This window comes from Streptomyces sp. NPDC050147, from assembly GCF_040660195.1.
Taxonomy (GTDB): domain Bacteria; phylum Actinomycetota; class Actinomycetes; order Streptomycetales; family Streptomycetaceae; genus Streptomyces.
Genome location: NZ_JBFALJ010000015.1, coordinates 56852 through 114522, shown reverse-complemented (window position 1 = coordinate 114522; position 57671 = coordinate 56852). Strand labels below are relative to the sequence as shown.

46 protein-coding genes, 1 tRNA gene and 5 pseudogenes (1 of these 52 cut by a window edge) are annotated in these 57671 nt (G+C 71.0%); 17 read left to right on the top strand and 35 right to left on the bottom strand.

Going from position 1 to position 57671, the window contains the following annotated elements; translation table 11 throughout:
• Positions 1 to 1473: 1473 nt before the first annotated feature.
• A complete protein-coding gene (locus AB0I94_RS23335; protein ID WP_363311537.1) occupies positions 1474 to 1812 on the top strand; it encodes a MerR family transcriptional regulator in 339 nt (112 codons plus the stop codon).
• Positions 1813 to 2911: 1099 nt separating this feature from the next.
• On the opposite strand, the gene AB0I94_RS23330 is transcribed toward AB0I94_RS23335, so the two are convergent.
• Both AB0I94_RS23330 and AB0I94_RS23325 read right to left on the bottom strand, forming a co-directional pair.
• On the bottom strand, positions 2912 to 3361 hold the full coding sequence (locus AB0I94_RS23330; RefSeq protein WP_363311536.1) for an MmcQ/YjbR family DNA-binding protein: 450 nt from the start codon (positions 3359 to 3361) through the stop codon (positions 2912 to 2914).
• A 747-nt stretch (positions 3362 to 4108) separates the two neighbouring features.
• Positions 4109 to 4182, bottom strand: a tRNA-Pro gene (locus AB0I94_RS23325).
• Positions 4183 to 4291: 109 nt separating this feature from the next.
• Here AB0I94_RS23325 and AB0I94_RS23320 point away from each other — a divergent pair.
• From AB0I94_RS23320 to AB0I94_RS23310, 3 genes are all read left to right on the top strand, one after another.
• A complete protein-coding gene (locus tag AB0I94_RS23320) occupies positions 4292 to 4807 on the top strand; it encodes a DUF309 domain-containing protein (RefSeq protein WP_363311535.1) in 516 nt (171 codons plus the stop codon).
• A gap of 573 nt (positions 4808 to 5380) precedes the next feature.
• Positions 5381 to 6160: a precorrin-6A synthase (deacetylating) gene (cobF, locus tag AB0I94_RS23315; RefSeq protein WP_363311534.1), complete on the top strand. Its 780-nt coding sequence runs from the start codon at positions 5381 to 5383 to the stop codon at positions 6158 to 6160.
• Between the two features lie 96 nt (positions 6161 to 6256).
• Entirely contained in the window at positions 6257 to 8347 is a 2091-nt protein-coding gene (locus AB0I94_RS23310; protein WP_363311533.1) for an MDR family MFS transporter, read from the top strand.
• On the opposite strand, the gene AB0I94_RS23305 is transcribed toward AB0I94_RS23310, so the two are convergent.
• The 7 genes from AB0I94_RS23305 to AB0I94_RS23275 all read right to left on the bottom strand — a co-directional run bounded on the left by AB0I94_RS23305 (position 8333) and on the right by AB0I94_RS23275 (position 17229).
• Positions 8333 to 9103, bottom strand: a complete 771-nt coding sequence (locus tag AB0I94_RS23305; protein ID WP_363311532.1) for a cobalt-precorrin-6A reductase — start codon at positions 9101 to 9103, stop codon at positions 8333 to 8335. The genes AB0I94_RS23310 and AB0I94_RS23305 overlap by 15 nt on opposite strands.
• Before the next feature lie 43 nt (positions 9104 to 9146).
• Positions 9147 to 9899 (bottom strand): sulfite exporter TauE/SafE family protein, encoded by a 753-nt coding sequence (locus AB0I94_RS23300; RefSeq protein ID WP_363311531.1) that lies wholly within the window; start codon positions 9897 to 9899, stop codon positions 9147 to 9149.
• A 74-nt stretch (positions 9900 to 9973) separates the two neighbouring features.
• Positions 9974 to 11491 carry a long-chain fatty acid--CoA ligase gene (locus AB0I94_RS23295; RefSeq protein ID WP_363311530.1) on the bottom strand — a complete coding sequence of 506 codons (1518 nt, stop codon included), beginning with the start codon at positions 11489 to 11491 and terminating at the stop codon, positions 9974 to 9976.
• 59 nt (positions 11492 to 11550) lie between these two features.
• Complete coding sequence (locus AB0I94_RS23290; protein ID WP_363311529.1) at positions 11551 to 12738, bottom strand: thiolase family protein; 1188 nt, start codon at positions 12736 to 12738, stop codon at positions 11551 to 11553.
• 350 nt (positions 12739 to 13088) lie between these two features.
• Positions 13089 to 14312 (bottom strand): FAD-dependent oxidoreductase, encoded by a 1224-nt coding sequence (locus AB0I94_RS23285; RefSeq protein ID WP_363311528.1) that lies wholly within the window; start codon positions 14310 to 14312, stop codon positions 13089 to 13091.
• A complete protein-coding gene (locus AB0I94_RS23280) occupies positions 14309 to 15760 on the bottom strand; it encodes an FAD-dependent oxidoreductase (protein WP_363311527.1) in 1452 nt (483 codons plus the stop codon). Before AB0I94_RS23280 ends, AB0I94_RS23285 begins: the two co-directional genes overlap by 4 nt.
• Positions 15757 to 17229, bottom strand: a complete 1473-nt coding sequence (locus AB0I94_RS23275) for an FGGY family carbohydrate kinase (RefSeq protein ID WP_363311526.1) — start codon at positions 17227 to 17229, stop codon at positions 15757 to 15759. The genes AB0I94_RS23280 and AB0I94_RS23275 overlap by 4 nt, the downstream gene beginning before the upstream one ends.
• 239 nt (positions 17230 to 17468) lie before the next feature.
• On the opposite strand from AB0I94_RS23275, the gene AB0I94_RS23270 reads away from it, so the two are divergent.
• Positions 17469 to 18461 carry a hypothetical protein gene (locus AB0I94_RS23270; RefSeq protein WP_363311525.1) on the top strand — a complete coding sequence of 331 codons (993 nt, stop codon included), beginning with the start codon at positions 17469 to 17471 and terminating at the stop codon, positions 18459 to 18461.
• Positions 18462 to 18542: 81 nt separating this feature from the next.
• Positions 18543 to 20072 carry an amino acid permease gene (locus AB0I94_RS23265; protein ID WP_363311524.1) on the top strand — a complete coding sequence of 510 codons (1530 nt, stop codon included), beginning with the start codon at positions 18543 to 18545 and terminating at the stop codon, positions 20070 to 20072.
• 34 nt (positions 20073 to 20106) lie between these two features.
• On the opposite strand, the gene AB0I94_RS23260 is transcribed toward AB0I94_RS23265, so the two are convergent.
• From AB0I94_RS23260 to AB0I94_RS23245, 4 genes are all read right to left on the bottom strand, one after another.
• Positions 20107 to 20661, bottom strand: coding sequence for a GNAT family protein (locus tag AB0I94_RS23260; protein ID WP_363311523.1), 555 nt, complete (start codon positions 20659 to 20661; stop codon positions 20107 to 20109).
• An 83-nt stretch (positions 20662 to 20744) separates the two neighbouring features.
• Complete coding sequence (locus tag AB0I94_RS23255) at positions 20745 to 21485, bottom strand: SDR family oxidoreductase (RefSeq protein WP_363311522.1); 741 nt, start codon at positions 21483 to 21485, stop codon at positions 20745 to 20747.
• 166 nt (positions 21486 to 21651) lie between these two features.
• On the bottom strand, positions 21652 to 22539 hold the full coding sequence (locus AB0I94_RS23250; protein ID WP_363311521.1) for an NAD(P)H-binding protein: 888 nt from the start codon (positions 22537 to 22539) through the stop codon (positions 21652 to 21654).
• Positions 22540 to 22580: 41 nt separating this feature from the next.
• Entirely contained in the window at positions 22581 to 23621 is a 1041-nt protein-coding gene (locus tag AB0I94_RS23245) for a saccharopine dehydrogenase NADP-binding domain-containing protein (protein WP_363311520.1), read from the bottom strand.
• 82 nt (positions 23622 to 23703) lie between these two features.
• Between AB0I94_RS23245 and AB0I94_RS23240 the strand changes: the two genes are divergently transcribed.
• On the top strand, positions 23704 to 24327 hold the full coding sequence (locus tag AB0I94_RS23240; protein WP_363311519.1) for a TetR/AcrR family transcriptional regulator: 624 nt from the start codon (positions 23704 to 23706) through the stop codon (positions 24325 to 24327).
• On the opposite strand, the gene AB0I94_RS23235 is transcribed toward AB0I94_RS23240, so the two are convergent.
• Positions 24324 to 25685, bottom strand: a complete 1362-nt coding sequence (locus AB0I94_RS23235) for a radical SAM protein (protein WP_363311518.1) — start codon at positions 25683 to 25685, stop codon at positions 24324 to 24326. The genes AB0I94_RS23240 and AB0I94_RS23235 overlap by 4 nt on opposite strands.
• A 231-nt stretch (positions 25686 to 25916) precedes the next feature.
• On the opposite strand from AB0I94_RS23235, the gene AB0I94_RS23230 reads away from it, so the two are divergent.
• A complete protein-coding gene (locus AB0I94_RS23230; protein WP_363311517.1) occupies positions 25917 to 27329 on the top strand; it encodes a CAP domain-containing protein in 1413 nt (470 codons plus the stop codon).
• Between the two features lie 239 nt (positions 27330 to 27568).
• Here AB0I94_RS23230 and AB0I94_RS23225 read toward each other — a convergent pair whose 3' ends face one another.
• From AB0I94_RS23225 to AB0I94_RS23200, 6 genes are all read right to left on the bottom strand, one after another.
• A complete protein-coding gene (locus AB0I94_RS23225; RefSeq protein WP_363311516.1) occupies positions 27569 to 28579 on the bottom strand; it encodes a Gfo/Idh/MocA family oxidoreductase in 1011 nt (336 codons plus the stop codon).
• Positions 28576 to 29625 carry a Gfo/Idh/MocA family oxidoreductase gene (locus AB0I94_RS23220; protein ID WP_363311515.1) on the bottom strand — a complete coding sequence of 350 codons (1050 nt, stop codon included), beginning with the start codon at positions 29623 to 29625 and terminating at the stop codon, positions 28576 to 28578. Before AB0I94_RS23220 ends, AB0I94_RS23225 begins: the two co-directional genes overlap by 4 nt.
• Before the next feature lie 49 nt (positions 29626 to 29674).
• Positions 29675 to 30517, bottom strand: coding sequence for a carbohydrate ABC transporter permease (locus AB0I94_RS23215; protein ID WP_363311513.1), 843 nt, complete (start codon positions 30515 to 30517; stop codon positions 29675 to 29677).
• The gene (locus AB0I94_RS23210) at positions 30510 to 31454 is read right to left on the bottom strand and encodes a sugar ABC transporter permease (RefSeq protein ID WP_363311512.1); all 945 of its coding nucleotides are present in this window, start codon (positions 31452 to 31454) and stop codon (positions 30510 to 30512) included. The genes AB0I94_RS23215 and AB0I94_RS23210 overlap by 8 nt, the downstream gene beginning before the upstream one ends.
• On the bottom strand, positions 31454 to 32710 hold the full coding sequence (locus AB0I94_RS23205; RefSeq protein ID WP_363311511.1) for a sugar ABC transporter substrate-binding protein: 1257 nt from the start codon (positions 32708 to 32710) through the stop codon (positions 31454 to 31456). The genes AB0I94_RS23210 and AB0I94_RS23205 overlap by 1 nt, the downstream gene beginning before the upstream one ends.
• A gap of 74 nt (positions 32711 to 32784) precedes the next feature.
• Positions 32785 to 33921 carry an ROK family transcriptional regulator gene (locus AB0I94_RS23200; protein WP_363311510.1) on the bottom strand — a complete coding sequence of 379 codons (1137 nt, stop codon included), beginning with the start codon at positions 33919 to 33921 and terminating at the stop codon, positions 32785 to 32787.
• Between the two features lie 349 nt (positions 33922 to 34270).
• Between AB0I94_RS23200 and AB0I94_RS23195 the strand changes: the two genes are divergently transcribed.
• From AB0I94_RS23195 to AB0I94_RS23175, 5 genes are all read left to right on the top strand, one after another.
• Entirely contained in the window at positions 34271 to 35365 is a 1095-nt protein-coding gene (locus AB0I94_RS23195) for a mechanosensitive ion channel family protein (protein WP_363311509.1), read from the top strand.
• Positions 35366 to 35445: 80 nt separating this feature from the next.
• Complete coding sequence (locus AB0I94_RS23190) at positions 35446 to 36396, top strand: ABC transporter ATP-binding protein (RefSeq protein ID WP_363311616.1); 951 nt, start codon at positions 35446 to 35448, stop codon at positions 36394 to 36396.
• Complete coding sequence (locus tag AB0I94_RS23185) at positions 36393 to 37373, top strand: ABC transporter permease (RefSeq protein ID WP_363311508.1); 981 nt, start codon at positions 36393 to 36395, stop codon at positions 37371 to 37373. Before AB0I94_RS23190 ends, AB0I94_RS23185 begins: the two co-directional genes overlap by 4 nt.
• Before the next feature lie 47 nt (positions 37374 to 37420).
• The gene (locus AB0I94_RS23180; protein WP_363311615.1) at positions 37421 to 37825 is read left to right on the top strand and encodes a GntR family transcriptional regulator; all 405 of its coding nucleotides are present in this window, start codon (positions 37421 to 37423) and stop codon (positions 37823 to 37825) included.
• 114 nt (positions 37826 to 37939) lie between these two features.
• On the top strand, positions 37940 to 39736 hold the full coding sequence (locus AB0I94_RS23175; RefSeq protein WP_363311507.1) for an acyl-CoA dehydrogenase: 1797 nt from the start codon (positions 37940 to 37942) through the stop codon (positions 39734 to 39736).
• Here the strand turns inward: AB0I94_RS23175 and AB0I94_RS23170 are convergent.
• From AB0I94_RS23170 to AB0I94_RS23160, 3 genes and pseudogenes are all read right to left on the bottom strand, one after another.
• A complete protein-coding gene (locus AB0I94_RS23170; protein WP_363311506.1) occupies positions 39678 to 40337 on the bottom strand; it encodes a DUF6629 family protein in 660 nt (219 codons plus the stop codon). The genes AB0I94_RS23175 and AB0I94_RS23170 overlap by 59 nt on opposite strands.
• Before the next feature lie 55 nt (positions 40338 to 40392).
• Positions 40393 to 40617: pseudogene (locus AB0I94_RS23165) on the bottom strand (BBE domain-containing protein); the annotation flags it as partial.
• A gap of 263 nt (positions 40618 to 40880) precedes the next feature.
• On the bottom strand, positions 40881 to 41474 hold the full coding sequence (locus AB0I94_RS23160) for a hypothetical protein (RefSeq protein WP_363311505.1): 594 nt from the start codon (positions 41472 to 41474) through the stop codon (positions 40881 to 40883).
• A 199-nt stretch (positions 41475 to 41673) separates the two neighbouring features.
• Between AB0I94_RS23160 and AB0I94_RS23155 the strand changes: the two genes are divergently transcribed.
• On the top strand, positions 41674 to 42798 hold the full coding sequence (locus AB0I94_RS23155; RefSeq protein WP_363311504.1) for an NADH:flavin oxidoreductase: 1125 nt from the start codon (positions 41674 to 41676) through the stop codon (positions 42796 to 42798).
• A gap of 84 nt (positions 42799 to 42882) precedes the next feature.
• Positions 42883 to 43500 carry a CGNR zinc finger domain-containing protein gene (locus tag AB0I94_RS23150; RefSeq protein WP_363311503.1) on the top strand — a complete coding sequence of 206 codons (618 nt, stop codon included), beginning with the start codon at positions 42883 to 42885 and terminating at the stop codon, positions 43498 to 43500.
• Between the two features lie 6 nt (positions 43501 to 43506).
• Here the strand turns inward: AB0I94_RS23150 and AB0I94_RS23145 are convergent, their stop codons facing one another.
• The 12 genes and pseudogenes from AB0I94_RS23145 to AB0I94_RS23090 form a co-directional block, all read right to left on the bottom strand.
• Positions 43507 to 44541 carry a LacI family DNA-binding transcriptional regulator gene (locus AB0I94_RS23145; RefSeq protein ID WP_363311502.1) on the bottom strand — a complete coding sequence of 345 codons (1035 nt, stop codon included), beginning with the start codon at positions 44539 to 44541 and terminating at the stop codon, positions 43507 to 43509.
• A 38-nt stretch (positions 44542 to 44579) separates the two neighbouring features.
• A complete protein-coding gene (locus AB0I94_RS23140) occupies positions 44580 to 45440 on the bottom strand; it encodes an ROK family protein (RefSeq protein ID WP_363311501.1) in 861 nt (286 codons plus the stop codon).
• A complete protein-coding gene (locus AB0I94_RS23135; RefSeq protein ID WP_363311500.1) occupies positions 45437 to 47143 on the bottom strand; it encodes a hypothetical protein in 1707 nt (568 codons plus the stop codon). Before AB0I94_RS23135 ends, AB0I94_RS23140 begins: the two co-directional genes overlap by 4 nt.
• A 36-nt stretch (positions 47144 to 47179) precedes the next feature.
• Positions 47180 to 50359 (bottom strand): alpha-mannosidase, encoded by a 3180-nt coding sequence (locus AB0I94_RS23130; RefSeq protein WP_363311499.1) that lies wholly within the window; start codon positions 50357 to 50359, stop codon positions 47180 to 47182.
• Positions 50360 to 50383: 24 nt separating this feature from the next.
• Positions 50384 to 51196 (bottom strand): carbohydrate ABC transporter permease, encoded by an 813-nt coding sequence (locus tag AB0I94_RS23125; RefSeq protein WP_363311498.1) that lies wholly within the window; start codon positions 51194 to 51196, stop codon positions 50384 to 50386.
• Between the two features lie 11 nt (positions 51197 to 51207).
• On the bottom strand, positions 51208 to 52191 hold the full coding sequence (locus AB0I94_RS23120) for a sugar ABC transporter permease (protein WP_363311497.1): 984 nt from the start codon (positions 52189 to 52191) through the stop codon (positions 51208 to 51210).
• A complete protein-coding gene (locus AB0I94_RS23115) occupies positions 52188 to 53495 on the bottom strand; it encodes an extracellular solute-binding protein (protein ID WP_363311496.1) in 1308 nt (435 codons plus the stop codon). The genes AB0I94_RS23120 and AB0I94_RS23115 overlap by 4 nt, the downstream gene beginning before the upstream one ends.
• A 118-nt stretch (positions 53496 to 53613) precedes the next feature.
• A pseudogene (locus AB0I94_RS23110) lies at positions 53614 to 53814 on the bottom strand (hypothetical protein); the annotation flags it as partial.
• 42 nt (positions 53815 to 53856) lie between these two features.
• A pseudogene (locus tag AB0I94_RS23105) lies at positions 53857 to 54051 on the bottom strand (hypothetical protein); the annotation flags it as partial.
• Between the two features lie 132 nt (positions 54052 to 54183).
• A pseudogene (locus tag AB0I94_RS23100) lies at positions 54184 to 54375 on the bottom strand (hypothetical protein); the annotation flags it as partial.
• A 276-nt stretch (positions 54376 to 54651) separates the two neighbouring features.
• Positions 54652 to 55323, bottom strand: a pseudogene (locus tag AB0I94_RS23095) (caspase family protein); the annotation flags it as partial.
• A gap of 2 nt (positions 55324 to 55325) precedes the next feature.
• Positions 55326 to 55742 (bottom strand): hypothetical protein, encoded by a 417-nt coding sequence (locus AB0I94_RS23090; protein WP_363311495.1) that lies wholly within the window; start codon positions 55740 to 55742, stop codon positions 55326 to 55328.
• A 312-nt stretch (positions 55743 to 56054) separates the two neighbouring features.
• Between AB0I94_RS23090 and AB0I94_RS23085 the strand changes: the two genes are divergently transcribed.
• Positions 56055 to 56894, top strand: a complete 840-nt coding sequence (locus AB0I94_RS23085; protein WP_363311614.1) for a PPK2 family polyphosphate kinase — start codon at positions 56055 to 56057, stop codon at positions 56892 to 56894.
• Positions 56895 to 57012: 118 nt separating this feature from the next.
• Positions 57013 to 57671 carry the beginning of a GMC oxidoreductase gene (locus AB0I94_RS23080; RefSeq protein ID WP_363311494.1) on the top strand. Its footprint extends 985 nt past the window's final position, so 659 of the gene's 1644 nt are visible here — the first part of the coding sequence; the start codon lies at positions 57013 to 57015; its stop codon lies off the right edge, out of view.

Here is a 57671-nt window from a genome sequence, read left to right as displayed (position 1 = left end):
ATCAAGACAGGAAGGTGTCGACGCCTGTCCTGGCATATGCCGGAGGCGGTGGGGAGAGAGGGCTGGACGCTGGTGACGCCGGTGTCGGAGCCGCTGTCCGGGCTACAGCCGGAGCCTGTGCAGCGCGACCGGTACAGCTTGGGGTTCCCGGTATGCGCCCCAAGGTCCACACCGTGGAGGAGTTCGGCATGGGACGCGTCCCCCCGCCCCGATTCCCAACTCGCCGACGTCCTGTAGATACTCAAGAAGCCCCGGCTGGACGGGGGAGACCAGCCGGGGCCGTAGAGCGTGACTCGCGGAGGGCGGTCGCCTCTCGGCGAAAGGCTCCATGGGGCTTCAGCCGAACGATCTTCCCCATGGGCTATAGGTGAGGCCCGGGGACACTGTCCCCTCCGCAGCCACACTCAGATGAACGCTGGTCCCTGCACGGATGTTCCGGACCGGCGCGGCGTCGGTGGGTGAGCTGAGGCACACCGGAGAGGTCCGCGCGAGCGGCGGGAGCGCGGCCGACGAAGCCGAGCGGCCCGCGCTGCCGCCGGGGGCATGAGCCACGCACTCGCCTCGGGGCGCCGACGCATGTGCGCAGAGCCGACGCCCACGCTCGGTACTGCACCGGCCGTGGAGGGCTCGTTGCGGGCGGCATGACCTGTCCCCGCCCTCGCAGCCCTGTCTTCCCTCCCACCTTTCCCTCTTCGTTCGAGGCCAACTACCTCACTGTCGAGCCTCCAGAAATCTGTGCTGACGGGAGTAGACATTGCCTAGCGGTGTGGTTATGGTTTCTCTCGTAGCCGAGATCGAGCAAGGCCCGGCAGAGACGAACTGCCGGGCAGCAGTACCCGCAAGTGGCAGTACCCGCATGTGCAGTACGCAGGACGGTGCGGTGGTGGAGTTTCGAAGCCAGAGCGGTTGCAGGACGGCGACGGGACTGACGACCGGACCGGGCGGCCCGCAGTGATCAGGGGCCGCCACAAGCAGGACCGCAGTACACGTAAGTGCAGTTCGCAATACCCAGCAGCGAAGTTACTGAGCAGCACCTCGGTGAAGGCGTCGGCTGCGGACGCGCGCACCGGGAAGTTCGGCAGTGGGGTTCTAAGCCAGAGCAGATGCAGGAGAGGCGACGGGGCTGGCTGCCGAAGCGTGACGCTCCATCAGGTCACCAGCAGTTCGTATCACCAGCAGTACGCAGTTCCCGTAGGTAAGCAAGTGATCCAAGAGGGAAGAACGGAGGAGCCAGGCGCCATCAGGATCGCCCGGGCCGAGTCACGGAGCCCGGGTACCGCAGGACATCGATAGTGAGGTGGTCTCCGGTCAAGCAACCGCGATCCCCGCAATCCCGACGGCTTCCAGGTCGGGTCAGCGGAAACAGAAGGCCGGCGCAGGACCAGGGCCGGCAGATGGTGTAGCAGTTCCTTCGGGGCCCGGGTGCCAGGTACGGCACCCGGGCCCCTCCACGCGTTCCATGGAGAGGTGCAGATGACAGCAGACGATTCGTTCGGCCGTCTCGATGACGACGACTACCCCGCCTACACCATGGGCCGGGCCGCCGAGATGCTCGGCACCACCCAGGGCTTCCTGCGCGCCGTCGGCGAAGCCCGCCTCATCACCCCCCTGCGCTCCGCGGGCGGCCACCGCCGCTACTCCCGCTACCAGCTGCGCATCGCCGCCCGCGCCCGCGAACTCGTAGACCAGGGCACACCCATCGAGGCCGCCTGCCGCATCGTCATCCTCGAAGACCAGCTCGAGGAAGCCCAGCGGATCAACGCCGAATACCGCCGCACTACCGGAACGGCACACCCCACCACCACGGTCTGAGAATCTGCCGCGAAAGCGGCATGCCAAGCCTCGCTGACACAGGCTGACCGCACGCTGAGTGGTCGAGCTCCTGGCCGGACGGGGCGGTCAGCCACCGGGGCCAAGCCGCGGCGCCACCCCGTACATGGCGGTGTGCGCGGGGTAGGCCGGTGCCCGGAAGCGCCGGCACCCGACCGGTCGCGGGGAGGTCCCGGCATAGGCCGACAGGAGGTCGCACCCTGGGTCGCGTCCTAGGTCCCGCCCTAGGTCACGCTCCGGGTCGCATCCTCAGGCGCGCTCGGATCGGTCCTGTTCCAGGTCCAGATCGCCGTCCGCGGGGTCGTAGGTGCACGGTGGTCGGTGTGGGCGTACGCCATGTCAGCGCTCCCGTCACCGTGCGTGGATCTCCGGTAGAGATCCGCTGAGAACCGCTGTCACCTAGTACAGGTCTGGATGTTCATGCTCGTGTGACGTCTCGCGCCATACTTTTTCGCCCGGCCCCGTTGAGCCGGGCATGGAACTCCCCGACCGGGCCGCGCCGGGCTCGCCGCGGCTCCCGAAGCCGCGCCGTCGTGACTGAGTGCTCCGTCTGGCACGTCTCGTCGTCCCAGCACGCTTAACCGTGAGAGGCCCGAATGACGGAGCCCGGATCGGATTCGGCCCGCACGTGGAGCGCCTGAGGGTTGCTCGCCCTCGTCCGTGTGGTCCGGGCTGTTCTGGCGGTGTCGCAGACCTCCGCCGCAAGGCCCGTAGTTACGTTGCGAGTGGCAGAGCGCGACGATCCGGGCAGAGGTGAGTTCTGGGAAGTTGGTGAATGAGGCGGCACGGATTGGCACGCCCGAGCCCCGCCGCCGTACACGCTCTCGCGACAGGCCTGGCCGACCGAGGGCGCTCTCCGTTGGTCGCAAGCGCGCATCCGCGCGAAGTGTTCGCGGGCGCTCAGTTCGCCGGTGTCCAGGGCCCGTACGGCGTGGCGCTCATCCCGCTACACGCGTTCCCCTAGACGCCCAGCAGTCGAACTGGCCCGGGTCCTCGAACCTGCCCCCGGCCTCCCTCCCATCGGCGCGCCTACCGTGCCGGCCTGGAGGCCCCATGCTCACACCACCCCAGGAAGAGACCCTCAGCCGGACGGTTCGGACGGACCCGCCGGGCCGCCTTCCCCATTCAAGCGCGCCAATCGCCGGACGCCGGCGACCTGGCGGTAGGACGTGTCGAGGAGTTCAGCCACCTCCTGCCAGTCCACGTCCTGGGGGTCCGTGGTGCCGCCGGCGGCGAGGTCGATGCCGATCCAGCCGGACGGAGCGAGATAGGCGGGTTCGAAGAAGCGCTCGTCCTCGGCGAGGGCCGCACGGTCGGCGTCGTCCGGCAGGACGATCAGCGCCCGGTCGTAGCGGATGCGGTCATCAGCAGAGCCCTTGGTCGTACCGCCGTACCAGGCAAAGTATTTGCCGGCCCGGAAGCCCGGTCGGCCATGTGCGATCTGCTCCTCCGCGTCCGGGAAAGCCAGTGCCACCTGGCGCAGCCGCACCAGGTACGGGTCGTCGTCCTCGAACATCACGGGATGTGCCATAGCACCAGAGCCAATCTGGACGCTTTCACGACATTCTCCAAAGTAGACCACGCCACCGCTCACGAGTTCGGCATCGGAAAGAGGTCAAGTCCCGCCTCCGTCAACTCCCGCTCCCGTCACCCCCGTCGTACGCCGACCGCTGGGATCCGGCCGCGGCCAGGACATCGATGGCGCGCCGCGAGAGAGGGGGAACATCTGTCCAGCTGCCAACCGGAAGGCCCCAGGCCCGTTCGACGCCGACGTCGTACGCCTCTACAACCAGGCCGTGAACGACTACACACCGGACAAGCCCTCCCAGAACCAGGGCATGGGCAACGCGGGGCTCTGGCGCCACGCCACGGCCACCGGCCAGTTCCGCACCTCCCTCGCAGAAGACGCTGGACGGCGACCTGGTCGTGAAATGGTCCGACGGGCCCACCTTCTGGGCCCCTGACCAGCACACCACTTCCACAGCGTCAGGGGCCACAGCGCAACGAAGGCTGAAGGCCCCTTTGTCGCACCGGGATCCGCTCCAGCCTGGCACCAGAGTCAACACGAACGGGCAGCAGAAGCAGAGCCAACTCAGCCCGCGCGGTGGAAGTCGACGAGTCAGAGATCGAGCAAGCCCACGCGGGCACCTCGCGCCGATCCCACGATCACGTCGGTCATCATCCTCATCCTCGCCCTCGGAATCCATGGCGAGCCGAGGTCGATCACAAACACGAAGTAGGGGCCATCCGAAGATGGCCCCTACCTGCGACGTTTCCGTCGGGACGACAGGATTTGAACCTGCGACCCCTTGACCCCCAGTCAAGTGCGCTACCAAGCTGCGCCACGTCCCGGTGCGCGTGTCCCGCGGTGTTCTGCGGTGATCGCGCAAACAGAACTTTACCTCACGTTCGGGGGTGGTCCGCGCCCCCCGCCGACCGGCCGACGAGGGACAATCTCCGTATGAGCACCGCACCCCGACCCGATGACCGTAACCGTGACCGTGACCCCGAAGGGCGGGCCCGCAACGCTCGGCCTCGTGATGGTCTCGGGCGGCCGTTGCCGTACGGCACGGAAGGCGTGGAGCGGCAGCCCGAAGGTATTACGCGCACACCCGAGGAGACGGTCACCCAGGCGCAGGCGCTGCTCGACGCGGGGCGGCCCTTTCACGCGCACGAGGTCTTCGAGGACGCCTGGAAGTCGGGGCCCGATGACGAGCGCGACCTGTGGAAAGGGCTCGCACAACTGGCCGTTGGGCTGACCCACTCGGCCCGCGGCAACCTCACGGGCGGGGCGCGGCTGCTGCTCAGGGGAGCGGGCGCGATCGACGCGGGGAGGAGGGGAGAGCGGCCGTACGGGATCGACGTGGAGGGACTCGTGCTGTGGGCACGGCAGTTGGCGGAGTACCTGGAGGCGGACGGACCGACGGTGGACGCGGCCGAGCACGCGCCACGGCTGCGCGGGGCAGACGGCGAATGACACGGCTGGGCCGACGGCACGCGACACCGCCGGGCCGCCGCGCCGACGGGCCGACAGGCCGCCGCGCCGACAGACCGCCGCGCCGCCGCGCCGACAGACCGCCGCGCCGCCGCGCCGCCGCGCCGCCGGCACCTGACCCCGCCGGGCCAGCGGCGACGACACCACGGGGCCCAGGGCAGGCGACATCCCGGGACCGACGGCCAGCGACACCACCGGGCGGACGGCGAATGACCCCGCCGGGCCCACGGCAAGCAACACCCCGGAGCCCACACCAAGCGACACCACCGGACCCCGCCAAGCAACACCACCGGGCCAGCGGCGAATGACACGACCGGGCCGGGTCCGTCACCCCCGCGTCCGCGAAGCTATCCGCGAGGCCGGATCCGCCGTGCGGGCCCCCGGGACCAGGCAGGCCTGACCCACCCCGCCCACCCCCGGAACCAGCCGAGCCTGACATGACCCGCCAGCCCCCGCGATCAGCCGAGCCTGACACGCCCCGCCCACCCCCGCGACCAGCCACACCTGACATGACCCGCCCACCCCCGCCCCACCCCCGTACGGCAGACTCTCGGCGTGCGAAAGATTCATGTCATCGGTATTGGCGCGGGCGACCCCGACCAGTTGACCCTGCAAGCCGTCAAGGCCCTGAAGAGCACCGACGTGTTCTTCATCCTCGACAAGGGCGGGGAGAAGGACGACCTCGTCCAGCTGCGGCGTGATCTCCTCGGCGCGCATCGCCCCGACGGTGCCTACCGCGTGGTCGAGGCGCGCGACCCCGCGCGCGACCGGAAGGCGGGGGGCGCGGACTACTCCCCCGCCGTCGGGGACTGGCGCAGTCGCCGTGCGGACATCTACGAGCGGCTCGTCGCCGATGAGCTGGGTGAGGAAGAGAGCGGTGCCTTCCTGGTGTGGGGCGACCCCGCGCTGTACGACAGCACCCTCGGGATTCTGGAGGAGGTCCTCGACCGGGGGAAGGTGACCTTCTCGTACGACGTCGTGCCCGGTGTCAGCAGCGTCTCCTCGCTCGCCGCCAAGCACCGCACCGGCCTGAACCGCGTCGCGCGCCCCGTGCAGATCACCACCGGGCGCCGGCTTGCGGACCACGGCTTTCCCGACGGTGTCGATGATGTCGTGGTCATGCTCGATGCCCAGCAGGCGTTCCGGCAGTACCAAGGCGGGGAGGGCGGCGACATGTACATCTACTGGGGTGCTTACATCGGGACCGCCGACGAGATCCTCGTCTCCGGTCCGCTCGACGAGGCCGCGCCCCGCATCGAGGCCCTGCGCGCCGAGGCGCGCGAGCGCAAGGGCTGGATCATGGACACCTATCTGCTGCGGCGCAACCTGGACTGAGCGAGTGGGCGAGCGGGCGCAGTCGCCGCACTCGCCCGTCACCGGACCGGACCGGCCCCGCATGCACGGGCCCAGGGGCGGTGTGAGGGTGTCGGTGTGACCACGACCGCCGAGCCCGCCGCCGAGGCCCCCGCTCAAGGGCCGCCCGTCCTGGACAAGCGCCGCCGCAACATCGTCTTCGTGACGATCATGCTGGGGATGCTGCTCGCGGCCCTCGACCAGACCATCGTGGGCACCGCCCTGCCCACGATCGTGTCGGACCTGGGCGGCGCCGAGCACATGTCGTGGGTCGTGACGTCGTATCTGCTCGCGGAGACCGTCGCCACGGTGCTCGTGGGCAAGTTCGGCGATCTCTTCGGCCGGAAGATCGTCTTTCAGATCTCGGCGATCGTCTTCATCACCGGCTCGTTCCTGTGCGGTCTTTCGACCAACATGACGCTGCTCATCGCCTGGCGTGCTCTGCAGGGCATCGGCGCGGGCGGGCTCATGGTGACGTCGATGGCGTTGATCGCCGATGTCATCCCGCTGCGCGAGCGGGGCAAGTACCAGGGTGCGATCGGTGCCGTCTTCGGGGTCTCCACCGTCATCGGGCCGTTGCTCGGCGGGCTCTTCACCGACCATCTGACCTGGCGCTGGGCCTTCTACGTCAACGTGCCCATCGCGATCGTCGTGGTGATCGCCGCGGCCCGCACGATCCCCGTCGTGAAGTCGGCGGTGCGGCCCGTCATCGACTATCTGGGCATCGCGTTCGTCGCGATCGGCGCCAGCGCGCTGATTCTGGCGACCAGTTGGGGCGGCAACCAGTACGCATGGGGCTCGGGCACCATCATCGCCCTGTTCGTGGGCGGTGCGATCGCGCTCGCGCTGTTCTGTGTCGTCGAGACACGCGCGGCCCAACCGATGCTGCCGATGCGGCTGTTCGCCAACCCCGTCTTCACGGTCTGCTCGATCCTCAGTTTCATCGTCGGCTTCGCGATGCTCGGCGCGATGACGTTCCTGCCGACCTACCTTCAGTACGTCGACGGGGACTCGGCCACCGTTTCCGGCGTGCGGACGCTGCCCATGGTGATCGGGCTGCTCATCGCGTCGATCTTCAGCGGCAACGTGGTGAGCAAGACCGGCACCTACCGGATCTTCCCCATCGTCGGGGCGCTGGTGATGGCGCTGGGCCTCTATCTGCTCTCCCTCATGGGCAGCGAGACCAGCACGTGGCTCGAATCGGTGTACATGTTCGTCCTCGGCTCCGGTATCGGACTGTGCATGCAGGTCCTGACGATCGCCGTGCAGAACACCGTCGTCTACAGCGATCTGGGCACGGCCACGTCGGGCGTCACCTTCTTCCGTACGCTGGGCAGCTCCTTCGGCACCGCCGTGTTCGGCACCATCTACGCCAACACGCTGAAGCCGAACCTTCAGGACGGGGTCGCGGCGGCGGCCGGGGCCGGGGGCGGGGACCCCGCCGCGGTGGCCAAGGCCGCGCAGAGTCCGCAGGGGCTGCACGACCTGCCCGCGGAGGCGGCCGCGCCCATCATCAAGGCGTACGCCGACACGCTGCAGACCGTGTTCCTGTGGACGGTGCCCGTGGCGCTGCTCGGGTTCCTGGTGGCCCTCTTCCTCAAACAGGTGCGGCTGCGGGACAGCGCGCGGATGAGTTCCTCGGACATGGGCGAGGGCTTCGCGTCGCCGACGTCGAGCGGCAGCTCGGACCAGGTGCTGGAGCTGGCGGTCGGGAACATCATCCGCAGTACCGGCATGGACACCGCTCGTCATGTCATCCGCGAGTCGGACACCCGGCTCGACATCGCCGGCGCGTGGGCCGTGATGCAGGTCGCGCTCTTCGACCGGATGGTGGGGCACGCGAGCCTGAGTCTGATCGCCGCCCGGCGACAACTGCCGGCCGAGGTCCTGGTGCCGGTCTTCGACCGCATGGTCGAGGAAGGTTTCCTCACCCGCTCCGGCCTGCTCTTCTCGCACACCCCCGCGGGTGCACGCGAGGCCGACGTGATCGGCAAGGCGTGGGCCCGCTGGCTGGGCGAGCAGGTGGAGAAGGACAGCGGCCGCCCCGCCGACCAGGAGCTCGTCAAAGCGGTCGACGCGATCGCGAAGCGGCTGCTGGTGGAGGACCTGGAGCACGGCCTCGCCCCCGAGGCGAGGAAGCCGGTCCCGGCTCTGTCAGGCAGGCCCTAGACCGAGACCCCGTGCCAGGTGTGACAGCACGCTCGCCTGGTCCGGCAGCACCGTCGCGCCCGCCGGTGGCGGCGGGCGCCGGACGATCACCACGGGCACGGACAGCGCACGGGCGGCGGTGAGTTTGGCCGCTGTCGCCGTGCCTCCGCTGTCCTTGGTCACCAGGACGTCGACGCGGTGCTCGCGCAGCAACGTCGTCTCGCCCTCGACCGTGTAGGGCCCGCGGTCGAGAAGTACCTCGGTGTGGCGGGGCAGCGGCGGGTCGGGCGGTTCCACGGAGCGTACGAGGAAGTGAAGTTCCGCCAGGCCCGGGACCGCGCGCGTGTCCGCGAAGGCGGCGAGGCCGAGGCGGCCCGTGGTCAGAAAGACGCGGCGCCCGAGGCCGGGCAGCAGCGCCGCGGCTTCGGCGAGCGAGGCGGCGTCGTGCCAGCGGTCGCCCGGCTCCGGCAGCCAACCGGGCCTGCGCAGCATGACGGACGGGACGCCGGTGGCTGCCGCGGCCAGGACGGCGTGCTCGCTGATGGTGGCGGCGAAGGGATGGGTGGCGTCCACGACGGCGTCCGCCTCCTGCTCCCGCAGCCAGGCGGCCAGGCCCTCCGCGCCGCCGAACCCACCGACGCGTACGTCTCCTTCGAGCGCGGCCGGGCGCGCGACGCGCCCCGCGAGCGAGGTGGTCACCCGGACGCCGGGGCGAGCGGCCAGGTCGGCGGCGAGCCGGCGGGCTTCGGTGGTTCCGCCGAGGACGAGCACATGCATGGCCCTGAGGCTACGCGGCGCCGTACGGCCGGGCTCAAGCGGTTCAGCGCAGCAGCAGTTGGAGGCCGCCGAGCACGGTGGCCCCGATCACCAGCTGTTCGAAGAGCCGCTGATTGATCCGGTGCACGACCGCCTTGCCGATGAGGGCGCCCGGCAGGACGAAGAGCACGAGCGCCGCGTCGAGCAGCAGCGAGTCCGCGTCGATCAGGCCGAGGCCCACGCTGAACGGCACCTTGGAGGTGTTCACGATGAGGAAGAACCACGCCGACGTGCCCAGGAAGCTGAGCTTCTGGAAGCCCGCGGAGAGCAGGTACATCGACATCACCGGGCCGCCCGCGTTGGCGACCATCGTGGTGAAGCCGCCGAGCACGCCGTAGGAGGGGGCCTTGAGCCGGGCGCCGCGCGAGGGGTGCGCCTCGTCCGCTTTCCGCGCGTGGGCCCGGCGGCGCCACAGCGTGACCGCCGCCATCATCAGCAGGATCGCCCCGATCGACGTACGGACCACGGCGTCGTCGGCCCACATCAGGAAGACCGTGCCCACCACCACGCCGCCCGCGACGGCGGGGAACAGCCGCCACAGGGTCGGCCAGTGGGCATGCCTGCGGTAGGTAAGGACGGCCAGGACGTCGCCCGCGATGAGGATGGGCAGCAGGACTCCGGTCGACTCGCGGGCCGGCAGGACCGCGGCGAAGACGGCGAGGCTGACCGTGTTGGCCCCGCTGACGGCGGTCTTCGAGAAGCCGACGAGCACCGCGGCGGCGGCGAGCGCGGCGAACCCCCAGATAGATATGTCCATGCCGAAAACAAATGCTAGACCCAACTATCCGAGTACCGTCTTCGACGGTCACATCCTGGGACGACCGACCGGTCCTAGGTCCCGCTGTAGGTGGCGCGCAGCTCCCGCTTGAGGACCTTCATGCTGGGACCGAGCGGCAGCTCGCCGGTGAACTCGACGCGGCGCGGGTACTTGTGACGGCCCAGGTGCTCCTTGGACCACTCGGTGATGCCCGCGGCGTCGGGGGCCGAGCCCGGGGCCGCGACGACGACGGCGCAGATCTCCTCGCCGTGCACGTCGTCGGGCAGGCCGATCACGGCGACGTGCGCGACGTCCGGGTGGCGCATGAGCACCTCTTCGACCTCGCGCGGGTAGACGTTGAAGCCGCCGCGGATGATGACGTCCTTCTTGCGGTCGACGATGGCCAGGAATCCGTCGGCGTCCTTGGTCCCGAGGTCACCGGTGCGGAACCAGCCGTCGACGACGGCCTCGGCGGTCGCCTCCGGGCGCCCCAGGTAGCCGGAGAAGACGTTGTGGCCACGGACGACGACCTCGCCGAGCTGCCCTGTCGGCAGCAGCTCGATCCGTCCCTCGACGTCGGCTCGGGCGATCTCCACGTCGACGCCCCACAGCGGGTGGCCGATGCTGCCCGCCTTGGTGCCGAAGACGGGCTGGTTCACGGAGGCGGTGGGCGAGGTCTCGGAGAGCCCGTACCCCTCGTAGACGGGTACGCCGAAGGCCTGCTCGAAGCGTTCCAGTACGGCGACGGGCAGCGAGGCGCCGCCGGAGACGCAGAGCCGCAGCTCGGGCAGGTCGGCCGCCGTGGCCGCGGCGGCCACGAGGTTCACGTACATCGTCGGCACCCCGTGGAAGGTGTTCACGCCTTCCGCCGTCATCAGTTCGATGGCCCGCGCGGCGTCGAAGCGCGGCAGCAGGACGAGCGTCGCGCCCGCGCGCCAGGTCGCGTTCATGGAGACGGTCTGGCCGAACGCGTGGAAGAGCGGGAGCGCGCCGAGCGCGATGTCGTCGCTGCGCACGTCATGAGCGTCGAAGGCGCAGACGGTCGCGTTCATCACCAGGTTGAAGTGGCTGAGCACGGCGCCCTTGGGGACACCCGTGGTGCCGCTGGTGTAGAAGACGACGGCGGGGTCGTCGGCGTCGCGCGTGACGTAACTGGCGAGCGGCTCGGCCAGGCCCGCCAGTGTCTCCAGCTCACCGCCCCCGCCGAGGGTCAGCATCCGTACGCCGGTGGCGACGGCAGCGGCCTTGCCCGTCTCGGCCTGCGCGGGGTGGCACAGCAGCAGGGTGGCGCCGCTGTCCCGCAGGACGTGCTCGACCTCCTCTGCGGAGAGGAGGAGGTGTACGGGGACGACGACGCCGCCCGCGGCGAGGATCGCGTAATAGGCGCGCGGGAACTCCGCGGTGTTGGGGGCCATCAGGGCCACCCGGTCCCCCGGCCGGATCCCGAGCTCCACGAGCGCCGCGGCCTGCGTGCGGGCCTGCTCCCACAACTCGCCGAAGGTGAGGCGCAGTTCCCCCTCGACAAGGGCGGTGCGGCCCGGACGGCGGCGGGCGGGCTCGGCGAGGATCGCGGCGAGGGACAGCGTGGCCATGGGTGGTGCTCCGTTTCCATGCGGCGGTACGGGTTACGCGGGGGCGGTCGGTGGGAGACTCAGCCGCGCTCGACGAGCAGCGCGCTGCCCTGGCCGACGCCCACGCACATCGTGGCGAGGCCGCGGGCCGCGCCGGTGCGGCGCATGCGGTGCAGCAGCGTGGTCAGGATGCGGGCTCCCGAGCAGCCGAGGGGATGGCCGAGGGCGATGGCGCCGCCGGTCGGGTTCACCAGCTCCGGGTCGATGCCCAGGGCGTCGACGCAGGCGAGCGCCTGGGCCGCGAACGCCTCGTTGAACTCGGCCTCCTGGAGCTCGTCGACGGACCAGCCGACCCGGGCGAGCGCCTTCCGCGTGGCGGGAACGGGCCCCATGCCCATGACGTCCGGATGCACGCCGGCGGAGGCGCCCGCGACGTAACGCCCGAGGGATTCGATCCCGAGCTCGTCCAGGGCTTCCTCGCTGACGAGGAGGAGTCCGGCCGCTCCGTCGTTCATCGGTGACGCGTTGCCCGCGGTGACGGTTCCGCCCTTGCGGAAGACGGGGCGAAGGCCGCTGAGCTTCTCGTACGAGGTGTCCTCGCGGATGCATTCGTCGAGGTCGACGCGGGTGCCGTCGGTCAGGGTGACGGGAAGGATCTCGTCGTCGAAGTGGCCGTTCTTGCGGGCCTCGGCGGCGCGTTGATGGCTCTGGAGGGCGAAGGTGTCCTGGCGTTCACGGGAGACGCCGTGGCGCTGCGCCACTTCCTCGGCGGTCTCCCCCATGGCGAGGACGCCGTGCAGCTCCTTCATGGCGGGGTTGACCAGGCGCCATCCGAGCCGGGTGTCGGCGGTCTCCATCTTGTGCGGCAGCGCTTCATCGGGGCGGGGCAGGACGAAGGGGGCACGGCTCATCGACTCGGAGCCGCCCGCGAGGACGACGTCGGCCTCGCCGCAGGCGATGGTGCGAGCGGCGGCGGTGACCGCTTCCATGCCGGAGGCGCAGAGGCGGTTCACGGTGGCACCGGGCACGGAGTCCGGGAGACCGGCGAGGAGGGCGGCCATGCGGGCCACGTTGCGGTTGTCCTCGCCCGCCTGGTTGGCGGCGCCCCAGTAGATGTCGTCGATCCGGGCGGGGTCCAGCTCGGGGACGCCCGCGAGGAGGCCGCGTACGACGGTGGCGGCGAGGTCGTCCGGGCGGACGGAGGAGAGGTTGCCGCGGAGCTTGCCGATGGGGGTGCGGCGGGCTGCGGCGAAGTGGACTGGGCGCACGATACGGCTCCGGATCGTTTGCGGTCGTCGTCTGCAGGGTCACTGCGTGACAGCGCGACGTAAATTAGCACTGCTAGTTTTGGAGTGTACGGGCAGCTGGCGCTGGGCGGAAGAGCGGTCTTTTCCCCAACCCCGCCCCTTCCCGGCTGTGCAAATTTGCGGCTCCGCCGCGTGGCGTGCCTGCGCCCCGGACCTACCTGGGGCTCCGCCCCGGGCCCCGCTCCTCAATCTCCCCCAGACTCCGTCCTGGGGGCCCCAGGGGCTGAATTTTCAGCCCCTCCGGCGATTGAGGAGGGCCCTCGCGCCGAGCGAGTTTTCGGGAAGGGGTGGGGTTGGGGACTAAAAGGGCCCTACCCGACGCTCACCCGCACCGGACCGCCCCCCGCATCCACCCTCCCGGCCCAACCCCCCGAGAGATACACCCCCTGATTGGGCAGCACCCTCCGCCGCACCCGTTGCTGGTACAAACGCCGCCCGTCCTGCGTCACCACCAGGAGAGGCCAGACCACCGCCTCCTCCGTCCGCAGGACGAAGCGGCCGGCGGGGGTGCCCGGCGCGAGACGGTTCGGCGCCACCCAGCGCAGAGGGGCGTCGACCACCAGCGGCACCGCGTCGCCAGGCCACCCCGCGTCCCCGAGATGCCTCCCCACCGAACCCGCGACCCGCACCCCCTCCCCCGCCGCCACCGGCGCCGGCTCCACCGCGTGGATCCCGCTGCCCACCGCGAAGACACCCGGGGACGCGGTGCGGAACGAAGCGTCCACCGCCGGGCCCCGCGTTCCGGGGTCCAGGAGCACTCCCCCGCGCCGAGCCAGCTCGTGGTCGGGAACGAAGTCCCCGGTGAACACCACCGTGTCGCAGGCGAGCACGGTCTCCCGTCCGTCCCCGCGCCGCAGCCGCACTCCCGAAAGGCGCCCGCGGCCGAGGAGCTCGGCGACCACCGCCCCGGTGAGCAGCGGCACCGGAGGGACCCCGAGCCGGGCAGCCGCGGCCCGGCCCCGGCCCACCTGGGCCCGCGCCTCCTCCGTGACGAGCGCGACGACCTCCACGCCAGCGCGCCGCAGCGCGGACAGTGCCGCGTAGCTCACCGGCTCCGCCCCCACCACGACCGCCCGGGTCCCGATCTCCTGCCGGTAGATGTTGACCGCCTGCTGCAACTCCCCCGTGGTGAACACCCCCGCCGGGCGCGTCCCCGGCACGAGCCGCGCCGCCCGTGGCCGCTCCCGCGCGCCCGTGGCCAGGACCACGGCGCGCGCGGTGATCCGCTCCAGGCCGTGCGGACCCGTCGTGTCCACGGACAGCGGCCCGGCCCAGCCGGTGGCGCTCACCCCGGTCCGCACGGCCGCTCCGGCGCCGAGCGCGGCTTCGACGAGGCTCTCCGCGTACCGCGGTCCCGTCACTCCCCACCGCCCGAATCCGCCGTGGTGGCAGTGGCGCGGCACCCCGCCGGCGCGCGCCTCCCGTTCCAGGACCTCCACCGTGCCCGCGCGCGAAGCGGCGAGACGCGCGGCGGCGGCGAGTCCCGCGGGGCCCGCGCCCACGACGAGTACGTCCACACCGCGCTGCCGCCTCATCGCGCCGCCCCGGTCTCGCCCCAGCCGTCGAAGAGTTCGCGTACCGCGGCCCCGCAGTAGAACCCCTGGCAGCGCCCGCCCCGCGCACGCGTCCGCCGCCGCAGTCCGTCCAGTGATCCGGGCGGTACGGTGCTGATGAGTGCGTCCCTGATCTCCCCGCGGGTCACGCGCTCGCAGTGGCAGACGATGCTGCCGTAGGCGGGGTCGGTCGCGATGAGGTCGGCCCGCTGGTAGGGACGGGGGAAGGCCTCCCCGAGGTTCGGCATGCGCACCGGGTCCAGGTCACCGGCGGCCGTCGGGTCGAGGTCGAGGTCGGTGCCAGCGGTCTCGGCGAGCAGGGCGACGACGTACTCCGCGATCGCCATGGATGCGGTGAGGCCCGTGGACCGGATGCCGCCGACGGTGATGCACCGCTCCTTGGGTGAACTGTGGATCTGGTAGTCGTCGTGCTCGGTGGCCGCCCGCAGCCCGGCGTACACCGCGGTGACTTCCTCGTCCAGCAGCGCGGGCAGGATGCGTCGGCCCTTCGCGCGCAGGCCGGCAAGACCGTCCTCGGTCGTGCCGGTCGCCCGCTTGTCGTCCAACTCCTCGGCGGTGGGGCCGAGAAGGACGTTCCCGTACACGGTCGGCGCCACGAGGACGCCCTTGCCGAGCGCCGTCGGCACGGGCAGCAGGATGTGGCTGACCAGGTCACGGGCGAGCTTGTCGAAGACGATGAGCTGGCCGCGGCGCGGGGTCACGGTGAACTCGCCGCGCCCGAGCAGCCGCCGGTCGAGCGCGTCGGCGTGCAGACCCGCGGCGTTGATGAGATAGCGGGTGCGTACGACACCGCGGGGCGTGGTCAGTTCGTGGCGTGCGCCGCCGTCCGGTGACCGCGACGAAACAGCCTCCCGCACCTCGCAGTTGAGGTGCAGGTCCACACCCCCGCGCACGGCTTGGGTGGCGTACGCGAGTGTCGTCGTCCAGGGGCAGATGAGGGACTCGCCGGGGACGTCGAGCGCGCCGAGCACACCCTCGCCCAGGTGCGGTTCGCGGGCCCGGACCTCGTCGGCGCCGATGATGCGGGCCTCGCCATATCCGTTGCGCTCCGCCTTCTTCAACAGGCCGGGGAGCGCCGTGAGTTGCTCCTCGTCCCAGGCGATGAGCAGCGCCCCGACGGGTTCGACCGGGATGCCCGACTCGGCCGCGTACGCGGACAGTCGTCGGCTGCCCTCGCGTACGAGGCGGGCCTCCAGGGAGCCCGGCACGGCGTCGAAACCGGTGTGCAGGATCGCGGTGTTGGCCTTCGACGTGCCGTCTCCCACGTCGCCGGAGGCTTCCACCAGGGCGACCCGGAGGTGGTGGTGCCCGGCCAGTTCCCTGGCGATGGCCGAGCCGACCACTCCGGCGCCGACGACGGTCACGTCGTAGGGCTCGGACGGCAGCGGGCCCTGGGTGGTGACGCTCATGACGAGGGGGCGGGCGCGCGGTCGAGGAGGGCGTCGACCGCCGCGCGGAACCCCCCGAGGCGTTCGGCGGCCCGCGTGGCGTCGATCTTCGGCTCGTACACGGCGGCGGGCCGCCACCGGGGGACGGCGTCGCGCACCGTGAGCTTCGGGTCCAGGCCCATGCGGGCGACGGCCCCCACACCGAGGGCGGTGACATCGGGCAGTGCCGATACCTCCACGGGGAGTTGGAGGAGGTCGGCCTGCGTCTGCATCAAGAGGGCCGAGCGCGTCAGACCGCCGTCGACGCGCAGGCTCGTCAGGGGCTCGCCCAGGTCGGCGGCCACGGCGTCGGCGAGGGAGACCACCTGGGCCGCGACGCCCTCGCACAGGGCGCGGACCAGATGGCCGGGGACCGTGTCGAGGCCGAGTCCGGTGATCGAGCCGCGCAGGTCGCCGCGCCACCAGGGCGCCGCAAGTCCGGCGAGCGCGGGCACGAAGGTGACGCCGCCCGCGTCCGCCACCGATGAGCCCACCAGGTCGAGGTCCGCCGCCCCTTCGATCACGCCGAGGTCCGCGAGCCAGCGGACGGCGGACGCCGCCGTGTAGACCTGTCCGTCGAGGCAGTAGCTGCTCTTCCCCGCCAGCCGCCAGGCGACGCAGCTCACCAGGCCGGAGTCGCCGCGGCGGGGGCGTGAGCCGGTCTGGGCGAGCAGGAACGCTCCGGTGCCGTAGGTGCACTTGGCGCTGCCCGGCTCGGTCACGTCCTGGGCGAGCAGCGCGGCCTGCTGGTCGACGAGCAGGCCGGTCAGCGGGAGCTCGGGCCCGAAGGCCTTCGTGATGCCGACCGGCCCCGCCGCGTCGACGACGCGCGGCAGCCGCTCGTCGGCGAGGCCGAAGACGTCAAGGGCGCGCGGTGACCACGTGACGTCGTCCAGGTCGAGGAGCTGGGTACGTCCGGCGGTCGCCGCGTCGGTGACGAACTCGCCGGTGAGCCGGTGGATCAGCCAGGCGTCGCTGGTGGTGACGGCACCCTCGCGGGTGAGGTGGCGGCGTATCCACGTCATCTTGGGCGCGGCGAAGTAGGGGTCGAGGGGGAGCCCTGTCAGCTTTCTCAATTCGGCGGCGTGCGGGGCGAGTTCCGTGCACAGGGGTTCCGCGCGCCTGTCCTGCCAGACGATCGCCTCGGTCAGCGGGCGGCCGGACGCGGGGTCCCAGGCGAGCACCGTCTCGCCCTGGTTGGCGAGACCGACCGCGGCGACCGGCTCCCCCGCGTCGGCCAGGGCGCGGCGTCCCGCGTCGACGACCGAGGCGAGAAGCGCCGCCGGATCGACCTCCACCCGGCCGCCGGGGAGGTGGCGCGGGCGTACGGGCGCGGCACCGGAACCGATCACGCCGCGTTCCGGACACAGGACGAGAGCCTTCGTTCCTGACGTGCCCTGGTCGATGGCGAGGACAGCCTCGCCGCGCGGTCCTCTGCCGTTGGTGATCACCGCGGAAGCCTGCTACAGCGTCCAGGAAGGCGTCAAGAGCCCCCGTTTCGGGCCGACGTCGACTGACTCTTTCTCAAATTGCTAACCGGCGCGCGGAGTTGAACACAAATCGATCCCAAAAGATCCACGAACTGCCCTGTGAACGGAAGTTGCAGCTCTACACTGACCGCCGAACAACATCACCGCGCCACCCGCGAGCCCACCACCTGTCCACCCCTCTCCTCCCCCACAGAGGATTCATGCCCACTCCGTCAGGCCGCCCCGTGTACCACCCGGCGGGCCACGACGAACAGTTGCGCGCCGTTCTCCAGGACCTCAAGACGGGTCGCTGGGTGTCGACGCGCACCCTGCTCGACTCGACCCCTGACTGGGGCCTGTGGACACAACGCACGCAGATCCTCGCCGCCGCCGTCGCCGGTTCCGATGTGATCAGGACCTGGCAGGCCGAGGAACCGCACAGCGCCGCGGCGTCCGTCCTGCACACCAGGGTCCTGGTCGAGCGGACACTGCGCGCACACCGCGCCGGACACCGCCACACCAACGAACTGTGGCGCGAGGCGGCAGCGGCGTGCGGAGCCACGATCGACGCCTCGCCCGAGGACCCCGTGCCGTGGGTCTGCCTGCTCGCCCTCGCGCAGCTCGACAAGGGGCAGCGCTGGGACGAGCACCGAGTGCCCGCCCCCGAGCCGATGCTGTTCCCCGGCCCCTGGCACCTCCTCGCCGAGGCCGACAAGCGTGACCCGGGCAACCGCGAGGCCTACCACCGGATGCTGCAGTTCGCCTACACCCGCCGCCCCGGAGGCCCTCTCACCGAGGCCGTCAACTTCGCTCACTGGGCGTCCGGTTCGGCACCCGCGGGCTCCGCGCTCCACCTACTGCCCCTGTATGTGCGCGTCGAGCGGTACCGCAAGGACGGCGGCGCCGAGCACGCCCTGGATCTGCACTGGATCGGGGAGGACGCGACCCGGTCCGCCGTGCGGGCACTGCACCTGTGGTTCGAGCACACGCGGCCCGCGGCGACCTCTCTCCTCGACCTCAGCCATCTGGCCCACGCGTTGTGGGGCGCACACCAATTCCCGGACGCGTCGCGCGTGTTCGAGGTGCTGGACCCCTTCTACACCGTGGCTCCGTGGACGTACCGCACGCGCTCGCCCGGCGACGCGGACGCGGCGGCCGAGGTGTTCATGCAGGCACGTACGCGCTGCCAGAGCGCCGTACGAGACCCGGGCTGAACACGCTCCTGGGTCCGCCCCCCCCCCTGAATCGGCACCACCCCGCTCCCCGATCCACCGCTCCCCGACGGAGGTACATCCGTGTCCCGCACCACCTGGTCGAGTCCCGACTCGACCGCGGCCCCACTGCCCGACGAGGAACAGCGGCTCAGGGAGCTCGGCTACCAGCCGGTCCTGGCACGCCGGATGGGCGGCTTCGGCAACTTCGCCATCAGCTTCTCCGTCATTTCGATCCTCTCCGGCTGCATGACCCTGTACGGCTTCGGGCTCGGCACCGGCGGCCCGGCCGTGATGCTCTGGGGCTGGGCGGGCGTCGGCCTCTTCGTGCTCTGCGTGGGCATGGCGCTCGCCGAGGTCACCAGCGCGTACCCGACGTCGGGCGCCCTCTACTACATGGCCGACCGGCTCGGCGGCCGGCGCTGGGGCTGGTACACGGGCTGGCTGAACCTGCTGGGCCTGCTCGGCGCGATCGCGGGCATCGACTACGGCGCGGCGCTCTTCTCCGGCGCGTTCCTGAACCTGAAGTTCGGCTTCACGCCGACGCCCGAGAAGACCTTCCTGATCTTCCTCTGCATCCTGCTGCTGCACGCCGTCCTGAACCTCTTCAACGTACGTCTGGTCAGTCTGCTCAACTCGATCAGCGTGTGGTGGCACGTGGGCGGTGTCGCGGTGATCGTGGGCGTCCTCGCGATCGTGCCGGACCACCACCAGTCGCCGGGGTTCGTCTTCGGTGAGTTCGTCAACGACACCGGCTGGGACAACCCGCTCTACGTCACGGCGATCGGCCTGCTCCTCGCGCAGTACACCTTCAGCGGGTACGACGCGTCCGCGCACCTCTCGGAGGAGACCTCCAACGCCTCGGTGACCGCGGCGCGCGGCATCGTGCGTGCCATCTGGGCGTCCTGGATAGCCGGTTTCGTCCTGCTGGCCGGGCTGACGTTCGCGATCCAGGACTACGCGGGCACCCAGAACACCGAGACGGGCGTACCGCCGGCGCAGATCATGATCGATGCCATCGGTGAGTCAGGTGCGACGGCCCTGCTGCTCATCGTGATCGTCGCGCAGCTGTTCTGCGGCAACGCCGAGACGGCGGCAGCCAGCCGGATGGTGTTCGCGTTCAGCCGCGACAACGCGCTGCCCGGGTCAAAGATCTGGCGCAAGGTCAGCTCCCGCACCCAGGTGCCGGTGCCCGCGGTGTGGCTCTCGGTCGGTCTCGCCGCGGTCATCGCCCTGCCGTCCCTGTACTCGACGACCGCGTACACGGCCGTGACCGCCATCAACGTCATCGGGATCACGCCCGCGTACGCCATCCCGATCTTCCTGCGGCTGCGGGCGGGCGACCGTTTCCAGCCGGGCCCGTGGAACCTGGGCCGCTGGAGCAGGCCCATCGGCTGGGTCGCGGTGGTCTGGGTGGCGTTCGTGACGGTCCTGTTCTGCCTGCCGCAGGTCTCGCCGGTGACGGTCGGCTCCATGAACTACGCGTCGATCGCGCTCGCCGTGGTGCTGACTCTCGCCACGGTGTGGTGGTTCGTGGCGCGGCGCTCCTACAGCACACCGTCGGCGTACGGGTCGGAGCGGGAGCAGGCGGAGATCGCGGAGGACATCGTCTAGGTGAAGCCCCTTATGGGACCCCTTGTGGGGCCCGTTATGGGCAGCGGTCGTTGAGGATCCGCTGGAAGAGCCGGTGGTCGCGCCAGGCGCCGTTGATGTGCAGGTACTCCGGCGCGACACCGAACTCCTCGAAGCCGCACTTGGCCAGGACCCGCTGGGAAGGCACGTTGTCGAGGAGGGTGCCCGCCTCGACGCGGTGCAGGCCGAGCTCCGCGTCGGCGAACACGCAGGCCTGCGTGACGGCGGCGGTGGCGAGGCCGCGGCCGATGTGGTCGACGCCGATCCAGTAGCCGAGGACTCCGCTGCGGAAAGGGCCCAGGGAGATGTTCGACAAAGTGACCGAGCCGACCATCTCCCCCGCACGGTCGAGCACCCAGGGTGCCGTCCGCCCGGCCCTGCACTCCTCCAGCTGGCTCCGGAGCCGGGCGGCCTGCGCCTGCGAGGTGAAGTAGTCCTCGGGCCGGGTCGGCTCCCACGGCTCCAGGTGGGCGCGGCTGCGCACGCGCGCGCGGGCGAGGCCGCCCGCGTCCTCCGGCGTGGCGGGGCGCATGACGACGTCGGGCGCGATGCGGGCGGATTCGGTGATCATGCGCCAAGCGTAGGGACTGTGGCGGCCGGGCGTGCCCGTTGGCTCGCGCCGACCCGCTCACCTTCCGCCCGCCACTCGCAGGCTCACCTTCCGCCCGCCACCCGCAGGATGGTGCCGGTCGCATACGACGCCTGGTCGGAGAGCAGCCAGGCGACGGCCGCCGCGATCTCATCGGGGTGGCCCGAACGCCCCAGGGGGATGCCCGCCGCGAGCTTCGCCGGGCGCTCGGGGTCCGAGTGGAACTCGGTCCAGATCACGCCGGGCGCGACCGCGTTGACACGGATGCCGTCCGCCGCGACCTCCTTCGAAAGGCCGACGGTCATCGTGTCGACGGCTCCCTTGGCGGCGGCGTAGTGGACGTATTCGCCCGGAGCGCCGAGGGTGGCCGCCGCGGAGGAGATGTTCACGATGCCGCCGCCGAGGCCCGTCCGCTTCATGTCGCGGATCGCGCGGCGCGCGCAGAGGAGGTAGCCGAGTACGTTCACGTCGAGTGCGCGGCGCATGGCGGCGACGTCGGCCTCCGCGAGGGGGCCCACCGGGGCGCCGATCCCGGCGTTGTTCACCAGGCCCGTGACCGGGCCGAGTTCGGCGGCGGCCTCGAAGAGGCGGTCGACGTCCGCCTCATCGGCGGTGTCCATCCGGACGGTCACACAGCGGACGCCCGCGCCTGTCGCGCGGACGGTCTCGGCCACCTTCTCCGCCGCCTCGGCGTCGGAGTGGTAGCCGATGGCGATGTGGTGGCCGTCCTTGGCGAGACGGGACGAGATGGCCGCGCCGATGCCGCGGCTGCCGCCGGTCACTGCCGTGACGGGGTGTTGCTGCACGTGATCCTCCGGAGGTACGGGTGGACGGGGTCGCCGTTTGATCGATCATTCCTCAACCCCGGCCCTTCCCGAAAGCCGTGCTCGCACCGCGGACGTACCGGCGGCTCCGCCCCGGACCTGCCAGGGCCAGAGCCAGGGCCGGGAAAAGTACCGCCGGACGCGGATCTCAGCCCCGGCGCTCCCGCACGAACTCCCGCAGCGTCCCCGGCGCCCTCCCCCCGAACCGCTCGATCGACGGCGTCACCTCGTACAGCTCATGGTGTGAGCCGATGAGGCGGAACAGCTCCCACAGCTTGTCCAGGTGGGCCACCACGTGCGCGTCCCCGTACAGGGACATCGCCCGCTCCCGCCACTCCCCCGGCGCCATGTCCGCGTACTTCAGGCCGCCGCCGAAGGCCTCCACCACCTCGGCCACGGAAAGCACCTGGCCCGTCAGCAGCACCACGGGGTCCGGGCACGACGGCATCGGATCGGCGAGCAGTCCCGCGCCCACCCGCGCCACGTCCTCCCCCGCGATCAGCGGGAGCACCGTGTCCAGGGAGCCGAGCGGCATCGCGAGTTCGTGGCCGCCGCCCGCCCGTACCAGGAAGTCCAGGTTCTCGAAGAAGACCCCGGCACGCAGGTGCACCGCCCCGACCCCCGCCCAGTCGAAGACCTCCTCGGCGACCCAGTGCTGCCGCATCCGTGGTGTTCCCGCGTCCGGGGCCGCCGCCAGCTGGGACACCTCGACGACGCGTTCGAGGCCCGCGCGCCGGGCGGCGGCCGCGAACGCGCCGGTCGCCTCCAGCAGGCCGTCGGTCACCGGATAGGTGAAGAAGGCGCGGCGCACACCCCGCACCGCGGCGAGCACGTCCCCGATCTCGCGCAGGTCCCCGACGACCACCTCCGCGCCCATGGCCCGCAGCGCGGCGGCACGCTCGTCGTCGGTGCGCACGAGGGCACGTACCGCCTGGCCGCGATCGAGCAGCAGCCGCACGACATGACGGCCGGTGGAACCCTGTTGGCCGCCCGCGGCCCCGGTGACGAGGACCGGTTCGTCGGTCGTTGAAGACATGGAAGACATCCCAGGCGTCGAAGGGGTCGAAGGCATCCCGCTCACCCCTCTCCACGCCGCAGCGTCAGCGTGAACGCGCCCCGGCGTTCCAGATCCCGCAGGAAGGGCTCCGCCGGGAACGCCTCCCCGGGTGCGAGGACCCCGGTCTTCGTAGGGCCCCTCCCTTCCACGATCCGCATCGCGCCCTCCACCGAGGCGAGCGCTCCGGCCCGCCACAGGTCGTGGCCCGTCAACTGCCCTGCCACACTGCCCCCTTCCCACATCGCCTGGACGGCGATGGTGAAGTCGGTCTCCGCCCGTTCGGCCGCACCGATGTGCTCGCTCTCGAACGCCTCCTCGGCCTCGAAGGCGCTGGTACTGAGCATCAAGTCGACGGTGCGGACCGGGACATGGCGCGGCACCGTCACGACCTCGCTCGACGGGAACGGCGCGATCATCGAGCGTGGGCCGAGCGGAGGCGGGAAGGGGAAGACGGCATTGCGGGGTTCCACGTAGCCCGCGTGCAGGACACCGCCGTCGAAGGTGAGGCGTTCGGTCTCGGCGAACAGGTGGCTCGCGGTGTTCTTGGCGCCGGTGGTCAGCCGCCAGCCGCTCACCGCGTACGCGACGACGATCCGGTCGATGCCCGCGATGCCGTCCGACACCGCTCCCGCCAGGAGGTCGCCGAGGCCGCCGTAGAAACTGAGTCCGGGGATCATGACGGCGCCGGTGCGCTGCGCCGCGCCCTGCGCGGTGTCGAAGACGCCTTTCACGTGATGGGGTTCGAGAGCGTGGTCGATGTAGTGACAGCCGGCTTCCGCGGCAGCGGCGGCGACGGGCGCGCCGGTGATCGCGAAGGGGCCCGCGCACTGGATGAGCACGTCGGCCGCGGTCATCACCTCGCGCAGGGACGTGGCGTCGTCGACGGAGGCGGTGCTGGTCCGTACCCGCTGCCCCGCTTCGAGTTCGTCGGCCAGCGCCCGTAACGCGTCGGTGTCGCGGCCGACCAGCAGCAACTCCGCGTCTCTGGCGAGGAGTTCCGCCGCCACGAGGCGTCCGGTGTGGCCATAGGCTCCGTAGATTGCGAAGAGCGGCTTTGTCATGCTCAACTCTCTTTCATACCGGAGGTATGCAACTGGTGCGGAACCTACGTACCCTGAGTATGTTCGTCAAGAGGAGCCGACCGTGATTCCCTCAGCGCCCTCAGCGCGGCCAACTGCCCGCCGTACACAGGCGGAGCGCTCCGACGCGACCACCGCGCAGCTGATCACCGCGGCGCAACAGCTCTTCGGCCGGGGCGGGTACGCGACGACCTCGATCGTCGCCGTGGCAGCCGCCGCCGGGGTCACCAAGGGCGCGGCCTACCACCACTTCCGGGGCAAGGCTGACCTCTTCCACGCGGTGTTCGTCCGTGAACAGCAGGAGATCGCGGCGGAGTTGGAGCGCGCGGCGGCACAGGAGTCCGACGCGTGGTCCGCGCTGCGGCGCGGCTGCCGCCGCTTCCTGGAGCACTGCCTCGACCCGGGGTTCCGGCGGATCGTGCTGCTCGACGCGCCCGCGGTCCTCGGCTGGGAGACCGTCCGCGAGATCGAATACGCCCATACGCTACGGGTGTTGACCGGCGGGATGCGTGCGGCCGCGGCCGCGGGGCACTTCGGCGGCGGGGATCTGGGCGTGCGCTGCCAGATGATGTTCGGCGCGCTGTGCGAGGCGGGCATGCTCCTCGCCCGCTCGCCCGACCCGGCCTCCGCCCTCACCTCGGTGACGGCGGAGGCCGAACGACTCCTTTCGGCGCTGGCCGCGCCCTAGCTCGCCACCGTTTCGCCGGCTTCCTCGGCCGCCTCGTCCGGGGCCAGGCTGTCCATGAAGGACGAGACGGAGAAGACCGCGCGCCCCGGCCCCGCGGGACCGTAACCGGGCGGCGAGGTGAGGCCGTTGGCCTCCATCGTCGCGCGGTACGCCTCAAGCAGCCGCACGTGGTACTCCAGCGGCGCGCCCTGCGGATTCGCCTTGCCCAGGGGTGTCGTGGGCTCCGGGCACCATGTGGTGAAGCGGGGCGTGATGCCGCGCGACATGAAGTACTGCAGTCCCTCGACGGTGGAGTCGATGGCCTCGCCGACCGTCTTGAATCCGAACGGCTCCGCCATCTCCACGCCCGCCACGAAGTTCGGGATCACGTTGCGCGGTCCGAAGACCTCGGCGGAGTCCAGGATGCGGCGGTGCCACTCGTCACGGCCGACGTAGCGCTCCTTGCCGGGGCAGTAGCGCTCGAAGAGATAGGGGTCCCACACCTCGTAGTTCGGGTGGTAGATCCGCACGCCGTAGTCGTGGAAGCGCTGTACGTCCGCCTTGGGCAGGGCCTGCGCGACGACCTTGCCGATCCAGCGGCCCGGGAAGCGCTCCTCGATGGCCTTCGCGTACTGCCCGTAGAAGTCGGCCTCGTCCTTGCCGCCGATCTGCGAGGTGATGGCACCGCCGGTGAGCGTGTAAGCGGTGGAGGACTTCGCGGTGTCGTACTTGTCGATGATGGCGAGGGCTTCGAGGACCTCGTCCATCGGCTTCACGCCCGTGTAGGGGCGGCCCGCCGCCTTCTGCTGGCGCCAGTTGTGGTTGATGTCGCAGTACTGGCACTCCTCCTTGGCGCCGAAGTACTGGCAGACCCGGAAGACCGTCAGATAGATCAGGTAGCCCCACTGGATGGTGGGCGCCACCTCCATCACGGACTTGCCGTTCTCAAGGGTGTGCCGGTAGTAGTCCGGCATCGGCGGCAGGCCCACGTCGGAGATGCGTACGCCGTCCAGGTAGAGGCCGAGTACGCCGTGGTCGTCAGCGGCGACGCGGTACGGCGATGAGGGGTTCACGCGGACCGAGACGACCGTGCGGCGCAGGTCGTACGGCCCACCGGTGAGGACGATCTCCTCGGGCGGGCGGCGCAGGGCGGCGGCGCCGAGCTCTGGCAGGGTGCTGTGGTCGAAGGAGAAGATGAAGTACGACTTCGGCTTGACCTCGCCGGAAGCTTCGTTGGCGGTATCACTGAGCGCGGACTCGTCGAACGCCATCCCGCCCCTGAGCAGGTCCTCCTTGATCACCGCCTCTCGCGGCACCTGCGGGAACCGCTCCATGAGTCCCTCTACGAGCTGGGTACGGCTCTCGCTGCGGCTTGCCATCTGCCGGGCACCTCGGATCCTGTCGGTGAATTGTGCTTTCCCGTGACCCCCACGCTAATACGCGGCTTTTCGGGCGCGGATCCGCCTCCGGTCTCAGCCGCCCTCCGCCTTGCGGCGGTGCCTCTGCCCTGAGGTGGTGCCTCTGCCTCGAAGCGGTGCTTCCGGCGCCGTGTGCCCCGGTCTGTGACCCTGGCGGGAACCTGGAGGCGCCGCCCTCGCGTTGTTCCTTGCATGAACGAGCTGGTTGCCGGGGGGAACGTGCCGCTGCCGGACGGTGCCGTCACCCTCCGGGTGCCCGGTCCCTTCGACCTGTCCGTGATCGTCACGGGTGACAGCGGGAAGGTCGCGGGCGACGCCGACTTCGTCTTCTACAACCAGCCCGCCACCGCAGGCGCCCGGCTGCAGGGCGACACGGTCACGGTCGACGGGCGGCGTCTGCGTGCGGGTGCGAGCCGCGTCACCGTGGCCGTGAGCCCCGCCGAACCGGGCACGCCCCTGGGCCGCCTTCCTCGCATAGCGCTCCAGGTGCACGGGCCCGGCGGTCGGCTGGTGACGCGTTTCACACCGCCGCGTCCCGACCGCGAGACGGTGCTGCTGCTGGCGGAGATCTACCGCCGCGGCGCGGGGTGGAAGCTCCGGGCGCTCGGTCAGGGGTACGCGGACGGGCTCGCCGGGGTGGCGCGCGACTTCGGGGTGGACGTGGCGGAGGACGAAGCCACGCGGCCGTCGGCGGGTGGTCCGGTGGCGGCCGGTGCCGGTCCAACGCCGCGGGCCACCCCTGCCGGCGTGCCGCAGCCTTACCGCCCCTCCCATCCCTCCCGCCCCTCTCCGGGCCTCCCGGCCGTGGCGCCCTCCGGTGCGCCCGCCCCCGGTGACGGATTCCTCCCGCTGGTCAACGCCGCGCGGGCTTCGGCAGGCGCGCCTCCCGTCTCCCTCGACGCCCGGCTGACCGCCGCCGCGGGCGCGCATGCCGCCGGGATGGCGGCGCGGGCCACGCTCAGCTCGCAGCACCCGGACGGCACGTCCCTCTACCAGCGCGTCGTCGCCGGTGGGTACGCGTATCTGGCCATCGGCGAGCAGTTGGTCTCCGGGCCGCGCTCGCCCGCCGACTTCGTGGAGTACTGCCTCTCCGGCGAGGAGTCCGGGCGGACGGTGCGAAGCCGCACGTACACGCACGTCGGGGTGGCCTGCGCCGCCGGCGCGCGCTCCGGCGATGTCTACTGGACGGCGTTGTGGGCCACCCCGTTCAGCAGGCAGGGCCTCGCGGAGTGGGCGTCGGCCGTGCTCCGTCTCACCAACGCCGAACGGACGGCCGCGGGTCTGCGCCCCCTCGCCTCCGATCCGCTCCTCACCGTGGCGGCGCAGGGCCACAGCGCGGACATGATCGCCCGTGCCTTCTACTCCCACACCTCGCCCGACGGCGGTGAACCCTGGCACCGCGCGTCCGCCGCGGGCAGCACGCACCGCGCGATCGGCGAGAACATCGCCTGCGGTCAGCGCACGCCCGCCGAGGTGGTGGACGGCTGGATGAACAGCCCCGGCCACCGGGCCAACATCCTCAAGCCGTCCTTCACCCACCTCGGCGTCGGCTTCGCGGGCGGCGGCTCGGCGGGCACGTACTGGACACAGCTGTTCGGCGGCTGAGAAGCCGGCGGCTGCACCCACCCCTGACCGGCCACAACACGCACCGGACGCCACCTGCCCACGCATCGGGCGGCGTACGAGGCGGGTACGTCCACGAGGCAGGCACGCCCCCGAGCGGCACCTGCATACGCACGGCCACCCCACCGCCCGACAGACAGCAACTTCGCCCGACACTTCACCGAACACAGCCGCACGACAAAGGAAAACCGGCAAGCGGCCGCGTCCCTTCGCCTCCCCGCTCAGCCCACCGCCACCGGCGCCCCGCTCCGGGCCGACGCGTAGCCCGCCGTCACGATCTTCAACGTCCGCAGGCCGCCCTCCCCATCCGCCACGTCCATGCCGCCCTCACCCGGGCCGTACAGGAAGGCCCGCAGCATCCGTTCGTCCAGGTCGGCGCCGAAGGGCAGTTCGAGCCCCTGCCGGTGGCGTTCGCTGTAGCCGTGGACCGACTGGTCGAAGGCGTCCATCTCCAGGGTCGCCCGCTCGCCGACCACGGTGAGTTCGAGCCCGCCCCAGGAGTGGTGCGAGCGGGGGTGCGACCAGCTGCAGTCGATCGTGGCCACCGAGCCGTTGTCGTAGGTCACGGTGACCAGACCGCTGGTCTCGGCGTCGACCTCGCCCTCGTACATGCGGTTGTTCGTCTGGGCGTACACGTCGACGGGGCGGGCATCGGCGAACAGGTCGTCCAGCAGGTCGGCTATGTGGACGGTGTGGTCCATCAGAGCCCCGCCGCCCGCGAGTTCGGGGTCGGCGAACCAGCGCCGCGAGCTCGGCATGGAGCCGTTGTTCGCGCCGGACACGGTCAGCACCCGGCCCGCCTCTCCGGAGGCGACCGCCGCCTTGACGGCCGCGTACGCCGGGCTGAAGCGGACCGGAAAGGCGACCGCGAGCCGCACGCCGGCCTCCCGGCACGCCGCGAGCATCGCCTCGCCGTCCTCGACCGTCGTGGCCAGCGGCTTCTCGCACAGGACGTCCACGCCGCGGGACGCGGCGAGCTCCACGAGCGGGCGGTGGCGCGCGTTCTCGGAGCAGACGATCACCGCGTCCGGGCCCCACGCGAAGGCTTCCTCGTACGTCTCGGCGTACGCGACCCCCCTCTCCTCGGCGAACGCGCGTCCCCGCACCTCACCGGGCGCGGCCGACCCGCTGTCCGGATCGCTGCCGATCACCTCGACACCCGGCATCCGGGCGAGCAGCCGCAGGTACCCGGCCGCGTGGACGTGGGCGAACGACAGAACGGCGACCTTCATCGCGTGACCTCCTGGATTCCCGTCCGGACCGCGTGAGCCCGGCTCGCTGCGATCTCGACGGCGCGGCCCGTACGGCTCGACTCGACGGCGGCCTCGGCGACCCGCACCGCCTCGATGCCGTCCCGCGCGCTCACGCGCGGTTCCGCGCCGCCCTCCTCCCAGGAAGCCGCGAACTCCCGCAGCTCGGAGAGGTAGGGGCTCTCCGTCATCCGGCTCGAGGGGATGCCCTCGTTGGCCGCGCGCACCCCCTGCGCGGTGATCCGGTAGCCGGGCACGGACGTGGAGTCGTGCCGCAGCAGCCCGTCGCCGCCCGCGACGCGGAACGTCGTACGGAACTGCTGGTCCGGAAGGCCCCAGAGGCCGGTGATGTGACTGATCGCTCCGGATGCGTGGGTGAGGACGGCGGTCGCCGACACGACCTCGGCCCGGGCGCCGCCCGTGGCGTGCTCGACGCCCCGCGTCTGCGCGTGCACGCGGACCACGTCGCCCGCGACCCAGCGGGCGATGTCGATGTCGTGCACCATCAGGTCCATGATGACGCCGCCGGACTTGGCGGGGTCCGCGAACCAGGGCGCCCACTGCGGCCGCGCCCCGCCGCGCGTGAACCGCAGCACCGCGAGGTCACCCAGCTCACCTCGCTCGACCGCTTGTCGCATCGCCGCGTACGCCGGGAAGTACCGCACGACGTGCGCGGGGTGCAGCCGGACGCCCGCCGCTTCGGCGGCTGCCGCGATCTCCTCGGCGTCCACCGCGCTCAAGGCCAGGGGCTTCTCGCAGATGACGTGGCGGCCCGCCGCGACGGCCGCGAGGGCGAGTTCCTTGTGGGTCGGGGTGGGCGTGCAGATGTCGACGGCCGTGCACTCCGAGAGCAGGTGGCCGAGGTCCGCCGCCGCGGTGACCTCGCGGCCCGCGTACTCGGCGGCGAGCTTCTCCGCCGAGCCGTCGACGGTGTAGACGCTGACGCGCGCACCCAGTTCCAGCCAGCCGGGGAGATGGGCGCGGGCGATGCCGCCCGCCCCGATCAGGCCGATGTGAAGCGGTCGCATGAAGGGAGATACCTTTCCTGGTGCCTGGCAGGGGACGGCTGCTGGGGGATCAGCTCTTGGAGCCGGTGAGCGCGACGCTCTGTACGAAGTGCCGCTGCAGGAAGACGTAGACGAGGAGCATGGGCAGGCTCGCTATGAGCGAACCGGCCATCATCACGGGGTAGTTGGTCTCGAACTGACCCTCCAGCGAGGTCAGTCCGGCGCTGATGGGCATCTTCTCCGGGTCGGTGTTGACGATCAGCGGCCACAGGAGGTCGTTCCACGACCACATCGCGGTGATGACGGCGAGCGCGGCGAGCGCGGGCCGCACCAGCGGCAGCATGATCGACCAGAAGACACGGAACGAACCTGCGCCGTCGATCCGCGCGGCCTCCTCCAGCTCCTTGGGGAGGGTGAGGAAGAACTGACGCAGCATGAAGGTCCCGAACGCGCTGAACATGCCCGGCAGGAACAGGGCGGGCGCCGAGTTGAGCAGGCCGAGCCGCTGGATGATGTCGTACTGCGGCAGGACGAGCAGCGAGCTCGGCACCATGAGGACGGACAGGAACAGCGCGAACAGGACGTTGCGGCCCCGGAACTGCATGCGCGCGAAGGCATAGGCGGCGAGCGAGCAGAACACCAGCTGTCCGACCGTGCGCCCCACGGTGTTGAAGACGCTGTTGAACAGCATGTCCCGGAACGGCAGCGCGGTGAAGACCTCTTCGAAGCTCGACCAGTTCCAGGTGTCGGGCAGGAAGGTCGGCGGCACCTTTGCCGTCTCGGCGAGGGACTTGGCCGCGGTGAGCAGTTGCCACAGGAAGGGGAAGACCATCACCAGGGCGCCGAGCGAGAGCGCGGCGTGGGTGGCGACCGAACCGGCATTGACACGCCGACGGGGCGAGGACTTACGCATAGTGCACCCACCTCTTCTGCAGCCTGAACTGCACCAGCGTCAGCGCCGCGATGATCAGCATGAGCAGGAAGGCCAGTGCGGCGGCGGCGCCCTGTGCGTTCTCGACGAAGGCCCATTTGTAGAAGAGGCTCACCACGGACTGGGTGTCGCCGATCGCCGGATTCTTCTCGGCCATCATGATGTAGATCAGGTCGAAGGTCTGCAGCGAGTTGATCATGCAGATGATGGACGCGAAGAAGATCGTCGGACTGAGCAGCGGCAGCGTGATCGTGAAGAAGCGGCGCAGCGGCCCGGCGCCGTCCAGCTCGGCGGCTTCGTAGTAGTCCTGTGGGATGCCCTTGATGCCCGCCATGAAGATGATCAAGTAGTAGCCGGTGGTCGACCAGACCATCACGGTGCCGATCGCGTAGACCGCGGTCGAGGGGTCGGAGACCCAGTAGCGGCGGTCCGCGCCGAACCACTCGAAGACTTCGTTGATCAGTCCGTAGTCGCCGTTGTAGAGCCAGTTCCAGACGAGACCGACGGCGACGGGCAGCGTGACGAACGGGATGAAGTACAGGGCGCGGTAGACGGGGACGCCACGCAGCCCGCGCCGGTTGAGCAGGGCCGCGACACCGATCGCGAGCGGCAGGGCGAGCAGCCCGATGACGCAGTAGATCAGGGTGTTGCCGAGCGCCTGCCAGGCGGTGACGTCCTTGAGGACGCGGACGTAGTTGTCCGTGCCGATCCAGGTGTTGCCGCCGAACGTCCCGAACTCGGTGAAGCTGTAGTAGAAGGTCTGGAGCAGCGGCCAGAAGTAGAAGACGGCGAAGCCGATGCCGAGCGGCGCGATGAAGAGGTAAGCGGCGCGCTGGGTGGGCGACTTGGGCGCGGCGGCGGACACGGACCTGCTGCGGCTGGATTTCTTCGCGGCCGCCGTGGAGGGAAAGACGCTCATCATGCGCGCTCCCCCTTCAGGGCTCGGTCCATCTGCTCGCCCAGGGTGCGTGCGGCGCTCTCGACGCCGCCCTTTCCGCTGAACGCGGCGCCCAGGAGGGGGTATTGGAGGTTCTCCCAGACCGCGGTGTTCTTCGAGCTCGGGTACGGCACGGCGTACTCCTGCATCTCGATGAAGTGCTTCAGGTCGAACTCGGGCATCGACTTGAGCCAGGCGTCCTGCGTCCCCTCGTACGAGGAGATGGTGATGCCCGCCGCCGCTTGGATCTCGGCGGCCTTGCGGCCCGCCATGAAGTGGACGAACTTCCAGGCCGCCGCCTTCTTCCGGCTCTTGGCGGAGATGACGTTGGCGAGGCCGTGGATGATCGTGGCGCGCTCGCGCCCCTTGGGCAGGACGGTGACGCCACCGTGGTCCTTGATCGCGGGAAGAGCGTGATACTGCCCCGCGAACGCGGATATCTCGTAGACCATGGCGGCCTTCTCCGACCAGAAGCGGTTGCGCGCCTTGGACTCGACCATCGCGCTCTGCGGCGGTGACCAGCCGCGGTCGATCATGTCGGTCCAGTAGCGCAGGCCCTCGATGGAGCGCTCGTCGCCGAAGCCGGACTTCCCGTCCTCGAGGACGTAGCCGCCCGCTCCGTGAATGGCGGGGTAGAGCTGGCACTGGCGGTCCATCTCGGCGGCCATGCCGTGTACGCGCTCTCGCGGGTTGGTGAGTTCGGCGGCGGCGTCGCGCACGTCGTCCCAAGTCCACGTGGTGTCCGGGTACTTGATGCCGGCCTTGTCGAAGAGCGCTTTGTTGTACCAGAGGCCGATGGTGTCGAAGTCCTTCGGTATGCCGTACTGCGTGCCCTGGTAGGCGTAGATCTTCACGAGCGACTCGGGATGGCGTTCCACGGGCGTCCGGTCGCTCTTGATGTGGCCGCTCAGGGGTTCCAGGACGCCGCTGGACGCGTACAGCTGGAGATTGACGGCGTTCATCCAGAACACGTCGGGCGCCGTGCCGCCGCGCATCGACGTCTTGAGGGTGGTCCAGTAGCTCGACCAGGGCGTGAGCTCCATGCGCACGGATATGCCGGGGTTCTCCTTCTCGAAGGCGTCGATCACCTTCTGCAGCCCCGGCACCTGGGCCACGTCCCACACTCCGTACGAGAGGGTGGTACGGCCACCGCTCCCCTTGCCGTCGTCGCTCTGGCCGGAGCAGGCGGCGAGCAGGGGCGCCGCCATCGCTCCGTACAGCAGAGTCCTCCTGCGCATGAGCGCCTCCTCCGCTTCCGGGCTGTCCTTGGGGGATCCTGGGGTCTTCGGGAGTTCTGGATCTCTTCGCGGTCCTACGGCGCCGCATCCGTCAGGAGATCGGATTCGACCTGGTCAAGTGCCTTGCGTACGGCGCCGATCGCGACACCTTGCTCGCCGAGCGTGCTCAGCGCGATGCGCGGCACGTGCAGGGTCAGCGGGCGCAGCCTGTCCTCGATCAGCGGCACGAGATGGCCGCCGAGGGGAGTCGCGCCGCCGGTGAGCACCACCAGCTCCGGGTCGACGGCGAGGGCCAGCGCGGCGATGCCCGGTGTGATGCGGTCGGCGAAGTCCGCGACGGCCGCCAGGGCGCTGGGGTCACCGGTGTCCGCGGCGCGGGCGAGTGCGGCCACCTCGGACTCGCCCGGACGCCGGTCGCCCTTCCACCCCAGCGCGTCCTGCGCGGTGTTCATGCCGAGCAGCGGCAGCAGGCCGAGCTCGCCGGCGCCGCCGCGCCGCCCCCGGTGCAGTCGACCGCCGATGGTGAGGCTGCACGCCACGCGGTGGCCGGTCAGGACGCAGACGACGTCGCTTGCGAGGGTGGCCGCGCCCTGCCAGCGCTCGGCGAGGACGGCGAGGTTCACGTCGTTCTCGACGAGGGTGTGCCCCGCCTCCCCGTCGGCGAGGAGCCGCCCGAGGTCGACGCCGGACCATTCGGGGATGACGCGGGAGGTGATGGTGGAGCCCGCGTCGACGACGCCGGGTACGCCCACGCAGCGGGCGAGGATGTCGTCGCGCCGTACGGAGTGCTCGTCCAGGAAGGCTTCGAGGCCCTCGCGCAGGAGATCGAGCCGTTGGGCTCCGCCCAGCTCCGGGTCGATGTCGTCGCGCCGCACGGCGAGCACCGTGCCGCCGAGATCGGCGAGGAGCAGCACCATCTTGTGCAGGCCGATGTCGGCGCCCACGACGCGGCCCGCCTCCACGCGGAAGCGGAAGCGCCGGGCGGGACGCCCCGGCGCGCGCTCGCTCTCGTCGCGCTCGGCCTCCCCCGCCCAGCCGTGCGCGGTCAGCTCCTCCACGGCGGATTCCACGGTGGGCCGGGAGAGTCCGGTGCCGGCGGCGAGCTCGGCGAGGGTCTGGGGGCTGCGGCGGTGCAGGGCACGCAGCACGACGGTGGTGTTCAGTCGGCGCAGTGAGGCGAGATCGTGCCCCCGTGTCCCGTTCCGCAACACTTCTTCACCTCATGTCGAGGCCAGGGCAGCCCTGTTGACCAGTGGGTCAACGGCCTCTCCCGGAGATTAGGGAGGAGACTTGCATATCTCCGGCCGCCCGGGAACCCCCTTCGCGGGGCCGGGGTCACGCCTCGCCCTCCTGATGGCACCTCAGGAAGCGGTCGTCCTCGCAACCTGAAGTCAGGTGATGCGGCGCGGGATGCCGGAGAGCGCCCCGGGCCCGGTGAGTTGAGGGCAAGCTGGGTGCGGGCCCCCGGCAACGGCGCCGTACCCATGGGGCAGGATGACGCTCGCGACGCCGGATGCGAACACATGTCCGGCGCGCCCGCACAACCTGGAGAAGGAACTGATGGAGCGAGCCCTCACATGGCACGACCTGATCACCGCCGGCATCGCGGTGGCCGCCGGCATCGCGGCGGGTCTGCTGCTGCGGATGATCCTGCGGTGGCTGGGCGAACGGGCCAGCAGGACCCGGTGGAGCGGCGATGACGTCCTCGTCGACGCCGTGCGCACGCTGGTCCCCTGCGCGGCGATCACCGCGGGCGCGGGCGTCGCCGCCGCCGCTCTTCCGCTCACCCCCAGGACCGGCCACAACGTCTCGATGACGCTGACCGCCCTGCTCGTCCTGGCCGCGACCCTGACTGCGGCCCGCGTGGTCACCCGCCTGGTGAAGTCCCTCGCGCAGTCCCGGTCGGGCGTCGCCGGCTCGGCGACGATCTTCGTCAACATCACCCGTGTCGTCGTGCTCGCGATGGGCTTCCTCGTCGTCCTGCAGACGCTCGGCGTCTCCATAGCCCCGATGCTCACGGCGCTCGGCGTGGGCGGACTCGCGGTGGCCCTGGCCCTCCAGGACACCCTGGCCAACCTCTTCGCGGGCGTCCACATCCTCGCCGCGAAGACGGTGCAGCCGGGCGACTACATCCGGCTCAGCAGCGGCGAGGAGGGCTACGTCGTCGACATCAACTGGCGCAACACGGTGGTGCGTCAGCTGTCGAACAACCTCGTCATCATCCCCAACGCCCAGCTCGCGGGCACCAACATGACCAACTTCAGCCGCCCCGAGCAGGACCTGTCCATCATGGTCCAGGTCGGTGTCAGCTACGACAGCGACCTGGAGCAGGTCGAGCGCGTCACGACCGAGGTCGTGGAGGACGTCATGAAGGACGTCGAAGGCGCCCTCCCCGACCATGAACCGGCCGTGCGTTTCCACACGTTCGGCGACTCCAGGATCAGCTTCACGGTGATCCTGGGCGTCGGCGAGTTCAGCGACCAGTACCGCATCAAGCACGAGTTCATCAAGCAGCTCCACCAGCGCTACCGCGCCGAGGGCATCCGGGTGCCCGCCCCGGTCAGGACGGTGAACGTGCAGCAGGGCGAGCTGCCGCCCGGCCTGATCCCGCACCAGCGCGAGGCCACGGCACCCACGACGAAGCCGGTGCCGTAGCGCCCTGTTTGACAGAGTCGGCGCGCCCAGATCATGATTCCATTAATTGTTTAATGGAATCGAGAGAGGCGCGCGTGGACATGACCCTTGCCGACCCCACCGAGGCCGTCGGACCCTTGGGCGCGACCGCGCTCGAGGCCCGTGGCCTGGGCAAGCGCTATCGCCGCGGCTGGGCGCTGCGCGACTGCTCCTTCCGGTTGCCCGCAGGACGGATCTGCGGTCTGGTGGGCCCCAACGGCGCCGGTAAGAGCACCCTGTTGGGGCTCGCGACCCGCCTGGTGACCCCGACCGAGGGCGATCTGCGTGTCTTCGGCGTGCCGGTGGACGACCCGGCCGCGATGCCCCGCTACGCGTTCCTCTCGCAGGACAAGCCGCTGTTCAAGCGGTTCACCGTGGCCGAGACGCTGCGCATGGGCAGCGAACTCAACCCCGGCTGGGACATGGCCGCCGCCGAACGGATCGTGCGCTCCGGCAACGTCCCGATGAACGCCAAGGTCGGCACGCTCTCCGGCGGCCAGCGCACCCGCGTCGCCTTCGCGCTCGCCTTCGGCAAGCGGCCCGATCTGCTGCTGCTGGACGAGCCGATGGCCGACCTCGACCCGCTGGCCCGGGACGAGATGAGCTCCCTGCTGATGTCGGAGGCCGTCGAACGCGGCACGACCGTGGTGATGTCCTCCCACATGCTGGCCGAGCTGGAGGACATGTGTGACTACCTCCTGGTCATCGCGGACGGCCGGCTGAGGATGGCGGGCGACACCGAGGAACTGGTCCCGGCCCACACCCTGGTGACCGGACTCGCACCCGACGGGATGCCGCCCGCGGACCTCGCCCCGCACACCGTGGTCGAATTCCGGCTCCAGGGGCGCCAGTTCCGTGCCCTCATCCGCCCCCGCGGCCCCCTGGCGCCGGACTGGGAGGTGTCCGAGCCGAGCCTGGAGGAAGTCCTGCTCGCCCACCTGCGCTCACCGGACGCGGAGCCGCTGTTCACCCGTGACGCACGTATCGAGACCGAGGGGATCGCCGCCGCATGAGCACCACCCTGACCGAGCAGCCGCGCACGGGGCAGCCCGCCAAGAAGCCCGGCCTGCTGCACGGGCTCACCTGGCTCGTCCTGCGCCAGCACCGCACCACCACGTGGATCATCGTCGGCCTGGTCGTGCTCGGCGCGGCCACGATCGTCTACGAACGCGGCGAGATGGCCGACATGCTCGCCCGGATGGGCTGGCCGGGCAAGGACGTCAGCCTGGAGTCGGCCCCGCAGAGTTACGAGTACGTCGCCGAGGCGCTTGGCGTCCTGCCCGTCGTCCTCGGCGTCTTCCTCGGCGCCCCGCTGATCGCGAGCGACCAGGAACACGGCACCGCGCAGCTGGTCACCACGCAGTCGGTGCCGCGCCGCCGCTGGCTCGCGGCCAAGCTGACCTGGTGCCTGTCGCTCGTCCTGGTGTCCACCGCCGTGCTCGCCACGCTGTTCTTCTGGTGGTGGGAGCCCTACCGCGGTCTCCTCCTGTCGGAATGGCTTTCGGGCTCGGTCTTCGACAACACGGGCCCCATGCTGACGGCGCTCTCCCTCTTCCTCACCACCAGCGGCATCGCGATCGGCATGCTGCTGCGCAGGGTGCTGCCGGCGATGCTGGCCACCTTCTTCTTCTCCGTGGCCGTACAGGTGGCCTGGGGCATGTTCCGTGACCAGCTCGCCACCCCGCGCCTGATCACCTGGCCGCTGAACGCCGACACGCCTGCCCTCGTCAACAGCAGCAGCGTGGTGGAGGCGGACCGCTGGATCGCGAGCGCGGACGGACAGCTCTACGGCTGGGGCATGTGCGCCGAGCAGACCGAGAAGGCCACGAACGCCTGCATCAAGGAGCACGGCATCGTGGACAACGTGGTCGAGTACTTCGGCTACGACCAGATGCCGGGCATGCAGTGGACCGGCGCCGCGCTGCTGCTCGGCGCCACCGCCGTCGTGGCGGTCTTCATCCTGTGGTGGGCCTCGCGGCGGCCCCTCTAGGACGCCGGTGACGGTACGTACGTAAAGTGTCCGTGAACCAGCAGAGAGTGGGGACAGTGGTCGAATTCCGCATCGACCGGCGCAGCGGCGTGGCCACGTACCTGCAGATCGTGCGACAGGTCGAACAGGCCCTGCGCATGGGCGCTTTGGTGGAGGGTGACCGGTTGCCCACCGCGGCCCAGGTCGCCGCGGCCACCAAGGTGAACCCGAACACGACGCTCAAGGCTTACCGCGAGCTGGAGCGCGCGGGCCTGGCCGAGGTCCGCCAGGGGGCGGGCACCTTCATCACCCGCTCACTCGCCAGCCCCCAGGCGGGGCCCGACTCGCCCCTGCAGACGGCCCTGACCCAGTGGATGGAGCAGGCGCGGTCGGCGGGGCTCACCGGGCAGGACGTCACCGCGCTGTTCGAGGCGGTGCACACGGCCACCTTCCGGGCAGACGCGGTCGGCTGAGCCAGGCGCCAGGGGGCGGCCCTCGACAAACCCCATAAGCGACCGCTTAGTATCGGGGTCTGCGGGGCTTCCTGCCCCGGCATCGGTACCGCCGTCACCGCATGGAGAATCCGCATGGCATCCCTGCTCCTGTCCCGTCGTGACCTCGACTTCCTGCTGTACGAGTGGCTCGACGTGCCCGCGCTCACCGGTCGGGAGCGGTACGCGGACCACTCCCGCGAGACCTTCGACGCCGCCCTCGATCTGAGCGAGCAGATCGCCACGCGGCACTTCGCCCCGCACAACAAGAAGAACGACGCCCAAGAGCCCACCTTCGACGGGGAGCGGGTGCACATCATCCCCGAGGTCAAGGAGGCGCTGCGGGTCTTCGGGGACTCCGGGCTCCTGGCGAGCGCCATGGACCACGAGATCGGTGGCGGGCAGCTGCCGGCCGTGGTGGCGCAGGCCTGCTTCGCGTGGTTCCAGGCGGCGAACGTCGGCACGGCCGCGTACCCCTTCCTGACCATGGGCAACGCCAATCTGCTCCTCGCGCACGCCTCCAAGGAGCAGATCGACACCTACGTACGCCCCATGGTGGAGGGCCGCTTCCTGGGGACGATGTGCCTGTCGGAGCCGCAGGCCGGTTCCTCGCTCGCCGATGTGCGCACGCGAGCCGAGGCGCGCGATGACGGGACGTACCGCCTCTTCGGGAACAAGATGTGGATCTCCGGCGGCGAGCACGAGCTCTCGGAGAACATCGTGCATCTGGTGCTCGCCCGGATTCCGGGTGGCCCGCCCGGCGTGAAGGGCCTCTCGCTCTTCATCGTGCCCAAGGTCCTGGTCGGCGACGACGGCTCGCTCGGCGAGCGCAACGACGTCGTGCTCGCGGGCCTGAACCACAAGATGGGCTACCGAGGGACCACGAACACGCTGCTGAACTTCGGCGAGGGCGCGCACCGCCCCGGCGGTGAGCCGGGCGCGGTCGGCCACCTCGTCGGAGAGGCGAACCGCGGGCTCGCGTACATGTTCCACATGATGAACGAGGCCCGGATCGGCGTGGGCCTCGGCGCCACCGCGCTCGGCTACACCGGCTATCTGCACGCCCTGGACTACGCGCGCACGCGCCCGCAGGGCCGGCCGCTCGCCGCGAAGGACCCCGCGTCGGCGCAGATCCCGATCATCGAGCACGCCGACGTACGCCGTATGCTCCTCGCCCAGAAGGCTTATGTGGAGGGCGCGTTGGCGCTCAACCTGTACTGCGGGCGGCTGCTCGACGAGCAGCACACCGGCACATCGCCGCAGGAGCGCGACGAGGCCAAACTGCTGCTCGACGTGCTCACCCCGATCGCCAAGAGCTGGCCGTCGCAGTGGTGCCTGGAAGCCAACAATCTCGCGATCCAGGTGCACGGCGGCTACGGCTACACGCGCGAGTACAACGTCGAGCAGTTCTACCGCGACAACCGCCTCAACCCCATCCACGAGGGCACGCACGGCATCCACGGCCTCGATCTGCTCGGCCGCAAGGTGATCATGGAAGGCGGCGCGGGTCTTCGGCTGCTCGGCGAGCGCATCGCGCGTACGACCGCCCGCGCGTCGGAGGCAGGCGGTGACGCCGCGGTGTACGCGGCCTCGCTCGAAGCGTCCGTACAGCGTGTGGTGAGCGCGACCCGGCGGCTCTGGTCGACCGGTGACCCGCAGACGGCGCTCGCCAACGCGAGCGTCTACCTCGAAGCGGTCGGGCACGTGGTCGTCGCCTGGATGTGGCTGGAACAGTTGCTCGCGGCCGAACCCGGCACCGAGGACTTCCACGCGGGCAAGCGCGCCGCCTGCCGTTACTTCTTCCGCCATGAGCTGCCCAAGACGGACGCCCAGTTCACGCTCCTGGAGAGCCTGGACCGGACCGCCCTGGAACTGGACGAGAACGCCTTCTGACCCAGAAGTACAGGAACACCGAGCACACCGCCGCGAACGCGCACCACGTGGAGATGTACTCGCGCCGCCACAGCAGTACGCACACCGCCGCCCCGACGGCGACCAGGACGCCGAAGAGGATCAGGCCCCGGTCGCCGGAGAGGAGCAGGGAGCCGACGGTGGCGATCAGGTATCCGGCGATGATCAGCTCGGGCTCGGGCAGGCCGAGCGCGTATCCGACCGTGTGGCCGCGGATCTCGGCCGTCACGGTGCGCGTCGCCAGGCAGTAGGAGAGCGCCGCCGCCGTCGCGACGCCCGCCGCGAGGGGGATCAGCAGGCGGCGGCGGGCGCTCGGCGGGGCCGCGCACAGCACCGCCACGGGCAGCCACAGCGCGAGCAGCGGCATCGCGATCACGGCCCAGGCGACGGTGGCGGGCCCCGTGCCGCCGTCGCCCCGCCAGACCTCGGCCTCGATGATCTGATGGGCGCCGAGCAGCAGTGGCAGCGCGGCGATCGGCAGATCGCGCGGGCGGCCACCGCGAGCCGCGCGGGTCACGCAGGCGACCCCCACGGCGGCCACTCCCACGCCCGCCACGAGATCGGCCGTCGCGCTCCAGCACATGGCCGCCACGCTACGGCCGCCTCGGCCCGGGGGCCCGGCGGGCGGGCCGCCCGGGTTACGCGGGGCCGCGCGGGTCGGGATCGATGTTCTGGTTGAGACGGAAGACGTTGTCCGGGTCGTACGCGGCCTTGACCCGCGCAAGGCGTGCGTAGTTGTCGCGGTAGCTCGCCCGGACTCGCTCCTGCCCCTCCTCCATCATCATGTTCACGTAGGCGCCGCCCGCCGAGTACGGGTGCAGGGCGTCGAAGTAGTCGACGGTCCAGCGCTTGATGAGGTCGGCGGCTCACCGCGCTCAGGGTGCGCACCGCGTCGCGGGACAGCCGGGGCAGGGGGACGCGGTGCACGCGCGCGGCCCTCGACACCTGGCCGAGGAGATGCCGCAGGGGGTGTTCGCGGCTCAACTCGTCGTCGCGGAAGGTCAGCACAGAGACCGCGGGCATCCGGTCCACACGGCGTACCAGGAACCGCAGCACGTCGAGGGAGGCCTCGTCCGCCCAGTGCACGTCGCCACGGGGCTTTTCCGTCGCCCGCGGTGAGGTTCCGTCAGCCCTGGCCCGAGGCCCGCAGACGGCCGAGGACCAGCATCCCGCGCGGCGAGAGCCGGTACCCCGTCGCCAGGGACTCGGTGAGGCCGCGCTCTTTGAGCTTGCGCACGTCCGCCTTGAAGGGCAGCTTCTCCCTGCCGACCTGGGCGGCCAGCTCGGCCGCGCTCACGCACGGTTGGCCGGCGATCAGTTCGAGCACCTGTGTGGTCCATGGCCCGCGCCGGCTCCCGGCGTCCACGCGACCGAGCTCCGCGACGATCTCGTCCAGTCGGGCGGCGGACACGTCGGTGTCCTGTCGCAGCCGGATGCGCGGATCGTCACCGGCGAGGCGGACGCCGATGCGGTAGAGCCGTCGGTCCTCGCCCGGCCGCTGACCGGCGAGCAGCCGCTCCCGGTCGGCGAAGCCCGCCCTGCGCGCATCGCGGTCGGTGACCGCCGTCTCCGGCACCATCTCCACCTCGCCGATCACCAGCACACCGACTTCGGTACGCAGCTCGGTGCCGGGCCGCACGGCCGGCCTGCGCCAGCGCCGGAAGGCCAGATCGATCTCGCCGGACGCGATGCCGGTCAGTGCGTCACGCGTGAACAGCAACGTCGACTCCGATCATGGACGGTGATGCCCCCTGCCCGCCGGTCCCTGCCCGCCGGCCTCCGGTCTCCGCCCTCAGTTCTCAGCCGGGCACCTCCATTGTCGCCCCGTCCGACCCTCCCGCAAGCGACATGAGCAAAGCGCGTACGCTTACGTCATCGATCGCAGGAGATCGTTCCCTCATTCCCCGCCAGGAGGACGCATGACCTCGGCGTCGCAGACCGCGCGCACCCCCCAGACCCTCGACCGCCCCTTCAGCGTCGGCAGCCTCACCCTGCCCAACCGCATCGTGATGGCCCCCATGACCAGGGAGTTCTCACCGGGCGGCGTGCCGGGCGCGGACGTGGCGGAGTACTACGCCCGGCGGGCCGCCGCCGGTGTCGGCCTGATCATCACCGAGGGGACGTACGTCGACCACGCGTCGGCCGGTACGAGCGACCGGGTCCCGCGCTTCTACGGAGACGACGCCCTCGAAGGCTGGCGCAAGGTGGTCGACGCCGTGCACGGCGCGGGCGGGAAGATCATTCCTCAGCTGTGGCACGTCGGCATCACCCGCGACGAGGGCAAGGGCCCGGTGCCGTCCGCCCCCGCGGCGGGCCCCTCCGGGATCGACCTCGACGGTCAGCCGAAGGGCAGCGCCCTGACGGCCGAGGACCTCGCCGACGTGATCCGGGCGTTCGCCGACGCCGCGGCCGCCGCCGAGCGCATCGGGTTCGACGGCGTGGAACTGCACGGCGCGCACGGCTACTTGATCGACCAGTTCCTCTGGGAGCGCACGAACCGGCGTACGGACGGCTACGGCGGCGACATCGAGGCCCGCACCCGTTTCGCCGCCGAGCTCGTCGCGGCCGTGCGCGCGGCCGTCTCGCCCGACTTCCCGATTTTCTTCCGACTTTCGCAGTGGAAGGCCGGCAGCTACGACGCGCGGCTCGCCCACTCCCCCGAGGAGCTGGAGCGCCTGCTCACACCGCTGGTGAACGCGGGCGTCGACGTACTGCACGCCTCCACGCGCCGCTACTGGCTGCCGGAGTTCGAAGGCAGCGACCTCAACCTCGCGGGCTGGGTCAAGAAGGTGTCCGGCAAGCCCGTGGTCACCGTCGGCTCGGTCGGCCTCGACCAGGAGTTCATCGGGCCCAAGGGCTGGGCGGCGCCGTCCGCGTCGACGGGCATCGAGCCGCTGGTCGAGCGCCTGGAGCGGGACGAGTTCGACCTGGTGGCGGTGGGGCGCGCCCTCATAGCCGATCCGGAGTGGGCGGCCAAGGCCCTGGAGAGCCGGCTCGCCGACGCGCTGCCGTTCGACAAGTCGCTGCTGAAGAGCCTGGTCTGAGCCCACGGCCATGAACACAGCAGGTGGGGCGACAGCAGCTAAGGCCATACGCTGCTGTCGCCCCGGGTCGCGTACGATATGCGCATGACCTGGCCTGCCACCGAGCGCTACTTCCCCACCGCCGTTCCCGGCGGCCTGGGGCTCGTGCAGGACATCCTGAACACCGCACCGACCGGCCACGCCCCGGAGGCCGATCTGCTCGGGGACGTGGCCGCCGCGCAGGACTGGGTGTCCGTCGCGCTGCCCACCTGGGCCGGGAAGACGGGGCGCTCGGCGGTGCGGCTCACCCTCACCGAAGAGGACTTGCCCAAGCTGCGGCAGCTGCGCGAACAGCTGCGCCGGGCGCTGCTCTCCCGGTGCGGCACGACCAGCGGCGAGACCGCACGCTTCACCTCATGCGCCCTCCAGGTCAACCTGCACGGCGACGCCGCCCTGACCACCGAGCCGGAGGGCGAGGGCTGGCGCTGGCTGACGTCAGCCGTGCTGTGCGAGGCGCTGCTCGCGCAGACCACCGGAGAGTGGCGGCGCCTGAAGATCTGCCGCAACGAACGCTGCGCCACGGCGTTCTACGACCGCTCCCGCAACAACAGCGGGGTCTGGCACTCCACCCGCGACTGCGGGAACGCCGCGAACCTGCGAGCTTCGCGCCAACGCCGCCGCGCGGGCGCCGAGACGGAGGCGGCACCGGGCGGTCAGCCGTAGCGTCCGTCAACTGCCGTACTCCACCAGGCTGGTGGGTGTCACGACGCGCCGCGCCGGACCCGGCGCCGGCTCCCTCGCCGAGTTCGATTCCCTCCCCCGCATCCGGTCGGCGAGGAGCCTGCCCGCCACCCGGCCGAGTTCGTCGCTGTCGTACGCGACGAGGGTGAGCGGCAGCCCGAGCGCGTCGGCCAGTTCGAAGTCGTCGAAGCCCGCGAGCGCGGTGTCGGTGCCGGACGCGCGCAGCGCGCGGAACGCACCGATCGTGTTGCGGTTGTTGGAGCAGAACAGCGCGGTGGGCGGCTCGGGCAGCGCCAGGAGCCCGGCTGCGGCGCGCCGGGCCTCGCGCGGTTCGGTCTGTCCTTGCCGTACGTAGTCCTCGTCGAAGGGGATGCCATGCGCGGCGAGGGCGGCGGCGTACCCGCGCAGGCGCTCGGTGCCGGTGTAGACGGCGGGCGGTGAGCCGAGGAAGCCGATCCGGCGGTGGCCCCGGGAGATCAGCCGGGCGGTGGCGGCGCGCGCACCGCCGAAGTCGTCGACCAGGACGCAGTCGGCCTCGAACCCTTCGGGCGGCCTGCTGGCGAGCACCACGGGTACGCCGTCGGCGGCCGCGGCTGCGAGATGGCGCTGATCGGCCGCGGCGGGGACGGCGATGATGCCGTCGACGCGGCGAGCCACCAGGTCGGCGACGAGTTCGCGCTCGCTGTCCAGGTCCTGGCCGGTGTTCCCGATGACGGTCTTGAAGCCCTCGCCCGCGATGACGGAGTCCACCCCGAGGGCGAACCGCGAGTAGAAGGGGTTGGCCAGATTCGTGACGACGAGTCCGACCAGTCCTGTGCCACGTCCCAGGCGCAGGCTGCGGGCCACTTCGTTGGGCCGGTAGCCGAGCTCCGCCGCCGCGGCGCGGATGCGTTCCCGGGTGGACGGGAGCACACGCGGGTCGTCGCGCAGGGCCCTGGAGGCGGTCATCGCACTGACGCCCACCCGTTCGGCGACGTCCCGCAGCGTAGCCGCACCCTCCATGGGGGGACGCGGTTCGGGCATCGTCATAGGTGTCCTTTCCCGGGGATCGCGGGCTCGCCTCACCGCCCGGCGGCCCTCACATACTCGGCCGTCCCGATCAGCGCCGCGTCCGCGCCCAGCGTGCCGGGGCACGGCATCACCGGAGTATCCCCGAAGCCGGTGCGCAGGGCCGGGCCGACCAGGTCCCAGGACAGCGCGACGGCTCCGCCGACGACGACCGCCGTGGCGCCGAAGTCCCGTACGCACGGGGCGAGGACAGTACCGAGGGCGGCGAGGGCCTCGTCAAGGACCTGTGCGGCCCACGGCTCGCCCTCCCTCGCGCGGACGGCGATGTCCCGCACGTCCACGCCATGGTCGCCGCCGTAGCGGGCGAGGATCGCCCGCCGCGAGACGGTGTGCTCCAGCGGCGCGCCGGACCAGCGCAGCAGGTCGACGCGGCCCTCGGGCGGCACTCCCGGGCCCTCCCGGCACATCACGCCGTCGGCGAGGAACGCCGAACCCACCCCCGTCCCCAGGGTGATCCCCACACAGCGCCGATGGCCGGCCGCGGCTCCCGCGCTCCACTCCCCGAGCAGGAACGCGTGCGCGTCGTTCAGGAACACCACGTCCGCGGGTCTCGGCCACACTCCGTCGAGCAGCACCGAGCGCACGTCGATGCCGTACAGGTCGTCGAACTTGCCCACGCCCTCGAAACGGGCGATCCCCTTCTCGTGGTCGAAGGGCCCAGGAACGGCCGCGCCCCACACCTGCCCCGCGGGCACCTGGAGATCCCCGGCACAGCGCACGACCGTGCCGAGTATGTGCTCGGTGTCGCCCCGCGCGTCGAGCGGCCGCCGGACGCGGCGGCTCACCCGCGTGCGCGACGGGTCCACCAGGGCGGCGGTGACATGGGTGCCGCCGATCTCCAGGACGGCTCTCACGGGCGCCCCGCGCCCGCGGCACGGCGGTCCCGCACGAGCGCCTTCACCACCTTCGCCGGGCCCCGCGCCTGAAGGCGGTATCCGCCGACCGCCGCGGGCACCGTCAACGTCTCCGCGTACGCCAGTGTGTGCCGCTCCCCCGCCGAAGTCCGTACGGTGACCGCGTCCCCCTCCACCACGTTCAGGACGTGGAACCGTCCCGCCGTGTCGTCCGCTGCGACGGCGCCCGCGTCGAGCGTGTAGCGCCGCACCTCGTAGAACATCTCGTCCAGGGCGCCGAGCAGTTCCTCGCGCCAGCCGTCCCCGCGCCGCAGGACGTACGGCTCCTGCACCAGGTCGCGTGTCACGGCGTCGCCGCGCCGCCGCGTCTCCAGGTTGGCCAGGCCGTGTTTATAGGGCAGGGGGCGCGGGTTGCCGTCGGCGTCCGGCCGCAGCCAGTCGTAGAAGCGCAGGCTGTAGAGGTACGGCGTCGCGCTGATCTCAAGCACCAGGTTCCCGGCGCCACTCGCGTGCGGGGTGCCTGCCGGGATCATGAAGAGCCTGCCCTGTTCGGCGGGGAACGTCATGACGTGGTCCGCGGGGTCCATCGGCACCCCGTCGTGGGCCGCTTCCTCGATCTCCTTGCGGAAGAGGCCGAGGTCGGCGTCCTCGCGCAGGCCCAGATAGACACGCGTGTCCGCGCTGCCGAGCGTCATGTAGTACGTCTCGTGCTGCGTGTAGTGCCAGCCGAACCGCTCCCGCATGTACGGCTCCTTGGGGTGGCAGTGCACCGACAGGTTGCCGCCGCCCACGGTGTCCAGGTAGTCGAAGCGGATCGGGAAGGACGTGCCGAAGCGGGCGTGCGCCTCCGGTCCGAGCACCTCCTCGGGGTGCAGGACGCACAGGAGCTGGAAGGGGACCTCCGCCTGCACTTCGGGGCCGTCCCCGATGAGGATGCCCGACTCCGGAGCGATGAGTTCGTAGCCGAGGGCGGTGTTGCGCGCACCGGGGTTGAACCCGAGCGCCCGCTGCGCCCAATGCCCGCCCCAGGGGGTGGAGTTGAAGAACGGCCTGGTGCGCACGGGGCGCCGCGCGAGCTCGGCGTAGCTGGCCCGGAGGCCTTCCCCGTCGAGGAACACCGGCCGCCCGGGGTCCTGCACGTCCACCCAGCCGTCGAGCCGACCGGCGAGCGCGTCACGGTGGCGGTCCAGCATCGGCCAGTCCACGTAGAAGAGCCGCTTCAACTCCGCCCGTTCGCGCGGCAGTCCGAGGTTCCTCCCTTCCCCGGCCGCCACCGCGGACTCCGCGTACCGCTTGGGCAGGTCGGCGTACCAGAGCACGTCGTGCAGGACCAGCGAGGCACCGGGGCCGTACACGAGCAGCAGCCCCTCCAGGTCGCCGTCGTCCTGTGGGAGCTCGTCGAACAGGTCGGCGAGGGGGTTCTCCGCGAGCTTGCAGTAGGAGGGGTCGTCGGTGTCCGGTGCGCTCATGGTGCGGCGCCGCACGTCGGCCGGGGGCGCGTAGCGCGTACGGATGTCGAGGGTGCGTACGGGCAGGGGGCATGCGGCGGTGAGCCGCGCCGCGATGGTCTCCCAGTCGGCGGCCGGTGGCCCCTCGACGGCCACGACAGCGGGGTCGGACGGCAGTTGGGCGGCTACGGCCTCCCAGCCGCCGGTCAGTACGGTCCCCGGTGCCGGGGGGTAACGCGGGTCGAGCCGGTACACGCGTGCTCCTTCGTGCGGGGTTCTTTCTGCGGGGCTTCAGGGACGTGTCAACAGCACCGCGGTCGTGCCGAGGGCAGGTATGTCGACGGACAACGTGCCGTCTGTAAGCGCCAGTTCACCGCTTGCCGTGCCCAGGTAGTCCGCGCCGCGCGCCGCCGCGACCGGAAAGTGGATCCGTACCGGACAGGCCACCGGCTCCTCCGCGAAGGACTGCAGCCGGAGCAGGACCTCTCGGGGCCCCGGTGTGGTGAAGCCGACCAGGCGGACCCGCGCGTCCCCGAGGTCGACGAAGGCGAGTGACGCCTGCTCGCCGCCCTGTCCGCCGCCCTCGGCTCCCCTGGCCCGCACGGCCCGTAGCGGGCGGCTCCATGCCGCCGCCGTCCGAGGGCCGAGCCCGTCGGCCGTCGGGCCGCAGGCCAGGCTGTAGCGGTAGGTGAACTCGAAGCCCTGCTCGCTGGGGAAGTTGGTGTCCCACAGGTTGTTGTGGATCCAGGAGAAGACGGTGGCGGGCTCGTCGTGGCCCATGGTCTTGGGGAAGGGCGCGTACGGCAGCGCGATGTTGCCGAACTGCACGAGCGGCGCGTCCTGGGTGGACCAGGCCACCGCGAGCCCGTCGTCGGCGAGGGTCACCCAACGGCGCACGGCCCGCATGTGCGGGGCGGAACCCGGGACCACGGGAAGGGTGTTGCCCGTCAGGCCCCCGGAGGCCTCCATGCGGACGACCGGCTCGTCGAAGGCGAAGGGGAACGCGAAGTAGGCGCTCTCCTTGCGCAGCGTCGCGTCCTTGTCGAGGCGGTTCTCGATGTCGAGACGTGGCACGCCGACGGGCAGGGTGAGGGTGGTGCGCAGCCGGTTGGCTCCGGCCGGACGGGTCTCGTACGTGATCGATTCCGTCGTCGCGGTCGAGCGGCGGGCGATCAGCGCGGCGGGCGGGGCTACGGCGCGGTCGCCGAGGTGTTCGAGCCGGTCGGACGCCGTCGTACGGCTGGAGTTGTGGTTGAAGGCGCCGGCGGTGGTGTAGCTGTCGTGGATGTAGCCGTTGAAGCCCACGGTCGCGTCCGGGCGGACGAGTTCGCGGCCGGTCGCCTTGTCGATGACGGAGGCGACGCAGGCGTGGGCCAGGTCCACGCGGACGGCGAGGTGCTCGTTCTCCAGGAGCGTCGGTTCCACGCGGGCGTGCGCCTCGGCCGCGCTCTGCGCGGGGTCCTCGCGCTCGGTGCCGCCGGTGGGGTTCCAGCCGGTGGCGGCCTTCACGACCGTGGTCGCCGTCCGGTCGCCGTAACGTGCCGCGGCGGCGGTGATGTCCAGGCGCACCGACCCCGCCGGCGGCACCTGGTCCACGCGCACCACCAGGAACCGTCCGGCGTCCCGGTGTTCGTCGTTGGTCTGCGGCTCCTCCTCGTGGGCGATCCGGCGACCGCTGCGCGCGTCGTGCACGGCCACCGGCTGCTCGAGCGGCACGCTGCTCTCGGGCAGGAAGATCCGTACGACGTCCGTGCGCGGCCAGGAGCAGGTGTTGATCACGTGGTAGGTGGCCGCCGCGCCCGGCGCCACCGCCAGCCGCTGCCCGAGGCGGGCGCTCGCCCTGCCGAGCAGCGCGTTCCCGTCGTCGTGCGCGCGCATCGCCTGTCCGTACTTCCAGTGCCACTGGTGTTCACCGCAGTGGCCGCCCTCGTCACCATGGGTCCACGGGTCGCCGGCGCCCCAGGTGTGCTCGTCGAAGAGCGACACCGCCTCGTAGACCCCGGCCGCGTCCGTGCTGTCTTCCTCCGCCCCCGTGGCGCCGAGGAGTCCTGCGAACGTGCCGATGGTCTGGGCGTCGGCGACCACGGACTGGGCGGTGCGGGCCAGGGACAGCGGTCGCGCGCCGGAGCCGACTCCGTCGACCCACCAGTCGGTCCAGTCGCCTTCGAACGTCTGGATGGCGTCGCCGAGCCTGGCCTCGGCGTCGGTGAAGAAGTCCTCGTTGCGGGAGAGCCGCAGCCGGGGGAAGGCCCAGGTCTCGTTCCAGCGGCGGACGGTGTCGGCGATGACGCGGCGGGGCGGCGCGTTGTCGCCGAACTTGCCCTGGACGCGCAGGTGGAGCACGTCCCAGGGGTAGGGCTCGCGCTTGACCTCGGCCTGGTCCATGGCCCAGCCGAAGATGCCGCCGCGGTAGGGGTACGGGTTCGTGGCCAGGGAGGTCAGATAGGCGGGCAGCAGGTCGTCGACGTCCGCGTAACGCGTGTCGAAGCCGAGCAGCGGGCCCTCCATGTAGGCGAGGCCGTGCGGGGTGTCGGTGACCCAGACGAGGACGCTGTTGCCGCTGGGGGCGCGCCATCGGAAGAGGCGGGGGAGCTTCTCGCCGCCGACCAGGTGGGGCACGGAGCGTCCCGCCCAATTGTGCGCCACCGACAGGTACTTGACTCCGGCGGCGGCCAGCGCGTCGACCAGGCCGACGACCGCCCCCGGCACGTCGGTCTGCATGGCGGAGGTGAACGTGACGCCGTGCCGGTCGCGGACGTCGTGCGCGAGCCGGAGCAGTTCGTGCAGTTCGTCCGTGGAGCAGGTCTCGGTGTGCAGGTTGAACGGCAGCGCGGTCAGCTCGATACGTCCCTCACGCACGCGGCGCACGAACTCCTCGACCTGCTCGGCGGGGCGGGCGTCGGCCCACTGCCGAAATGACCACAGCGACTCGACGCACCACCGGAAGCGGGATTCGGCGGGCCAGTCGTCGGTGGCCCGGATCAGCTCGAGGCAGGAGTCGAGGAAGGAGAGGTGCTCGGCGAGGACATGGCCCTGGGGGTCGGTGTAGCCGATGTCGAGGTGGGAGTGGTGGATCAGGTGCAGGGTCCACCGGCGCTGCGGGGTGAGCCGTACGTCGACGCCTTCGGCGCTGTCCGGCAGGCAGAGCGTGAGGCGGGTCTCGGTGTCGACGGCGGGCACCATGAGGCGTACGGAGCCGCCGGGACCGGCGAGCCGCTCGACGGGCAGTGCGGCCCCGGACGCGGTACGGACGGTGAACTGGGCGGGCAGGGGCGACCCGTTGACCGCTTCGACCCGCAGTGACTGCGTGAGACCGTCGCCGTCCGTCGCCCTGCGCAGCAGCGGCTCCTGCGTCACTCTCAGGGCGCTGCCGCCGAGGCTGCCTTCCGCGGTGATGACGCAGGAGCGCAGGCTGTCGCGTATCCGGTCGTTGTCCCAGTCGGTGGTGCGGACGAGGGCCCGTGTCGTCATGCGGTTCTCCCGGGGAGGGGCGGGTCAGCGGGCGGAGGCGGTGACGCCGCGCAGGAACAGGCCGCGGAACACCAGGAAGAGGAGGAGCGTGGGTACGGAGACGATCAGCGCGCCGGCCAGGATGACGGGCGGCCCTGTCGAGGCGTAGGCGTTGTTGAGGGTGGTCAGGGCCGCCATCACCGGCTGGACGTCGGGGCTGCGGCTGAGCGTGATGCCCAGCAGCAGGTCGTTCCAGACGGCCGTGAACTGGAAGAGGAACGCCGCGCCGAGCCCCGCCTTCATCAGTGGTACGTGGATGCGCCAGAAGATCCGCCGGAAGGACGCGCCGTCGATGAGCGCCGCCTCGGTCAACTCGGGCGGCATGGTGGTCATCTGATTGCGGATCAGGAAGAACGCGAACGGCACCGCCCACGCGGAGTAGATCAGCATGAGCCCGAGCCGCGTGTCGTACAGGTTGGTGTCCGCGTACAGGCCGAAGAGCGGTGCGAGGAACATCTGCAGCGGGAAGAGCGTGCCGGAGTAGATCAGCCAGAACCAGAACGCGGGCCTGGGGATGGGCAGGACGACGACGGCGAACGCCGCCATGGCCGCGACGAGGACCGCGGCCAGGCCGCACACCACGGCGTAGAGCAGCGAGGCCTGGAAGCTGTCGCCGATGCCCGCGACGTTCCAGGCGGTCTTGATGTTCACGACGAGGTCGAAGCCCTGGACGGTCCAGTCGGGCCTGCCCGTGTACTCGGCCGCGGGCGTCAGCGCGTTGACCACGAGGAGATACAGCGGGATGAGCCAGAGCAGCACGCATCCGGCGACGAAGAGATGGCGCACGGTGCGACCCATGGGGAGCCTCCTCAAGCCTTGGCGGTGGCGGCGCGCGAGTCGGCCTCGGGCATCTGGCGGCGCAGGTACATCCAGGAGGAGGCGACGACGATCACCGAGAGGACGAGGGCGATCGCGGAGCCGTAGCCGATGTGGAAGAGCCGGAACGCCTCGCGGTACATGCTCAGGGCGAGGGTCTCGGAGGAGCGGGAGGGGCCGCCCTTGGTGAGGATCCAGATCATGTCGAACGCCTTGAGACTGTTCACGACGGCCATCCCGACCACGACGACCGTCACCGCCCGCAGCTGGGGCAGCGTGACGTACCGGAACATCCGCCAGCCGCTCGCGCCGTCCAGCCGCGCGGCTTCGACGGTGTCTCGGGGGATGGCCCGCAGTCCTATCGCGAAGAGGACGACGTTGAGCCCGGTGGCCTGCCAGGTACTGGCGACGATCATCGAGAGGGTGTTCTGCGGCCATTCCATGAGCCAGGTCTGCGCCCATGAGTCGAGGCCGATTGCGCGCAGCACCTGGTTGACCGCGCCGTCGGACGTCAGCATGAAGTTCCACAGGACCGCCGTGGCGGCGGCGGAGATGGCGTACGGCAGCACGATCACCAGTTGGGCGATGGAGCCGAAGCGCATCCCGTGCGTGGCGACGGCGATGAGCAGGCCCGCCAGGACGGGCAGGAGCAGGGTTCCGGCCACCCACATCAGGGTGTTGAGCAGCGACCGGCCGAAGACGGGGTCGTCGGCGAGCCGTGCGTAGTTGTCGAGTCCGGTGAAACTGCTCGTGAAGCCGTTGTCGTCGAAGAAGCTGTCGTAGACGCTGCGGAAGAAGGGATAGACGAGCAGTACGCCGACGAAGGCGAAGGCGGGCAGCGCCCAGGGCAGTGCGGTGAGCGGGCCTCCGAGCCTGCCGTTGCCGCGGGCGGCCTGGTGCGGGGTGCGGGACCGGACGCGGCGGCGCGGGCGTACGGGCTTCGCGGTGTGCGGGGCGTGGGACGCGGTCCCGGTCATGTCTCCTCCGCCTCCCGCCATACCCGCCATGCCTCGTCCGCGCGGTCCTGCATGGTCCGAAGTGTCTTGCGCGCCGACGAGGGGTTCAGCAGGAACCCGGCGAGGTCGTCGACGGTCGCCTCGACCAGCTCGGGCGGGCCCTGTTCCCAGAAGCGGTTGAGCAGCCAGAGCCTGTCTCCCCGCACCTTCTTCGCCAGGCCCGCGATCACCGGGTTCGGGGGCTCGACCTCGGGGTTGGGGCAACCGTCCTGGAGGCTGTGCGAGAAGGCCTTCATGACGGCGGGGTGAAGCCAGTGGCCGGCCGCCTTCAGCGCCTCTTGTCTGTCGGGCCCTTTGACGGTGGCGACCAGGGCGCTGGACTCGAAGATCACGCAGGGGCGGGCCTTCGGGTCCGCCATGGGCAGCACGAAGGCCCCGAGGTTCTTGCCCGGCTTCGCGCCCGCGCCCACGAGGGTCGAGCCGAGCCAGGTGCCGCAGGGCACCATCCCGACCTTGCCGTGCACGACGGCCGCGGCGGCGTCGGCGTGGCTCATGTCCATGGGGGTGAACCAGTCCTTGTCGAAGAAGGACTCCAGGGTGCGCAGGGCGCGTTCGGCGCGCGGGTCGGTGTAGCGTTCGCGGCCGTTCATCAAGTCCTCGTAGAACCGCGGGTCTTGGCGGCTGAGGATCTCCTGGAACCAGATGAAGGAGGGCCAGCGGTCGGCCGCCGAGCCGTGCAGCGGAGTGATCCCGCTCTTCTTGAGCCGCTCGCAGGTCGTGAGGAACTCGTCCCAGGTCTCGGGTGCTTGGAGGCGATGTTCCTCGAACACCTCGATGTTGTGGAAGAACACCCAGTACGCGAGGTTCATCGGCAGGCCGTAGACCCGCCCCCGGTAGGTGAACGCCTCCCGTAACGAGGCGTCGACGTGGCCTCTGCCGACGGCGCTGTCCCACTGCCGGGTCAGGTCGACGATGCCGCCGGTGCGGGCGAGGTCCTGGAGCCGGTAGCCCGACCAGTACTTGAGCATGTCCGGCGTCTTGCTGGTGCGCAGCGAGGACTTGACGACCTGCTCGAACGACTCCAGGGACGGATTGACCTCGGGTACCAGCCGCAGCCCCGCCGTCGCCTTCATCGCGGCCCCCGCGGCGGCCATCGGCTTCTCCCAGGCGGCGCTGTCACCGAGCACGGCGACCTCGCCGGGAGGCTGCCCGTCGGCGGTTCCGCAGGCCGTGGCGAGGGCTCCCGCGGCGGCCGCGGCGAGGAGGGCCCGACGGTCGAGCGAGGCACCTGGCGCCGCACGAAGGAGGTGACGACTACCTGACATGGGCGGCTCCCCCAGGTGTGTCCCAGCCCGGTGTTAGCGTTAACACGGGCGTGATGGAGCTTCTCTGCGCCCGGTTGGGATGTCAATGGTTCGCGCAGGGGCAGGGCGCGGGCGGCGGTCAGCCCCGCTGGATGCCCGACGTGTCGTACAAGAACCCCCGCCGGCTGTCCTGGGCCAGCGCGAGGAGCGCCTCGCCCCGGCGCGCGATCGCCAGGTACCACGTGCCGGGGAGCAGCTCAGCCACCACCACTTCGGAGTCGCCTTCCACGCTCATCAGCGGGCGCGCGACCGGCACCGCGAACCAGAAGGGCTCGAAGTCCGGATCGAACGCGCCGCCCGCCTCGCCGGGCATGTCGCTGATACCCCGCTGGATGCCCGACGTGTCGAGCAGGAACCCGTGCAAGCCGTCCTGGGATTGCGCGAGAAGCGCCTCACCCCTTCGCGCACCCGCCAAATACCACGCACCCGGTCGCAACTCGGCCACCTGCTCGAAGTCGCCTTCCGCGCTCATCAGCGGGCGCGCGACCGGTACCGCGAACCAGAAGGGCTCGAAGTCCGGATCGGGCGAGGCGCTCACCGCGTCGGCCAGTCGCCGCGCCTCGCGCACGGTCCGCTCGGTGCGCCGTCTCGACGCCGTGTCGCTGCCGCCGTGCGACTTCAGCGCCTGCGTGTCGGACTTCTCGCTGTTCCCCCGCTCGATGCCCGATGTGTCGAGCAGGAAGCCGCGCAAGCCTTCCTGGGTGAAGGTGACGTACGCCGTGCCGCGCTGTTCGGCCGCCAGATACCAGACGCCCGGTGCGAGCTCCGCCACCGGCTGCAACGACCCGTCCGCGCCCATCAGCGGGCGCGCGTCCGGCACCGCGTACCAGAACGGTGCGAAGGCGGGGTCGGGCACGGCCGCCACGGCCGACGCGAGGCGTTGCGCGGTCTCGACGGTCTCGCGGGCGCGCCGCTCCGCCTCCTGACGCAACTCCGCGCTCTCCAGGCGCATTTGCTCGGCCCGCCGCTCGGTCCGCTTGAGCCGCTCCTCGGCCTCCCGCTGCAGGATGTCCAGGGGCCGCCGTTCGGGCCGGGGGACGGCACCGCGGGTCGCCGCCCGGTTGCGGGCGATGGCGATGTCGCCTCCGAGGTTGCGGTTGCGCTGCTGCGGCACTGGGCGGGACTTGCTGGTCAGGGCGCGGCGCACGTCACGGTAGAGGGTGTCCATGTCCAGCGGGTCGGGCTTGCCCACGACTCCCTCGGTGAGGGTGGTGAGGAGTTCGCCGGTGAACGCGGTGTACGTCTCGCCGGGCGGGGACAGCGCGGGGCGGGTCTCGGCGCAGGACGCGAGCACGCACGTCCCGTCGACCACTGCCTGGTCCGCGAGGTGCGCGCTCGCGCTCATCTTGCCGACCAGGGCCCGCCCGCTGTAACAGCAGTCGAGGATCAGCACCGTGCTGCGGGCGCGGGCCCGCGGATCGAGCACGGCCCTGCGCAGGTACTCGTACCGCAGCCAGGTGTACTCGCGTTCGCCGTCCGAGTCGGGCAGGGCCAGGTACAGCTCCTCGGTGTGCGGGTCCATCAGGCCGTGCCCGGCGTAGTAGACGATCAGGGTGTCCAGAGCCCGGTGCGCACGCTCCCGGACCACGTCGAGGACCTGGCCGGCGCTGTCCGGCTGGGGCAGTACCGTGCACGCGTCGTCGGACAGCCCCCACACGGTGGGGTCGGTCAGCGCTTGCCGCAGCCCCCGCAGGTTGCGGGCCACGGAGGGCAGGTCGTCCAGGCGGGTGTAGTCGTGGACACCGACCAGTACGGCCTCGGAGCGGGCCGGATCCGACAGCAGCGCCACGGTTACTCGTCATCTCCGTCCGCCGGGGCGGGGGCCGGTCCCGTGCCCTCGTTCCAGAGCCGCAGCACCTGTTCGACGGTCTCCGGCGAACTGTCCTGCAGGGTGATCACGACACCGTCCCGTTCGAGCCGCACCTGCGGCGGGCGCGGACGCGATCCCCGCCAGGCGGCGACGGCGGTGACCAGGCCGCCCAGGGCGATGCTGTTGGCCAGGACGACGTTGACGAGGTCCAGGCCGTCGCCCATGGTCCCCGGCGCCGCGTGCCGTGCCCTGGTGGACAGCCGTGCGTGGCCGCGCAGTTCGGGCTCCGCCACCAGCCAGCGGTACAGCGAGAGGACGGATGCCGCGGATCCGTCGCCGGGCCCGCCTTCCCCGTCGCCGTCCGGTGTTTCGTCGCCGAACGTGAGGTTGACCTCCACGTGCCGGCCCCTTCCCCGTGGTGATCCGCATGTTCCCCGTGGTGATCCGCGGTGCTCATCGTAGAACGCGCCCCGCACGGCCACCGGGCTTTCCGGCGGCACGGGTGGCCGCGCACGGCTTTACAGGGCCCCCGCAGGCCCGGCTGGCGGGCTCGTGTCCCCCGGCCCACCATCGAGGGACAGGGAGGAAGGGGCCGCCCAGTGGCCAAGGACAAGAAGGACCGGAAGAAGCGGGGCAAGGACGCGAAAGGCGCCAAGGACGGCAAAGGCGTCGGCAAGAAGAACCGCAAGACGTCCACGCCCCCGTCCCCGCTGCGCGACCTGCTCCGCGTCCCCGAAGGCGAGCGCGTGAACCTCGCCTCGTACGCCGCCGACGCGACCCCCGGCCGGCCGGTGGACAAGGCCGCCGGAATCCTGGCCACCGCCCAGATGGGTGAACGGCTCACCGACCTCCAGGAGCGGCTCCACGCGGCGAGCACCGCGGGCGACCGCCGTCGCGTCCTGCTTGTCCTGCAAGGCATGGACACCAGCGGCAAGGGCGGCACGGTCAAGCACGTCATCGGCCAGTTCAACCCCTTGGGCTGCCGCATCAAGGCCTTCAAGACGCCCACCCCCGAGGAGTTGGACCACCCCTTCCTGTGGCGCATCTCGCAGGCGCTCCCCGCACCCGGCGAGATCGGCATCTTCGACCGCTCGCACTACGAGGACGTCCTGATCGCCCGCGTCCACGAACTGGTCCCGCCCAGCGATCTCGGCCGCCGCTACGGCCGTATCAACAACTTCGAGCAGAGCCTGACCGACGACGGCGTCACCGTCATCAAGTGCTTCCTGCACATCTCGTACGAACAGCAGCGCCGCCGCCTGCTCCGACGCCTCGACGCCCCGGACAAGCACTGGAAGTTCGACCCGGGCGACATCGACGAGCGCGCCCTGTGGCCCGCCTATCAGGAGGCGTACGAGATCGCACTCGAGCGCTGCTCGACGGCGCACGCCCCGTGGTACCTCATCCCGGCGGACCGCAAGTGGTACCGCGACTGGGCGATCAGCGGCCTGCTCCTGGAGCATCTGGACATGCTGGATCCGCGGTACCCGAAGGCGGACTTCGATGTCGGCCTGGCGAGGAAGCGGCTCCTGAGTGACGGCGGATCATAGGTACAAGATCGGATCATAGGTACAAGATCGGACAGAAGTTACCTCTAGGTATGCAGTGACTTAATGCGCCAGCAGCAGTAGAACTCGTTCCCATTCCTACGAGAGTGAGGAACGTCACATGCATGTCACTACCATGCGCATTACCGCCCAGGAGGGCGTCACACGGCGAAGATTCTTAGCTGGAACTGGTTCTATTCTGGGCGCCGTCACCCTCTCCGCCCAGACCGCCGTTGCCCAGGTGCGGCCCGCAGCCGCGGCGGGGCCCATCAGAGACGGAGCCCGCGTCCCCGTACTGGTGATCGGCACCGGGTACGGAGGTTCCGTCGCCGCCCTGCGCCTCGCCCAGGCAGGCGTCGACGTACACATGGCCGAGATGGGCATGGCGTGGGACACCCCCGGCTCCGACGGCAAGATCTTCGCCCACACCACGTCACCCGACGGCCGTTCCTACTGGCTGCGCACCAGGACCAAACAGCCCCTGAGCAACTTCCTCGGCTTCCCCATCGACAAGGACATCCCCCGCTACACCGGGATTCTCGACGCCGAGGACATGGGCGGGATCCTCGTCTACCAGGGCCGCGGAGTCGGCGGCGGCTCCCTGGTCAACGGCGGCATGGCGGTCACGCCCAAGCGCGAGAACTTCGGCGCCGTCCTCCCGTCGGTCGACGCCGACGAGATGTACTCCACCTACTATCCGCGCGCCAACGCCGGTCTCGGCGTCAGCACCATCGACCCGGCCTGGTTCGACAGCGTCGACTGCTACCAGTACTCCCGCGT

Bases quoted from the DNA above. Each gene is read 5' to 3' on its own strand.
- AB0I94_RS23215 (WP_363311513.1), bottom strand. From the start codon at position 30,517: ATGCGTAAGTCCTCGCCCCGTCGGCGTGTCAATGCCGGTTCGGTCGCC.
- AB0I94_RS23270 (WP_363311525.1), top strand. From the start codon at position 17,469: ATGCCCACTCCGTCAGGCCGCCCCGTGTACCACCCGGCGGGCCACGAC.
- AB0I94_RS23305 (WP_363311532.1), bottom strand. From the start codon at position 9,103: ATGCATGTGCTCGTCCTCGGCGGAACCACCGAAGCCCGCCGGCTCGCC.
- AB0I94_RS23220 (WP_363311515.1), bottom strand. From the start codon at position 29,625: ATGCGACCGCTTCACATCGGCCTGATCGGGGCGGGCGGCATCGCCCGC.
- AB0I94_RS23250 (WP_363311521.1), bottom strand. From the start codon at position 22,539: ATGTCTTCAACGACCGACGAACCGGTCCTCGTCACCGGGGCCGCGGGC.
- AB0I94_RS23285 (WP_363311528.1), bottom strand. From the start codon at position 14,312: ATGAGGCGGCAGCGCGGTGTGGACGTACTCGTCGTGGGCGCGGGCCCC.
- AB0I94_RS23175 (WP_363311507.1), top strand. From the start codon at position 37,940: ATGGCATCCCTGCTCCTGTCCCGTCGTGACCTCGACTTCCTGCTGTAC.
- AB0I94_RS23300 (WP_363311531.1), bottom strand. From the start codon at position 9,899: ATGGACATATCTATCTGGGGGTTCGCCGCGCTCGCCGCCGCCGCGGTG.
- AB0I94_RS23145 (WP_363311502.1), bottom strand. From the start codon at position 44,541: ATGCCCGAACCGCGTCCCCCCATGGAGGGTGCGGCTACGCTGCGGGAC.
- AB0I94_RS23130 (WP_363311499.1), bottom strand. From the start codon at position 50,359: ATGACGACACGGGCCCTCGTCCGCACCACCGACTGGGACAACGACCGG.
- AB0I94_RS23115 (WP_363311496.1), bottom strand. From the start codon at position 53,495: ATGTCAGGTAGTCGTCACCTCCTTCGTGCGGCGCCAGGTGCCTCGCTC.
- AB0I94_RS23195 (WP_363311509.1), top strand. From the start codon at position 34,271: ATGGAGCGAGCCCTCACATGGCACGACCTGATCACCGCCGGCATCGCG.
- AB0I94_RS23225 (WP_363311516.1), bottom strand. From the start codon at position 28,579: ATGAAGGTCGCCGTTCTGTCGTTCGCCCACGTCCACGCGGCCGGGTAC.
- AB0I94_RS23205 (WP_363311511.1), bottom strand. From the start codon at position 32,710: ATGCGCAGGAGGACTCTGCTGTACGGAGCGATGGCGGCGCCCCTGCTC.
- AB0I94_RS23155 (WP_363311504.1), top strand. From the start codon at position 41,674: ATGACCTCGGCGTCGCAGACCGCGCGCACCCCCCAGACCCTCGACCGC.
- AB0I94_RS23210 (WP_363311512.1), bottom strand. From the start codon at position 31,454: ATGAGCGTCTTTCCCTCCACGGCGGCCGCGAAGAAATCCAGCCGCAGC.
- AB0I94_RS23295 (WP_363311530.1), bottom strand. From the start codon at position 11,491: ATGGCCACGCTGTCCCTCGCCGCGATCCTCGCCGAGCCCGCCCGCCGC.
- AB0I94_RS23235 (WP_363311518.1), bottom strand. From the start codon at position 25,685: ATGGCAAGCCGCAGCGAGAGCCGTACCCAGCTCGTAGAGGGACTCATG.
- AB0I94_RS23245 (WP_363311520.1), bottom strand. From the start codon at position 23,621: ATGACAAAGCCGCTCTTCGCAATCTACGGAGCCTATGGCCACACCGGA.
- AB0I94_RS23120 (WP_363311497.1), bottom strand. From the start codon at position 52,191: ATGACCGGGACCGCGTCCCACGCCCCGCACACCGCGAAGCCCGTACGC.
- AB0I94_RS23185 (WP_363311508.1), top strand. From the start codon at position 36,393: ATGAGCACCACCCTGACCGAGCAGCCGCGCACGGGGCAGCCCGCCAAG.
- AB0I94_RS23230 (WP_363311517.1), top strand. From the start codon at position 25,917: ATGAACGAGCTGGTTGCCGGGGGGAACGTGCCGCTGCCGGACGGTGCC.
- AB0I94_RS23150 (WP_363311503.1), top strand. From the start codon at position 42,883: ATGACCTGGCCTGCCACCGAGCGCTACTTCCCCACCGCCGTTCCCGGC.
- AB0I94_RS23170 (WP_363311506.1), bottom strand. From the start codon at position 40,337: ATGTGCTGGAGCGCGACGGCCGATCTCGTGGCGGGCGTGGGAGTGGCC.
- AB0I94_RS23125 (WP_363311498.1), bottom strand. From the start codon at position 51,196: ATGGGTCGCACCGTGCGCCATCTCTTCGTCGCCGGATGCGTGCTGCTC.
- AB0I94_RS23335 (WP_363311537.1), top strand. From the start codon at position 1,474: ATGACAGCAGACGATTCGTTCGGCCGTCTCGATGACGACGACTACCCC.
- AB0I94_RS23260 (WP_363311523.1), bottom strand. From the start codon at position 20,661: ATGATCACCGAATCCGCCCGCATCGCGCCCGACGTCGTCATGCGCCCC.
- AB0I94_RS23190 (WP_363311616.1), top strand. From the start codon at position 35,446: ATGACCCTTGCCGACCCCACCGAGGCCGTCGGACCCTTGGGCGCGACC.
- AB0I94_RS23280 (WP_363311527.1), bottom strand. From the start codon at position 15,760: ATGAGCGTCACCACCCAGGGCCCGCTGCCGTCCGAGCCCTACGACGTG.
- AB0I94_RS23330 (WP_363311536.1), bottom strand. From the start codon at position 3,361: ATGGCACATCCCGTGATGTTCGAGGACGACGACCCGTACCTGGTGCGG.
- AB0I94_RS23320 (WP_363311535.1), top strand. From the start codon at position 4,292: ATGAGCACCGCACCCCGACCCGATGACCGTAACCGTGACCGTGACCCC.